The sequence below is a fragment of the Corynebacterium sp. 5QC2CO genome, assembly GCF_024580435.1.
GTDB classification, from domain to species: Bacteria; Actinomycetota; Actinomycetes; order Mycobacteriales; family Mycobacteriaceae; genus Corynebacterium; species Corynebacterium jeikeium_D.
This window is the reverse complement of record NZ_JANIKI010000005.1, coordinates 57,672-114,304: the sequence shown is the minus strand read 5'-3', so window position 1 is coordinate 114,304 and position 56,633 is coordinate 57,672. Positions and strand designations below refer to the sequence as shown.

Here is a 56,633-nt window from a genome sequence, read left to right as displayed (position 1 = left end):
TGATCGCCTGCATCTCAGGAGCGAGTTGCTGCATCTTGATGGCAGAACGCTGCTGGTTCAGCATCGGCTTAAACAGGAGGATACGGATGGTGACCACAAGCAAAACAATGGCCAGCACCCATGAGATACCCGAGGAGGGATCGAATAGGAAACCTGAGGCCTTATGCCAGAACCACAGGATGGCCGAAATCGGCCAATACACGAAATTGAGCACGGTCTAAGATCACTCCGTTCTTTAGGGGGACAGCGCACTCGCGCCTTCGTCTACAAAGCCCGGTCAAAGGCTAAGCATTACTAGAGGTTACCTGTGCATTCGCTTCAACCACGAACCCAGGCCGGGGAATGTGGCAGGAACTGGATCCCAGCCGCCCGGATGCCAGGGTGCGCAACGGAAGATACGTAGAAGAGTCAGCCACAGGCCACGAATAGCTCCGAAACGGCGTACGGCCTCAAGACCATATGCGGAGCAGGTCGGTTCAAAACGACATGTGCTCGTTGGCTTCAGATTAGAGATGCGGTGGCGATAGAAGAGAATCGCCCGCTCCGCCACACGTGCACCAGGGCCGTGGGCGAGGGGACCGTCGTCAAGCGAATTATCGCCGACGTTCGTATTTGGCGAGTGCCGATTGCACATCGTGGGACAGCTCCTGGCTGGTGGCTGTGGCAGATGCGGGCAGCGCGCGAACGACAATGTCCATGGTGGACGGGAGATCCTGCGCGGCCGCGGCCATGACATGGCGGAGCTTGCGGGATACAGCGTGACGAGTCACGGCGTTGCCCACAGCTTTAGATACGACAAGACCGACACGCGGACCACCAAACCTGGCAATCTGCGTATCGGTCTTATCTTCACCGCCAGAAGCGGCGGTGTCACGAATATGCAAGACCAAGGTCTTGCGTCCGATTCGGCGTCCACGTCGTACGGTGACCGTGAAGTCACGCGAAGAACGCAGCTTATTGCTCTGAGGGAGCACCGAAATCGGCGTCCTCTTGCTTAAGCGGACAGGCGGGCACGGCCCTTGCTGCGGCGTGCTGCCACAACGGCGCGACCGGAACGGGTACGCATACGGGTACGGAAGCCGTGCACGCGTGCACGACGGCGGTTATTCGGCTGGAACGTCCGCTTCGACACGGTTGACACTCCTTGAAACTCAAACGACCACGAGTCCACGCTGAACACACCGCAGTAAACTCCTCGCTTCGAGTGCGAGGCAGCGATGCGTCTGACGCATTCCCGTGATGCACGGAAAAATTACTTACCGACAGATTGAAAGCTACATGCGTTCTGTCGGGTCCAAGCACAAGCTCGGACTCATATCTCAATGGATATGAAACACCCAGATAGGTTACGTCGAATCGAGCGAGAAATTCAAATCAACACGCCGGATTTACCTGGAGAATCATTTTCCAAGTTTTCCGACGGTACCGATGTTGACCTGTGGAAATACTGACCTATGCACTGCAATCCACAGGGTGTTTATCCAATCAGCTGTGGATAACTTCCACACCATGAATCACAGCGAGCAGGGGAAATAACGTGTTTACCTAGGTAAACGCAGACTAGGGGGCTATTTTTCATTGTGGGCAAACTGTGGATAAACTGTTAGTCAATTAGCGACAAGGTTTATCCACAGGTGTGGACAAACATGTGGAAGTCCTGCTCGGGGCGTATAGCACCTTGTGTAGAAACACCCCACAGGGCGAATTACAAGAAATAGCCCCCAAATGGGCAGATATGGCGCTCTCGCCATGCCAAAAACGCTCCACAAAAACAGGTCGCCTCGATAAATTTGATGAACGTAAACATGTAAAAGGACATTCACACAGTGAGCGAACAACCAGAATTGCCAGGTGGACTCTGGGAGCAGGTCGTTTCTATCCTGACTTCACCAGAAGGTGCGCCGGAGTTGGGCATTGCACCACTACGCCCGCCACACAAGGCACTGCTGCGGTCAGTGACGCACACTGGTGACTTTCCAGGTTTTTTCCTGCTCAGCACTCAATCGCCAGTGGTGCAGGCGCTGGTAAAAGAAGAGCTCAAGGGCATTATCGAGGCCGTCTTAGCTTCGCTGACCGGTGAGGAGTTGGAAACGGTCATTACCGTTGCTGATCCTGCTGACGACGCTGAAGATAGCCAGGCAGCAGAGACCACTCAATCATCTGCACAGCACTCGGGGCAGATGCCATCTGCAGCTTCGCGTCCGCAGCAGGCTCAGCGTCAACAGCCAAACCAGCAGCACCAACAGCAATCTGGCCGCAACTACCCGTTCCCCAGTGCAGATACGAACGACTTCAATCTCCACGAGCAGCACCAGGGATCGACGCAGACGCCACAGGTGCCGCAGACACACCAGCAGAATGTCCATAATCAGCAGAGTGCCCAGTCACAGCACCGATCGATGGACGCCGTAGATTCGATGGCCCAGGGGCTTTCGCACTCATCTGCCGAGAATCCGATGACTATTGCTGATCAGCGCCAGGTCACAAGTCCTTTCCGCTCCGAGAGCCACGGCACTCCAACCGAGATGAGCATGCCTTTCGAGGAGCCCACCCTCAACCCGAACTACACCTTCGAGACCTTCGTTATTGGTCCGCAGAATAAGTTCGCCGCCGCAGCCGCCGTCGCTGTTGCGGAGTCTCCGGGGCGCACCTACAACCCGCTGTTTATCTCCGGCGGTTCGGGTCTTGGCAAGACGCACCTGCTCCACGGCATTGGTCACTACGCCAAGCATTTGTACCCTAACCTGCGGGTTCGCTACGTTTCGTCGGAAGAGTTCACCAACGACTTCATTAATTCCGTGCGTGACGACGCCCAGGAATCCTTCAAGCGTCGCTACCGCGATTTGGACATGCTCATCATCGATGACATCCAGTTCTTGGAGGGCAAGGAAGGTACACAGGAAGAGTTCTTCCATACGTTCAATGCCCTGCACCAGTCCAATCACCAAATTGTGCTGTCGTCGGACCGCCCACCACGCGAGCTTAAGACCCTGGAGGATCGCCTTCGTACCCGCTTCCAGTGGGGGCTCAATCCGGATCTGCAATACCCGGACTTGGAGACGCGAATCGCAATTCTGTCGAAGAAGGCACAGCTATCTGATTTGGTCGTTCCGCATGATGTACTCCAGTACATCGCGGAGAACACCTCGTCTTCTATTCGTGAGCTCGAGGGGCGTCTACTGCAGATTAGTGCTCACGCATCCATGATTCATGAGCCTGTGACCTTGAAGTTTGCGCAGGAGATCCTCGGTGCCGACGAAATCGAGGTGCAGATTACCCCGGAGATCATCATCTCCACCACGGCTGAGTACTTCGACCTAACGGTTGCGGATTTGGTGGGCCCGGGTAAGACTCGCCCGGTCGCTCATGCACGCCAGATCGCGATGTACTTGACGAGGTCCTTCACTGAGCTTTCGTTGCCGTCGATTGGGCGGGAGTTCGGAAATCGTGACCATTCGACGGTTTTGCACGCTGAACGCAAGATTGTTAAGGAAATTCAGGAGAAAAAGCCCTCAAAGGACCAGGTCAACGACCTGACTACACGCATTCGTGACCGAGCTCGCGGCACGGCTTAAAATCCTTGGGTTCGGCGTGCGGAATTCTTGTTATTAACTGCGGTTTTTCCGTGCACAGAGCTGTGGACAACTCGTAAATTTTGTGGATGAAAGATAAAGCTCGAACACTATCCACAGACACCCCAAGTTATCCACAGTTAGGCGCACTGGTTATCCACAGCTCGAAACCGGTGAAGACCAGCGGGAATCATGTAATTTCACAATGTGCACACCCCCTATTACTACTCCCGACTTTAAAAATCTCTAGAAACTTCTAGATAAAAGGGGGCCTGCGCACAACCTCTGGCAAGCAACCTCTCGCGCACAACTTCATAAATGCCAAGAACGAGCAGAACTAGGATTAAGCACTAGACGGACTACAAGAATCCCAGTGAGGTCTTTGGCAGTCTGCAGTAGAGTTGTACGATGGAATCTTTGTAACTCCAGTCATGTGCGCTGACATAGCGTGCTGACAACACAAAAGACGGCTAATAACAGACATCCAATACCGGTGGAGGAACGATGGAGCAGACCGAAGTCCGTATTCGCGCGGCTAAGGACGATCTCGCGGGTGCGGTGAGCTGGGTTGCTCGTAACCTGCCTGCACGCCCGACTCAGCCGATTCTGCGTGGCATGATTTTTCTCGCGGATGACAATGGTCTGCAGCTCGCTGGCTATGACTACGAGGTCTCCACTCAGATTCGTATTAGCGCAGAGGTCGATGAGCCCGGTCGCTTCGCCGTCAATGGCAAGTTGGTTTCTGACATTGTCTCTAAGCTGCCGAATAAGCAGGTAGAGATGCACTTTGATGGCACGAAGGTCATCGTTCGCTGTGGTTCTTCCCGCTTCGAGCTACCAAGCCTGACCTTGGAGGATTACCCGCAGCTACCAGAAGCTCCGGCTGCTACCGGTACTGTCGATGCTGCTCTGCTGGCTGAGGCTATTGGTCAGGTCGCTATCGCTGCCGGCAAGGATGAGTCGCTGCCGATGCTGACCGGCATCCGGATGGAAACCGAAGGTAACGAGGTCACTCTCGCTGCCACCGACCGTTTCCGCCTGGCGGTTCGCAGTTTCGAGTGGGAGCAGATCCCTGAGGGGGAGACCAAGCTGCTCATCCCGGCAAAGACCTTCGCGGAGACTGCCCGCACTCTCGATACCACTTCCAGCGAGCCAGTGACCTTGGCATTCGGCGACGGATCTGATGATCGTGAGGTCGGCTCCGAAGGTCTGCTGGCTATCCTCGCCGATCCTCGTCGCACTACCACGCGACTGCTGGACGCCGAGTTTCCGAAGTTCCGTCCGCTGCTGCCGAAGCAGCATTCCTCCATGGCTGTTGCTCGTGTTGACCAGCTGCAGGATGCCATCCGTCGTGTGTCTCTGATGGCGGATCACGGTGCGCAGATTCGCATGGACTTCTCCGACGGCCAGGTTGTCCTTTCCGCGCATGGCGACGAAGTTGGTCACGCAGAAGAGACTGTGGCCTGCAACTTCTATGGGGAACCACTTCTGATCGCCTTCAACCCGCAGTACCTGCTCGAGGGGCTCAGCGCTGTTCGCTCCCACCGCGTTCTGCTGGGCTTTACGCAGCCGTCGCGTCCCGCGATTCTCATTCCAGAGCCGGAAGCTATCCCGGAGCTCGGTGAGGACGGCTTCTACCCAACGCCGGAGACCGACTTCACTTACCTGCTGATGCCTGTGCGCCTGCCGGGCTAGTCTGCGGCTATGCACATTCGGTATTTGTCCTTGCGGGACTTCCGCTCCTGGCCGGAGTTGGAAGTCGAGTTCACGCCTGGAATTACCGTATTTACCGGGCAAAATGGCTACGGCAAGACCAATATCGTCGAGGCCGTTGGATATCTCTCCACGCTCGGCTCGCATCGAGTGTCTACGGATGCTCCGCTGGTTCGTTCGGGGACCCCGTCGGCACGCATTTCGGCGACGGCGGTCAATGATGGCCGCGAGCTGACGGCGCATCTGCTCATCAATCCGCATCGCGCGAATCAGGCGCAGATTAATCGCACGCGGCTGAAGTCTCCGCGGGAGCTGCTGGGGATCGTTAAGTCGGTCTTTTTCTCGCCCGAGGATCTCACGCTGGTCAAGGGCGAGCCCGCTTCCCGTCGCCGATACATCGATGATTTGCTCGCTTTACGACGGCCACTGTCCGCCGGTATCCGCATTCAATATGACAAGATTTTGCGTCAGAAGAATGCGCTGCTGAAGTCGGCGGGCTCGACGCTGCGCCGTGGCTATTCTTCCTCGGAGGGGCAGGCCGCCCTGAGCACGCTGGATACCTGGGATGCGCAATTGGCGCAGGTGGGAGCGGCGCTAATGGCTGCGCGCATGGATTTGATCGCCGAGCTTTCCGAGCATGTCAGCGAGGCCTATGCCACGCTTGCCCCGCACTCGCGCCCAGCCACGATTGCCTATGCGCCGAAGGTCGACAGTCTGGATGGCGGGCCATTGCCCAGCGAACCGGAGCTGCTCGAGGCACTGCTGCTGACGAAGATGGCGGAGCGCCGCACCGCGGAGATTGAGCGCGGTTCCTGTCTCGTTGGTCCACATCGCGATGATCTCAACCTCATTCTCGGCAATGACCCCGCCAAGGGCTTCGCTAGCCACGGCGAGACCTGGTCTTTTGCACTCGCGCTACGTCTCGGCGCGTACTTTTTGCTCCGTGCCGATGGGCCCGACCCGATTTTGGTGCTTGACGACGTGTTTGCGGAGCTCGACCGGCATCGTCGGGAAGCTCTCATGGAAATCGCGCAGCAGGCTGAGCAGGTGTTGATCACCTCCGCGGTGGGAGAGGAGTTGCCTCAGGCACTGGTCGAAGATTCGTCTGTCACTCATCACACGGTGACGGTGGCGCAGACTGAGCAGGGGCGAATCTCACTGCTGGATGAAAACCCAGTCGCGGAAGAGTGACGGGTATGGTCGAGAACATGGAGCCGGATAACTCACCGGAAGAAGAAAAGGACCTGATTAGCGACGTTTTCTTCCGCATGCGCGATGCCGCTAAGGAGGGCGGTCACAAGTTACCGAATCTCCAGCGGCCACCGAAGAAGAAGGGCTCGTGGTCTGGCCTCGATAGCCGTGTGCCTGTGAAGGCCGCGGAGGGGATTGTTGCGGACGTCGATAAGCAGCGGGCAGCGCAAGCAGTGGTGCGAGATCGTGCCGGTACGGTGATTTCGCCGAGCCTGTTGAAGGAGGCGGGGATTCGGCTGTACCGGAAATATGACCGTCGACCTGCGCCGATTGGTGCGGTGCTGAATAAGGCAGTAGTTGATCGCGGTTGGCAGATCCACATTGCCCACGGTGTGATCATGACGGAGTGGGATTCGATGGTCGGCAAAGTTGTCGCGGAACATTCCCAGGTCAAGGAGTTCAAGGACGGCACTTTGGTGGTCGAGTGCCAATCGACAGCATGGGCAACACAGCTGCGGCTGGCACAGCGACAGGTTTTGAAGTCGATTGCGGAACGCGTCGGCGATGGGGTGGTTGAGGAAATTAAGGTGCTGGGGCCGAAAGCGCCGAATTGGCGCAAGGGCAAATTGCACATCGAGGGCCGAGGACCGCGTGATACTTACGGGTAAAGGTCGGTAAACGGTCTACGAATAGTCGTCGGTATGCGTAAAACTGCGAAATTTGGTCCTTTGAGCGCATCGGCTATATCCACAGTAGGGGACTACGTTGGGGTAAGATGGGCAGGAGAAAACCGGCAGGCGGTTCTTGAGACGTTATCGACTTCCAAACTAGCCAGACCTATCTAGTAGTCCTAGGTAGTTCTGGCTGGCGCTGATAGCGCTTGACCGCCGGCCTATTTTTCGCGCGCTGACGAATGTTGCGCGGGGAGAGAATCAAGAATAGGAGACGCGCCGAACCGTGGCTGCTACCGAACATCAATATGACGCCTCATCGATTACCATCCTCGAGGGCCTCGAGGCCGTGCGTAAGCGGCCGGGTATGTACATTGGCTCGACTGGTGAGCGTGGCTTGCACCACCTGGTGTGGGAGGTTGTAGACAACTCCGTCGACGAGGCGATGGCGGGTTACGCCACCGATGTTGAGGTCACTCTGCTGGAAGACGGCGGCGTTCAGGTCCGCGATAACGGCCGTGGTATTCCTGTCGAAATGCACCCGTCGGGTATGCCGACGGTGCAGGTGGTTATGACTCAGCTGCACGCCGGCGGCAAGTTTGACTCCGAGTCCTACGCTGTTTCCGGTGGTCTGCACGGTGTGGGTATTTCGGTGGTTAACGCGCTGTCGACGCGTATGGAAACCGAGGTCATCCGCGATGGCTACACCTGGTACCAGAACTTCGACCAGGCTGTTCCGGAAGAAATTATCCGAGGTAAGAAGACTCGCGGCTCGGGTACCACGCAACGTTTCTGGCCGGACCCGGAGATTTTTGAGACTACCGATTTCAAGTTCGACACCATTTCTCGCCGCCTGCGCGAGATGGCGTTTTTGAACAAGGGCCTGACCATCACGTTGGTGGACAAGCGTGTCTCCGAGGAGGAGCTCGAGGCTGAGGCTCTGGCGGAGCAGGCGGAGACCGAATCCGCTGAGATCGCCAAGGATGCGGTTGAGGAGCAGAAGGAGAAGGCAGAGAAGACCACCAAGCCGAAGGAGCGCCGCAAGGTCTTCCACTACCCGAATGGTCTGCGGGATTATGTCGAGACTCTGAATAAGTCGAAGAACATCATCCACCCGACCATCATTTCCTTCGATGCTGCAGGTGATGGCCACGAGGTCGAGATTGCCATGCAGTGGAACTCGGGTTACTCCGAGTCGGTGCACACCTTCGCCAACACCATTAACACCATTGAGGGTGGCACGCACGAAGAGGGCTTCCGTTCTGCGTTGACATCGCTGATGAACCGCTATGCGCGTGAGCACCGCCTGTTGAAGGAGAAGGAAAACAACCTCTCCGGCGAGGACTGCCGTGAAGGTCTTGCTGCCGTGATTTCGGTGAAGGTCGCCGATCCGCAGTTCGAGGGCCAGACGAAGACGAAGCTCGGTAACACCGAGGTGCGTTCCTTCGTCCAGCGCATGACTAATGAGCACATCGGTCACTGGCTGGAGGCCAATCCGGCTGAGGCTAAGGCCATTGTTAACAAGGCGATTGCTTCTGCGCATGCCCGTCAGGCGGCTCGTAAGGCCCGTGACCTGGTGCGTCGTAAGTCCGCGACCGATCTTGGCGGTCTTCCGGGTAAGTTGGCTGACTGCCGTTCGAAGGACCCGAAGCAGTCCGAGCTGTTCATCGTGGAGGGTGACTCCGCAGGTGGTTCTGCGAAGGCAGGCCGAAACTCGCTGTTCCAGGCCATTTTGCCGCTGCGCGGTAAGATTTTGAACGTCGAGAAGGCGCGACTGGATAAGACGCTGAAGAATAACGAGGTCCAGGCCATTATTACGGCGCTGGGCACCGGTATTCACGACGAGTTCGACATCGAGAAGCTGCGCTACCACAAGATTGTGCTGATGGCCGACGCCGATGTCGATGGTCAGCACATTGCCACGCTGCTACTGACGCTGCTGTTCCGCCTGATGCGTCCGCTGATTGATGAAGGTCACGTCTACCTCGCCCAGCCGCCGCTGTACAAGCTCAAGTGGGCCAAGGGTGAGCCGGGCTACGCCTACTCAGATGCTGAGCGCGATCAGCTGCTGGAAGAGGGGCTGGCTGCCAACCGCAAGATCAACAAGGACGATGGTGTTCAGCGTTACAAGGGTCTCGGTGAGATGAACGCCGCTGAGCTGTGGGATACCACCATGGATCCGGATCACCGCGTGCTGCGTAAGGTCGCCCTCGAGGACGCGCAGAAGGCGGACGAACTGTTCACCATTCTGATGGGCGATGACGTCGCTTCACGACGTTCGTTCATTACCCGTAATGCGAAGGACGTTCGCTTCCTCGACGTCTAAGCCGATACCAAGTCTGGTTATCGGCTTGTCGGTTCCCCTGACAAAACCTCCGTTCAGCCATTAATGTTTATGCAATGGAAGATACTCGGGGAAGCATGGTCAACGGGGAACCGCCAGTCGAGCCACGTATTGTGCAGGAGACATTGCCAGATGGCTCCGTGACCCCGATGGCGCTTCGGTTTCCCGAAGGTTCGCCTCGGGGCATTGTCGTTATTTGGCCGGGCTTTGGCATGGGTGCTCGCTACTACCGGCCGATTGCCCAAGAGTTACAGCGTCGAGGTTTTTGCGTCCTGACCTCGGAGTTACGCGGCCAGGGTAACCAGACTGCGGTGGCCACCCGCCGTCACAATTGGGGCTACCAGGATTTAGCGTCGGTGGATTATCCCTTGGCGGTGGCTCGTGCTCGGAAGGAATTCGACCATCTGGCAGCAGGGGAGAAGCTTCCCGTTTATTTGCTGTGTCATTCCATGGGCGGTCAGATTGCCTCGCTGTATCTGGCCCGACCGGAAGCGGACGTGGCCGGCGTGGTGATGGTCGGATCCGGCACCCCGCACTATAGGTGTTTTACTGGCAACGAGTACAAGCGGCTTCGCTACGGTGCACCATTTATGCAGGTGGTATCCCAGATTTTGGGTTATTGGCCGGCAGGCAGGTTCGATGTGGCCGGTTACGGTCGGCAGGCTCGCAATCATGTGGTGGAGTGGGCGCGCTTCTCGCGCACGGGCTTGCTGCGACCACGGGGTGCAGACATCGACTATGCCGCTGAGATGCCGAAAGTAACTACCCCAGCGTTATTGCTGAACTGTGGCGGTGACCGTGATTGCCCAGCGGAATCTGCGCAAGCGCTAGCTCGGATGTTGCCTAAGTCTGCGAAGTACGAGTTCATTGAGCAGCGCCTTGGCCATAATCGGTGGGCGCGTGAGCCACAGGCTGTGGTTGACCGTCTAGAGCAGTTTATTGAGGAAATTTAAACCCAGCCTCTGACCAGTTCCCACGTCTCTGCGAATGACAGCTCTTCGCCGTTGGTGGTGAGGAGTATGTGTGCAAGTAGTGCGCCCAGTGCGGTGTTGCCAAAACTTAGTGGTTTCACGTGAAACGTTGCGTAAGCGACCGCCTGCGCTGCCGCAGAAATCGCGGGAAAGCTACGGTGACCAGCAATGACTCCTGAGCTGGCGGCGACAATAGCGCTGATTGTCCATGGTCTCGCAAGTGTAGCGTCGGCCAATTCCGGCACTGTGGCCACCAGTTCATCGGTGGCCGCCAGGATAGCGGCCTCGCTGAGGGGCTGAATCTGGAGCGCGCTCATTCCTGTGCTCCCCGGGGCCTCGGGGAGCTCAACTTTCGCAGCAGCGCCATGTCAGTATCAATTACGCTTGCCGTAATTTCCCGGGCCTGACCTTGCTGAAGGGCTCTCGCTGCGGCGGATTCGATGGCGCGAATGGCGGCCTCGTGTTTAGACACGCCCTCCATGTGCGCCAGCAGCGCCAGAGCGGTGTCCTGTTCTTTCGTGAGTCTCAAGGTCATCGCCATCGCATTTGCTCCTTGTTTCCTAGCCGTGCCGTTCTATTTGCCTCTACTAGGCCTAAAACCCCAGATTTGATACCACAATGGTATCGAAAAGTTGCACACGGCGTCGTAAAGCGGGCTCTAAAGCCCTGTAGAATGGATGCGAACCTCTTTTAAGTAAAGGAAGCAGTCATTGAGCGACGATAACAACAACGACGGCTCATCCTTCGGAAGTGGAGTATTGGGCCACCAGGTTCGCCCGATCGACATCAATGAAGAGATGCAGTCGAGCTATATCGACTACGCCATGAGCGTGATTGTTGGCCGTGCGCTGCCGGAGATTCGTGATGGTCTCAAGCCGGTGCACCGCCGCATTCTCTACGCCATGTTCGACAACGGCTACCGCCCAGAGCGCGGTTATGTGAAGTCCGCAAAGCCGGTCTCGGACACGATGGGTAACTACCACCCGCACGGCGACAGAGCTATTTACGACACCATGGTGCGCATGGCGCAGCCGTGGTCCATGCGCTATCCGCTTGTCGACGGTCAGGGTAACTTCGGCTCCCGCGGTGACGACGGCCCCGCAGCTATGCGTTACACCGAGGCTCGTCTGACGCCGTTGGCCATGGAAATGGTGCGCGACATTCGCGAAAACACCGTCGATTTCCAGCCGAACTACGACGGTCGTACGACAGAGCCGGTTATTCTGCCGTCGCGTGTCCCGCAGCTGTTGATGAACGGCTCTGGCGGTATTGCCGTCGGTATGGCCACCAATATCCCACCGCACAACCTGCGTGAGGTCGCGGATGCCATCAACTGGTGCCTGGATAACCCGGAAGCGGATGAAAAGACCACGCTGGATGCGGTCATGGAACGCATCAAGGGCCCGGATTTCCCAACTGCCGCCCAAATTGTCGGCGACAAGGGCATCAAGGAGGCCTACACCACCGGTCGCGGTTCGATTCGCATGCGCGGTGTGACCTCGATTGAGCAGGAGGGCACTCGTCAGTCGATTGTCATCACTGAGCTGCCATACCAGGTCAACCCGGACCGCATGATTGCCAACATCGCGGATCAGGTCAAGGATGGTCGTCTGCAGGGCATTGCCTCGATTGATGACGAATCTGACCTGAAGTGGGGCATGCGCATCGTCGTCAAGCTCAAGCGCGACGCCGTACCGCGTGTGGTGCTGAACAACCTGTACAAGCACTCCCAGCTGCAGACCAGCTTCGGTGCGAACATGCTCGCCATCGTCGACGGTGTGCCGCGTACGCTGCGCATTGACCAGATGGTGACGCTGTACGTCGCCCACCAGATTGAGGTCATCGTTCGACGGACCCAGTTCCGCCTGGACGAGAAGGAAAAGCGCGCCCATATCCTGCGTGGCCTGGTCAAGGCCCTGGATATGTTGGACGAGGTCATCGCCCTGATTCGCCGGTCTGCCACGGTTGATACCGCGCGCACGGGCCTGATGGGTCTGCTCGAAATCGACGAGATTCAGGCTGACGCCATTTTGGCGATGCAGCTGCGTCGCCTGGCTGCTCTGGAGCGCCAGAAGATCATTGACGAGTTGGCTGAGATCGAGCTCGAGATCGCCGACCTGAAGGACATCCTGGCCAAGCCGGAGCGTCAGCGCGCCATCGTTAAGGAAGAGCTGGGCGAGGTCGTGGAGAAGTACGGCGATGACCGTCGTACCCAGATCGTGGCCGCTGAGGGCGATGTCACCGAAGAGGACCTCATCGCCCGCGAAAACGTGGTTGTGACCATTACCTCCACGGGCTACGCCAAGCGCACCAAGGTCGATGCCTACAAGGCACAGCGCCGTGGTGGCAAGGGCGTGCGCGGCGCGGACCTGAAGCAGGACGACATTGTCCGCCACTTCTTCGTCTGCTCCACGCACGACTGGATTTTGTTCTTCACCAACAAGGGTCGCGTCTACCGACTCAAGGCCTACGAACTGCCGGAGGCCACTCGCGCCGCCCGCGGCCAGCATGTCGCCAATCTGCTGGAGTTCCAGCCGGAGGAGCGCATCGCTGAGGTGCTACAGATTCAGAGCTACCAGGACAGCCCGTACCTGGTGCTGGCCACCAGCGAGGGCAAGGTCAAGAAGTCTCGCCTGGAGGACTACGAGTCCGCTCGTTCCGCTGGCCTGATTGCCATCAACCTGCGCGAAGGCGACTCCCTCATCGGTGCTCGTCTATGCTCTGCTGACGATGACCTGCTGCTCGTCTCCGAGCGCGGCCAGGCCATTCGCTTCACCGCCTCCGACGACGCGCTGCGCCCGATGGGCCGCGCCACTGCCGGTGTCCAGGGCATGCGCTTCAAGGGCGATGACAAGCTGCTCAGCATGGTCGTGGTCGAGGAAGAGCACAACCTGCTCGTCGCAACGACCGGCGGCTTCGGCAAGAAGACCAAGCTCAGCGAGTACACCCCGCAGAACCGCGGCGGTATGGGCGTGCTGACGCTCAAGTACGACCCGAAGCGTGGGCCGCTGATGGGCGCCCTGGTGGTCGACAACGACGACGAAATCTTCGCTGTCACCTCCGCCGGCGACATCATCCGCACCAACGTCAACGAGATTCGCGCCACCTCGCGTGCCACTAAGGGCGTGCGCCTGGTCAACCTCGCTGACGGTGTGGAACTGCTCGCTATCGACCGCAACGTCGAGGATGAGGGCGAGGAGACCGCTTCTAAGGTCTCTGAGGCCGGAACGCTGGACGTAGTCCCGAAGCGCACAGGCGCCACCAAGAGCACCGGTGCTGCCGAGTCCGGTGACTCGGAGGCGGAGAAGGAGTAAGCGCATGGCCGAAACTAACTTGGTAGTCGACAAGGTGAGCCCCTGGTCCGCCATGCGCATTACGGCGGCCACCGGTTTCATTGGCTTCCTCGTCTGGCTTGCCGCGGTTGGCCTGCTCTACCTCTTGCTCTCCGGGATGGGGTTGCTCGCGCCAATCAGTGAAATGGTCGGCGGGGAGGATTCCATCAGCGCGGGTCTCGTCCTTGGCCTGGCGGCCGCTGTGGGAGCGCTGTGGTGGGTGCTGTCGATTGGGCTCATGGCCCTCGGCGCGGTCATCTACAACGCTTGCGGCGGTCTCGTCGGAGGTCTCAAGATTTCGCTTGCCGACGACGACTAGGCTGCCTAGCCTCCCGCTGGCCCCGGTGTCACCCCCGTTCGGTGGCCCCGGGGCCGCGTTGGTTCAGAGGTGTTTTCAGTGATCTGGTTATGGAGTAGCCGTAATGACTACTTAATGACTGCTTTTTAACTCAATATTTAGGCCGCTGACCAGGCGATTTGTGAAGTGTCATGGTTACGGGTTAAGTTATATCTCGTTCCACGGGGCCTATAGCTCAGGCGGTTAGAGCACTTCGCTGATAACGAAGGGGTCGGAGGTTCAAGTCCTCCTAGGCCCACTGCCGAACAAGGTATAATTGCTCGGTGTACGGGGCTTTAGCTCAATTGGTAGAGCACCTGCTTTGCAAGCAGGAGGTCAGGGGTTCGATTCCCCTAAGCTCCACAAGGAACAAAATCCCCCGGTCGTAAGGCCGGGGGATTTTTGCGTTTTGAGGATGTAGAAGGGGAGGGGGCAAGAACGCCGAGTTACTGACTGCGTTTATGTCAGAAATGGCGTGAAAAATGGCTTGAAAGTGTCATAAACTTGCACAGTTTCACATTTGCAGCCCGTCTTTCTGAAGTTGTCAGGTTTGCTGCTTAACCAAAAACGCCCGACCGTCTGCGCATCAACTGCACAGAACGATCGGGCGTGAAAAGGCTCTTGGCTATCTAGCCGCCTATTTACTTCTTGCGAGCCTGACCCGGCTTCGGAGCCGGCTTGGACGGCTTGGAAGAGATTTTCTTAGCGTCGTCAGCGTTCTTCTTCTCGGTCTTGACCTCGTCGACCTTGATCTGTGCCTGCTTGGACGCCTCTGCGGCCTTGTCCTCAGTGGTCTCCTTGGCCTCAGCAGCCTTGTCCTTGGCCTCGTCGGCCTTGTCAGCTGCCTTGCCCTTTACCTCTTGAGCCTTTTCCTTAGCCTCAGAAGCCTTCTCTTCAACGGTCTCCTTGACCTCTGCGGCCTTCTCTTCGACCTTGTGCTTAACTTCCTGGGCCTTCTGCTGGTACGGAGCAGGGTCAACCGGGAGCTTGTCATCCTTGCGCAGCTTCCAAACAATGACACCGACGATTGCTGCAACAACAGCGAAGACCAGGGAAGCGGTTGCGATGCGGCCGTTCTTGGCGCGCTGCTCTTCCTTACCGGTTACCTTGTCGAGGGCCTTCTGGGTACGCACCTCGAGATCCTTGCGAGCCTTCTTGGCCTTCTTTTCAGCCTTCTTAGCCTCGCAGCGAGCCTTGCAACGGGTCTTCTTGCCCTTGCGCTTAGCGTCCTTCTCGGCCTGCTTCGCAGCCTTCTTAGCCTGCTTCTTGGTCTCCTTGGACTTGTTCTCAACCTTGCCGGACAGTTCTTCGGCCTGCTCAGCGAGCTGATCGCGGGCGTCGGAAACCTTTTCCTTAACGTCTTCCGCCCAATTGGTTGCTGCGTCCTTTGCTGCCTCGTTCTGTGCAGCTGCCACCTTCTTAGCCTCCTGCATCGTGTCGTAGAGCTCTGCAGCCTTCTTGTCCCGGTAATCCGAGTAGCTGTCGTAAGCGGACTTCAGTCCCTTGACAGCCAGCGAGATTGCGTTGGGGTTCATGACTCTCCTTTATTAGTGCGTCGCCAACAGGCATCGCCTTTAATTCTCAATCAATGATTAATACTGCTGCGGCGCCAGTGCCTCTGAGACCAAGATGCTTCTAAGTCCAAGAGCTAGGGCCCAGTTAGGCCTAGCGCCGAAATATTTGCAGCAGGCTCACATTCCAGCTTAGGCACTATTTGGCCTCCATGGGGGTCAACGACGAACTCTTTCCTTATCTTGGGAAAACATTTTCGCTGGTTTGTGCCACGGAGAAATCAACTAGTAGGAGCAATTGGCCACCAAGGTCGGTATCCTAAGGAACGTGACTATTAAGACTGCTACTGCAACTGTGCACACCAACCATGGCGATATCGTGATTGACCTGTTCGGCAACCACGCGCCGAACACCGTCGACAACTTCATCGGCCTGGCAGAAGGCACGAAGGAGTACAAGGGTCAGAACGCCTCTGGCACCGAGTCCGGCCCGTTCTACGATGAGGCCATCTTCCACCGCATCATCGCCGGATTCATGATTCAGGGTGGTGACCCGCTGGGCACCGGCACCGGCGGCCCGGGCTACATGTTCGACGATGAGATTCACCCGGAGCTCCAGTTCGATCGTCCGTACCTGCTCGCTATGGCAAACGCCGGCAAGCGCGGCGGCCGCGGCACCAACGGTTCCCAGTTCTTCATCACCGTGGTTCCGACCCCGCACCTCAATGGCGCTCACACCATCTTCGGTGAGGTCGCTGATGACGCCTCGAAGAAGGTTGTCGACGAGATCGCTCGTGTGGCTACCGACCACTGGGATCGCCCGCTGGAGCCGGTCGTGATTACCTCCATCGACATCGAGAAGTAATCCGCTAGCTTCTACGCTCTTTAACCCGTCCGGTTGTTCCGGGCGGGTTTTTTCATGCCATTTTCGCTTTACGACGGCCCGTAACTTCAATGTTGTGTTTAGGGGTAGTGGGGGTAGTAGCACATCGTGTTGATTCTCCACATCTCCACAGCCCTGTGGACAAAATACTCCACTGTTCACCTAGGTGAACACGGGCCAAGAAGCACGTTACGGGTCCCAATTTTCACAAATTACAACAATTCACAGTTGTCCACAGACTTGTGCACATGTGTGGATAATTCCATTCTTGTAATTTACGAACCAGCGTTCGAAAGTGGTCGAATCCCGCAGAATATTGGAGTTACACACAAGTTGACTTGCAACTATGTTACTTGTTCACAGAGTTATCCACAGGCTGTGGATGCTGTGGACACATGGGATTGACTGAAAGTTGTCATGCTTTACGGTTTCTGTCACGTAACCCGTGAGAAATTTGGGACGAAATCTCTCCACAGTTATCCACAAATTACATGATTGTTACACAGGTTTCTGTGGATAACTTTTTTGCGCGATCAGTAGGAGGGAAATCCTCATTCGTCGAAAAACATGTGGGAAACGGGTGTATTGACAGGGGTGAATTGACCTGGGTTTTTAGGCATGAAAAAGGCGCATCCACTTTTGGATGCGCCTGAGGGGGTGCGGTGTATTAGAGCTGACTAACGCCAACCCATAGTCATCAGCAGACCAACAATGAAAAGACCAAAGCCGATGACGTAGTTCCATGCGTTCAAAGTCACCATGAACGGAATATGCGGACCCGCGATGTAGTTGACCAGCAGCCAGCCCAAACCAATCAGCATGAATCCGAACATCAGCACCTTGTACCACACCGGCGTCTGAGTGCTGTTAATCTTGACCGGGGTACGGCTGACGGAGGAGCCACCGGATTGTGGTGAATTAGTGCTTTCAATCTTTGCCTTAGGCATAGCGCTTTAAACTCCTTAGGTTGTGGTCAGCAGGTTGCGATCAGCGCGGTATCTACACTCCCGCGGTATATGCATAATTGTAAACTTTGCATCCGAACTTACCAGTGAAGTTCGCAGGCAGTAGAATTCCCAGTTATGCAGATTCTCGTCGTCGATAACTATGACAGCTTCGTATTCAATCTGGTCCAGTACATAGGCCAGCTCGGCGAAACGGTTACTGTCTGGCGCAATGATGATGCGCGTCTCCGCGATGTTGACGACGTCGTAAAGCAATTTGATGCAATCCTACTGTCGCCCGGTCCCGGTGAGCCGTCCAATGCGGGGTGGACAGAGGACATTATTCGCGCGGTGAGCAGGCAGGACGAGCCGACACCGGTGTTGGGTGTGTGCTTGGGTCACCAGGCGATTGGTGAGGTCTTTGGTGCGCAGGTCGTGCGTGCCGACGAGCTGTTGCACGGCAAGACCTCCCCGGTCACTCATGACGGCACGGGTGTTCTGGCTGATGTGCCCAGTCCTTTTATTGCCACGCGCTACCACTCGTTGACGGTGGATCCGGAGACGTTGCCGGAGGAGCTCATTGCCACGGCATTCACCGATTCGGGCATGCTGATGGCGATGCGCCACCGCGACCTGCCGATTCACGGCGTGCAGTACCACCCGGAGTCGGTACTCACCCAGTACGGGCACCGCATGCTGGTCAATTGGCTGCGGCTGGCCGGCGGTGAGTACACCGAGGAACTCCTGGCGGAGTTGGAAGAGCAGCAGGCCGTGTACCAGCGCGCCTTCTCAGACGTGCTGGCACACTAGCCGCTAGTTAGGCAGCAGATCCGGCAGCCTTATGGGAGGTTCCGGAGCAGGCCGTTCCTCTGAAGAGCTCTCCGGGGCAACCCCCAGCCGGTAGACGCGCAGGGTGACCTCGCCGTCCTTGTTGAGCTTGGAGCCGGCTGACGGGTCGGCCTTCTCCACGTGGTCGACCTTGGACAGATCCAGCGTGGTGACTTCCTCGGTGCGGATAGTTCCCTCGAAGCCGGCATCGGTGAGTGCCTTCTCCGCATCGCTGAGAGTCTGGCCCTCAACTCGTGGCATCTTAATTTGGTTGCCGCGCGAAACGTGCAGTTCGACAGTCGTTCCGACGGTGAGCTCCGTGCCCTTCTGGGGAACCTCAACAACGGTTCCCTGCTCCTCAGTGGAGTCAACCTCCACCACCTCGACAACGAAACCAGCGGATTCGAGGGTCGTGCGGGCGGAATCCAACCTCTGACCAGTGACATCCGGAACAGTCTTGGTCTCGATACCGGAGGAGACAGTCAAAGTTACGCGGGTTCCCTTCGACACCTGAGAACCGGCAGCTGGAGACTGCTCGATGACATTGCCGCGCGGAACGTCCTCACTCGGTTCCTCTTGCAGCTTCGGATTGACGACAAGCCCCGCCTCCTCGAGCAGGCGGCGAGCTTCCTCTGCCTGTTTGTCGCGCACATCCGGCACATTGGTCAACTCTGGGCCCGAAGATACGCGCAGCTTGATACGAGATCCCTGCGGCAACCCCGATCCGACACCCGGTTCGGTGGCAATCACCGTGTCTCGGGGCACATCTGGGTTCGGCTCGTCGACGCGGTTGACCACGAAACCAGCCTGCTCGAGAACCTGCGTTGCCTCATTGACATTTAGGCCCTCGACCTGCGGAATGGCAACGGTCTCGACCTCGGTGGACGAGTTGAAGAGCTGGTAGGCACCGTAGCCGACACCGCCGAGAGCAACCAGCGCAGCAGCCGCCAGTGCGACAGTCTTTCCTGCGCCACCCTTCTTTTTCTCAGGCTCGTCAGTGTGAGCGATCTGAGCAGGGGCTTCCGGCTGGGCAGCCGCTTCTTTCGGTTCCGGAGCCGGAGCCGGAGCAGGGACAGCGGCCGGAGTTGCCTGCTGCGCAGGGGTCACCCGGGTCTCAGCATCCGACGGAGTTGCCGGAAGGAATTCGGTGGTCTTCGCGTCGTCGTCATGCGCGCCGTGGTGCGCCAGCGCCAACGGATCCTCGCCGCGTGCAAGACGACGCAAATCCTGGGCGAAGTCCTCTGCGGAGTCGTAGCGCTCCATCGGGTCCTTGGCCATCGCGGTCAGCAGCACCGCGTCGAGGGCCTGAGCCGTGTTTGGGTCGGTGTTGAGCTTCCCCGAAGGTCGCGGCGGCTGGTCCTGAACGTGCTGGTAAGCGACAGAAAGAGGGGTTTCACCGGTGAATGGCGGGGCGCCCGTGACGGCCTCGAAAAGTACGCAGCCGACAGCGTAAATATCGGAACGGGCATCGGCGGTCTTACCGCGCGCCTGCTCCGGCGAGAGGTATTGCGCGGTACCCAGCACCGCCGCAGTCTGCGTCATCGTGGTGGAATCACCGAGCGCGCGAGCGATGCCGAAGTCCATCACCTTCACCTTGCCGGTGTTGGTCAGCATGATGTTCGCTGGCTTGATGTCACGGTGAATAATGCCCGCATGGTGCGATGCCGTCAGCGCATCACACACCGATGCCATGATCGACGCGGCTTTCTTCGGGTCGAGCCGCCCCTCACGACGAACAAGATCACGCAGGGTCTCGCCCTGAATCAGCTCCATGACAATGAAAGGCACGCGCCCCATCGGGCTATCCGTCTCGCCGGTGTCGTACACCGACACGATCGACGGGTGATTCAGCAGCGCTGAATTTTTCGCTTCACGACGAAACCTTGCGAGGAAGTTCTCATCCCTGGCAAGGTCGGCCCTCATCATCTTGACCGCGACAGAGCGACCGAGAGCAGTATCTTCAGCGCGGTAGACATCAGACATGCCGCCAACGCCAATGAGCTCGCCGAGCCGATAACGGCCGGAGAGGAGATCGTCATTGCCAGACATTGTTCGTCAGTCCCTTCGGAAGGATTTCCACCAAAACATCTTGTACCTGAATATTACTGTGCATCTGGAGTCCCCAAGGTATTACCGGAGTCATTTCCCAAGGGCAATTGAATACCGGGTAGACCACCGCCACTGGAGTCGTCGCCACTGTTGTCGCCACTGTCGTTGCCCGAATCCTGAGTCGGTTCGGACGTATCCGGAGCGGTCTCGCTGGTGTCCTGCTCAGTGGAGCTGTCAGAGGCACCGTCATTGTTGCCGCCGTAGTTTTCCCCGGAGTTGCCGCCGTCGTTATTTCCCCAGTTACCGGAATTGTCTCCCGACCAACCGTAACCAGAACCGTCGTTGGGGTCGGTGTTTTCCTCTGTGGTTTGCTGCTGTGACTGGTTCGGAATGTACTGCTCCAAGTTCGGAATGGTTGGCAGTGAACCGGTAGTCGACAGCGAATAGACGACTGCGATAGCACCGGCCAGCAACACTAGCAGCACCAACAGCACAATGCTGCCGCAGCCACAACCGCAGCCACTGCGCTTCTTTGCTGGCTTACGCTGTCGGGCGGGTTGCTGCGGTGGCCGCTGCGGTTGCTGCTGTGGCTGCGACACCGGCATGGGCGGTCGCGTCATGGCACCGAGTTCGGTGGTCGCCGGGTTGGCAGCGTTGGATTGACGGTGCACCGTTGGGGTCACACCACGCGGCTGCGGTGGGCGGTGCCCCGCGCGCACTCGCAAAACAGCCTGTGCCAGCTCACGGCCATCGGCATAGCGACGCTGCGGATCCTTGCGCAGCATGATGCCGATAAGTTCGCGGATATGCGGATTGACCGTCGGTGCCAACGCAGGCGGTGCCTCGTTGATGTGTGCCACGGCAACCGCGACGGTGGAGTCGCCCTGGAAGGGGCGGGCGCCGGCTACCATTTCGTAGGCGACACAGCCAAGCGAGTAGATGTCAGTCGCCGGGCTCACCTGTTTGCCCTGCGCCTGCTCCGGTGAGACATACTGCGCGGTGCCGACGACCATGCCGGTACGCGTCAGAGGCACCGCTTCAGCGGCTTTGGCAATGCCAAAGTCGGTAATCTTCACGGTGCCCTCCGGCGTCACCAGCAGGTTGCCCGGCTTGATATCGCGGTGGACGAGGTTCGCAGCGTGAATTGCCGACAGGCCGTGCGCAGTCTGCTCCAGTACATCGAGCATCAGGTGCTCCGGCAGGGTGCGACGTCGCTGCAGCACCTGCGACAGGGATTCACCGCGGATGTACTCCATGACGATGTAACACGCGCCGTGGCTGCCGATATCGCCTTCCTCGTAGGTGACAATCTTCACCACGTTTGGGCTGTTGACGCTGCGCGCAGCGGCGGCTTCGTTCTGGAAGCGCTGCCGGAACTCGTAGTTGTCCGAGTACTCCTGGTTCAGAAGTTTGATTGCAACCAGTTCGCCGCTGGTGGCGTCGTCGGCAAGCCAGACGGTGGACATGCCGCCACGGCCGAGCAGACGGCGAACGTGATATCGATCGCCAACGATGTCTTGAACTTGGTGGGCATCCATGCTTATCGACCCGCCTGTTCGACCGCGTTAATGAGCGCACGGCCAATCGGGGCAGCAACGGAGGCGCCGGTAGCGCCCTGGCCCTGGCCGCCACCGTTTTCCACGACGACAGCCACGGCGACATCGGAGTCCGGCGCGAAGGCGATGTACCAAACGTGCGGTGCGTACTCGCCGCGGACAGCACCGTGTTCGGCGGTACCGGTTTTGGAGGCAATACGCGAACCGTTACCGCCCGAGTGTGACTCGGAGCCGCGCATCAGCTCAGTTACGGTCTCCGCGACCTCCGGCGAAATCGCCTCGCCGGCTTCAATCGGCTTGAAGGACTTGATTTCGGAGAGGTCGGCACCGCGCACCGATTTGATGATTTGGGGTTCCATGCGCACGCCGCCGTTGGCAATCGTGGCGGCGATGATGGCGTTGTCCAGCGGCGTGAAGGACACGTCGCGCTGACCAATGGAGGTCTGCCCCAGCGAGGACTGATCCGGAATATCACCGACGGTGGAGGGCTGAATCGGCAGGCCCGCGTCATCGTGGGTCTCACCGATGCCGAATCGCTTAGCGACGTCCTTGAGCGCATCGGCCCCGTACTGCATACCGAGCTCCGCGAATGCCGTATTACAGGACTGCGCGAAGGCCTGGCGGAGAGTCGTAGTAGCCCCACCACAGGTCGAGCCACCGTAGTTCTCCAACGTGGTGGTGGTATCCGGCAGCGTAATCTGCGGTGCGCCAGTGACCGAGGTGTCCGGGGAGGCGCCTTGCTCCAGTGCCGTGACCGTGGTCAACACCTTGAAAGTGGAACCCGGCGGCAGCGGACGCTGAGTGGCGTGGTTGAGCAGCGGTGCGCCCTCATTGTTATTGAGGGACTGCCAGGTACTCTCGTCGCCGGCCGCGATGTCATTCGGGTTGAACGACGGTGTGGAGGCCATCGCGAGAATTTCACCCGTCGATGGGCGAATGGCGACGGCGGAGCCGACGTAGCCGCGTTCAGCGAGTTGTTGGTACGCAGTCCGCTGAGCGTTCGGCAACAGCGTCAGCTCCGTGGAGGCCCCGGAGGGTTCCTTGCCCGTGACCATGTCGAGGGCGCGGGAGGTAAACAGCGAAGGGTCGCTGCCGTTCAAGATCTCGTTCTGAGAGCGTTCGATACCGGCCGAGCCGTAGATGTCCGACAAGTATCCGACCACCGCGGCATATGCCTCCGGGTCGGTGTCGTAGCTGCGGTCATAGAAGCCGCTCTCGCCCTTGACCGAGTGGGCCAGAATGTCGCCGTCAGTGGTGATTTGGCCGCGAGGTTTGGACTTTTCCTCCAGGAACTGACGGCTATTCAGCGGATTGTGGGCGTACTTATCCTGCTGGAAGCCCTGGATGTAGGTCAGGTTCGCCAGTAGAAGAACGAAGAGTCCGAGAACGACAACAAAGATTTGGCGAATGGTTTTATTCATCTACTGGTTCACCTCCTGAGATGCGTTGGCATTGTCGTTGAGGCCCGAAGGGGTGCTTGGAATGCCCCAGGGGCGGTTGGCCTCGTCAGAGACGCGCAGCACGATGGCCAACATGATGTAGCTGGCCAGCAGTGAGGAACCACCGGCTGACATGAACGGCGTAGTCAGACCGGTCAGCGGCATCAGCTTGGAAACACCGGCTGCAACCACGAACAGCTGAATGGCCATCGAGAATGCGACACCGGCCGCCAGCAGCTTGCCAAAGGAATCACGTACTGCCAAGCTCGCCGAAATACCGCGGGAAATCAGAATCGCGAACAGCAGGATGATGGCACTCAGGCCGGTAAAACCGAGCTCCTCACCAAAGGCCGAGAGGATGAAGTCAGAGTGTGCCACCGGAATGTTTTGTGGGTAGCCCTGGCCCAGACCGGTGCCACCGATGCCACCCCAGCTCATGCCAAATAGGCCCTGGGAGAGCTGGTAGCCACCCTCGTCGTAGGAACCCAACGGATCCAGGAAGTGAGTGACTCGTGCCTGAATCTTGTCCGAAACCATGTAGACACCGACAACGCCGACGGTCACCAGCACCATGCCGATGATCAGCCAGGAACCACGACCGGTGGCAGCGTAGAGCATTGCCAGCACAGTGCCGAAGAGAACCAGCGCCGGGCCAAAGTCATTCTGCAGAGCCATGATGACGGTAGCGATGCCCCAGATCAACAGAATCGGACCCAGGTCGCGAACACGCGGGAAATCAATGCCCAGGAAACGCTTGCCCGCCACATTGAACAGCGAGCGCTTATTCACTAGCAGCTGTGCGAAGAAGATCAGCAGCATGACCTTGGCAAACTCACCCGGCTGCATGGAGAACGGGCCGATGGAAATCCAGATGCGGGCATCAGCATTAATCGACGACGGCCACACCAGCGGTAGCGCCAACAGAATTAAGCCGCCGAGACCCAGCAGATACGAGTACTGCGACAGCGAGTGATGGTTGCGCAGCAGGACGATCACGCCGATAAACAGTGCGACACTGAGTACGGTCCACATGATCTGATTGCGCACCAACGAGGTGTCGTTGGCCAGGTCGAGGCGGTGAATCATCACCAGCCCCAAGGCATTGAGCGTGGCTGCAACCGGCAGCATCACCTGATCGGCGTTGGGCGCCACAAAGGTCAGCGCGATATGCGCCACTGCAAAGATCACAAAGAATCCGCCAATGATGTAAAAGACATCGGCGGTCAGAGAGTTGCCCTGAGCCAGTTCCAGCGAAATTAGTGCCAAAAGCAACAATCCTGCCGACAGCAGCAGCAGGAGCATTTCCTTCATCCGAAGCTGTCGCTTCGTGGTAGTTTCACTCATTTTCGCACCTGCCTACAGTTGACTCCTGGCTTCGAGCCCAGCTTTTCATCCTTCTTGTCGGCGGAAGTGGCATCCTTGTCATCGTCGGAAACGGACAGACATACCGGCAGTGCCGACTCCGCCAAACGCCCAATCTGGTCGCTGACACCGTCGTAGGAATCAGCCGGCAGACCTTCCAGCGAATTGCGTGCCGCCGGCGAGAGATCTTCCGGCGTCATGATGTGGCAGTCGACCTTCTCCTTCGGCGTCCCAGCCGGAGGAAGCTGAACTTTGTTGTCATCGGTCAAACAGATGAACTGATGTGGCTCTTGCAGATCGAAGCCCAGCAAACTACCGGGCACGCCGTGCATCAGCTGCACCTGCCCGTCGACCACCGCGAGATGGTACATCGACTCCTTCTTCTGCCAGCCCCAAATACCAAGGCCGACCAACCCGGCCACCAGCACCAGCACCACAGAAATAACTAGCCACTTGCCCTTGGAAGCTTTCTTCTCCGGCGCCGAAGTCACGGCAATTTCCTGCGACTTCCGCGGGCGGAGTGCCGCCGCGCGTCCCGCTGACGTATTGGGGCGGGGGAGTTCCTCCTCCGCACTCTGTAGGGCACCGGCCAGGGCGGGCTCGTAAGGCGTGCGTGCCGACGAATCGACAACATCGGCAACCACCACGGTGATGTTATCCGGACCACCGGACTTCAATGCGTAGTCAATGAGCTTGGTAGCGGCCTCGTCCGGAGTGCCCTCCGAGAGCACATCCTTGATGGTGTCCGCGGACACTGGATCGGATAGGCCATCCGAGCACAGCAAGTAGCGATCGCCCTCGTGAACATCGCGATAAGACAAAGTAGGCTCCACCGGGCGACCAGTGAGAGCCTTCAAAATCAGTGAGCGCTGAGGGTGAATTGCCGCTTCTTCTTCGGTGAGATTGCCCTCATCCACCAGCGACTGCACATAGGTGTCATCCCTGGTAATGCGGATGAGCTCCCCGTCGCGCAGCAGATAGCCACGCGAGTCACCGACATGGCACATGCCCAGGCGGGTGCCGTCGAAAAGCAGAGCAGTCAGCGTAGTGCCCATGCCTTGCGTAGAGGGGTTCTGCTCAATTTCATCAGCAATGGAGTTATTGCCCTCCATGCAGGCGCTGCGCAGAGACTCGAGCAAATCGGGGCCGGGCTGATCATTGTCCAGCCGAGAGACGGCCGCAATCATCAGCTGAGATGCGATTTCTCCGGCGGCGTGGCCACCCATGCCGTCGGCAAGCGCGAGCAGACGCGAACCCGCATAGGCGGAGTCCTCGTTGTTCTGTCGGATGAGGCCGCGGTCAGAGCGGGCCGTGTAATTCAGAGCAAGACTCATGGTTGCAACCTCAAAGTTGTACGGCCAATACGAAATTCCATACCCGAAGCCAGGCGTTCCGGCTGTTCCACGCGCTGGCCATTGAGGAATGTGCCATTGCGGGAGTCCAGATCCTCCAGGTACCAGATGCCGTCGCGGTTGATGACGCGAGCGTGCTGGCCCGAGGCGAAGTCATCGTTGAGGACGAAGGCATTCGACTCTGAACGGCCAATAGTGATGTCGCGTTGGTTGTTTAGGTTCATGCGCGAACCCGCCAGCGGCCCGGAGGTGACAAGGAGCTGATGTGGAGTCTGCGAGCGCTGGAAACGCTTGGCCGGAGCACTGCTGGCCTGCCGAAGTGGGCGCAGCGGAGCCGAGCCTGTTGTTTCTGTACGCAGGGTGCGAAGCGTCATCCAAATGAAAAACCACAGGACGACCAGCACGCCGATGCGCGAAAGCAGAAAAACGATAGCTTCCACGTCCGAGGAACCTCCTTATGTAGAGCTGGTGGGTCCGCAAACCGAACACACGGACGTAATTATTCCAGGAATGTGTCGGCAAACCTAGGGCAGTGGCATGTGAACCTGGTGAACCTCACTACTTAGCGGATCTGAATCAGCGGATTTAACTAGCGAATCTGAACTTCGAGAACAGAATGTCCCAGCGAGATTTCGTCGCCGTCGGCCAGCAGCCAGTTCTCAATGGGTTCGCCATTGACAATGGTGCCGTTGGTCGAATGCAAATCGACGAGCACAGCGTCCTGGCCATCCCACGTGATCTCGGCATGCTGGCGGGAAACACCAGTATCCGGGAGGCGGAAGTCGGAAGCGGTGCCGCGGCCGATGATGTTCGAACCATGGCGCACCTCAAATACGCGCGAGGAGCCGTCCTGCAACAGCAGGGTGACGGTCTTTTCCTGGGACTGGTCTTCACCCACGGCCGCGCTGCTCAGCTCAGTTGCAGCCTCTGGGTCGACCGTGGGGATGGGGCGGGAAGCGGTGGGGAACTGCTCAGCTTCCGGCTGCGGGTGGTAGGCGGCAGAGGTCTCTGCAGCTTGGGGTTCATCATCGCTTTGCGACGGGGCTGCGTCAGTGTTGGCATCATCTGCACTGTCGTCGAATGGGACGAACTCCGAGGTGCCCACGGTGTCCTCGGTGAAAGTGCTGGCCGTCTTCAACTGGCCGGTGTGGAGAGACTCCACTGCCTGCAGGTGGACGCTAATGGAACCGGTGAAGCCCCAGCCGTTGTTACGGCAGTAGCGTGTCATGCGGTCAGCCAACTGATTCGGCAGGTTGGGCTCGGACGCAGAGAGGTTCTTGTAGTCGGCAGCGCTGATGCCAATGCGGAAATCATTGGGTGCCAAGTACTGACCGTTGGCGTCCTGCATCAGGAAGTCTTCAATTTCCTGCTTCAGGCATTCTTCTAACTCATTCGGGACAACCTTGCCGCCGAACACGCGCGCAAAGCTGTTATCGAGCCCGCGCTGAAGCGAGCTATCGAGCTTGCGGATGCGTCCTAGGAAATCCATCTGACTAAAGAAATTCGCCTTCTCCCGCCAAACCGCGGCGGGTTACGTGAAAAAAATGTGCACAAAAATTATCGATACTTAAGAAACAGTATAGAGCCCTACACCTTCAGTTAAGGGCTAGGAACTGCTGAGGTTTATCAAATAGTGACGACGGTTGTGGAGGAAGTTGCTATTGCTAAGTGCTGAAAAGTGGTGAAAAACGTGCGCTGGCCTGGGGATTTGGTGGTGTATTAGCGCGGGGTGTTATAGTTCTATTCGTTCCCACGGGCGAGTGGCGGAATGGCAGACGCGCTGGCTTCAGGTGCCAGTGTCCTTTACGGACGTGGGGGTTCAAGTCCCCCTTCGCCCACAGCGAAGATCCTCGGAAGTGTAAAAGCTTCCGAGGATTTTTTGTTTGCGGTGGCGGTTGGAGTGGGGCTTGGGTTGAAGCAGAGGCAGATTGTTGGCTTGTCCTTTAACCCTCCTTTAACCCTGTCCGGCACTTATGGCCAGGTTTCGGGGACTTGTCGATGGATTCTCCTGACTTATCGATGTTTTTTCGGCACTTATGCCCACGCTGTGGGCCAGGCTCTCTCACTTGTCGATGCGCTATTCACTTGTGGACACGCTGTAGCGCATCGATAGGTGAATAGCGTGGCCATAAGTCGTCGGATGCGTGGGCAGAGCGCTGGAACGGCGCGGCTCCGTTAACCCCGTTGGCTCCATTGGCTGCGTAACCCGCCCAAACGCGACCTAACGCAACCTAAGCCCGCAGCAGGCGCATGGCGTTGACAATCACCAGCAGCACCGAGGCTTCGTGGACCAGCATGCCGATCGCCATGGTGACATCACCGGCGAAGATGCCCGACATCAGGGCGACCACTGTCAGCAGTGAGACCACAATGTTCTGGCGCATGATGCGCACGGTTTTCTTGGCCAGGCGAATGGCCTGGGGCAGTGCGAGCATGTCATCACGCATCAGCGCAATGTCGGCCGTTTCAATGGCCACGCTCGTACCAGCCGCACCCATGGCGATACCGGTATTGGCCGTCGCCAGAGCCGGGGCATCGTTGACACCATCGCCAACCATGCCGACTGTGTAGCCCTCTGCCTGCAGCTTTTCAATCACCGTTTGCTTGTCCTCCGGCAGTAGGCCGGCGTGGACCTCATCAATGCCGACCTCGCGGGCGACAGCTTCGGCGACTCGCTGCGCGTCACCAGTGAGCATGACAACCTTCTTCATACCAGCGGCGTGGAGCTCGTCAACCATCTCCTTGGCATCTTCGCGGATTGAGTCCGCCACCGAGATGACACCGACTCCACGGCCATCGACCGTGACGAACATGGCCGTGCGGCCGAGCTGCTCCTGTTCCGCTGCGATGTCGAGCAAGTGGTCGTCGTTAAGCAATGAACGATTGCCCACGGCGACGCGCTTGCCTTCGACGGTGCCGACGATGCCGCGGCCGGTGATCGGTTCGACATCGGTGGCGGGGGTGCCATCGGCGAACTCGACGATGGGGCCGGCCAGCGGGTGTTCGGAGTAGGTCTCGATTGCCGCGGCGAGACGCAGCACTTCGTCCTTGGAGGTGCTGGGGACGGTGGCGGGGACGAGGACATCGACAAGTTGTGGCGTGCCTGAGGTCAATGTGCCGGTTTTATCCAGTGCCACGGCATCGATGCGCGCGGCGGTCTCGAGGTATTCGCCGCCCTTAATCAGCAGGCCGGAGCGGGCGCCGCGGCCGATACCGGCGACGATAGCCACCGGAATCGAGATCACCAGTGCGCCTGGGCAGCCGACGACAAGCAGCGTCAGCGCCAGCGTGACATCACGTGTAATCAGGCCAGTGACCAGTGCCAACACGATGATTGCCGGCGTGTACCAGGTACTGAAACGCTCGAGGAACGTCTGCGCCTTGGCCTTGGCATCTTGGGCATCCTCAACACGGCGAATGATCCGCGCAAGGGTTGTATCGGAGCCAATGCCTGTTGCTTCTACGTGAATCGCGCCCGAGGTCGACACCGTACCGGCGTAGACCTGGTCGCCCTCGCCCTTTTCCGCCGGGATGGATTCACCGGTGATGGACGCTTCGTTGATGGTCGCCACGCCTGTTCGCACGACACCGTCAACGGGCACCGTCGCGCCGGGCTTCACGACGACAATTTCTTCTGGCTGTACCTGCCCCGGATCCACTTCGACCTGTTGGCCGTCGCGGATAACGGTGGCGGTCTCGGGGGCGACCTCAATCAGCTCGGACAGCGCTGCCCGAGTTTTGTTCATCGTGCGGGTTTCCAGCGCGTGACCGAGGGCGAACAGGAAGGTCACTGCTGCGGCCTCCCAGTAGTTTCCTACAAAGATCGCACCGATGGCGGCGATAGAAACCAGCAGGTCGATCGAAATATTCTTGACCTTCAGAGCACGAATCGCACTGATGAGGATTGGCAGACCGGCGATGATTGCGGCAACAATCATCAACCCGTCGGAGTACATTGCACTTGCGTTAGTGGCATGTTCAAGCACGAGCGCTAGTGCAATAGTGACGCCCGAGACTGCCACACGTTTGAACATTCAATTTCCTTGTCAGGTAGTCAGTTGGTTTAGGTGGGTCAGTTAGAAGGCGGAGTAAGTGGCCTTGTAACCGGCCTTGCCAATTTCAGCGATGATGTCGTCGCGGCTTACCGAGTCCGCATGATCAACCTCAATGCGGCTGGAGGCGAACTTCACCTCGACGCTGTCGACACCGTTCATGGCACCAACCTGGTTTTCGATCTTCTTAACGCAGGACGGGCAGCTGAAACCTTCGGCGCGGAAAGTGGAGTGGGTGGTCATGGTATTTCCTTCCTGTGAGCTGGGCTTTGTCCGTGTGACTTTGCCTTTGTGACTCTTAAGGTATGAAGGATTTGCAGGAAGTAACATGACGGCCGTCAATTAACGGAAATAAAGTTGAAATATGTCGAAAAGAACTCCGCTGCGCATCGTTGAACTGCCGCATCGATGCCCGCGACCAGTGCGAATGGCGGCGCTGTCGCACGCTTCGTACTTCACTGGTCTCGGTGAGGATGTGCTCGATGACGTCGATAAGCAGATGCGGACGATGAGTTATTCGGCTGGCGAGCGCATCTATACCGCCGGTGAGCCTGCCGATGCGCTCTATGTTGTGGCGGTGGGGCGCGTGAAGCTGACGCGCAGTGGTGCCGATGGGGCGGAGTGGATCAGCGACATCGTGGTCTCCGGCGAGTTGTTCGGTGCGCTGGGGTCTCTCGGCGAGCCGTATCACCTGGAATCGGCCGAAGCGCTGGTGGACACGTGCCTGCTCACGATCGGTCCCGACGAATTCCGTTCGGTGCTGACGACGTATCCGCCCATCGCGCTGCGCGTGCTTGACGACGTCGCCGCGCGCCTAGCTCACGCGAATTCGAAGTCGGTGGAGCCTGTACCTCAGCGCGTTGCGCGGGCGTTGCTGCATCTTGCGAAAAAAGTGGGCCGCCGTGAAGGACCCCGCTTAGTGCTGGATGTGCCGCTGACCAGGGCGGATATCGCCGGTCTTGCTGATTCCACGCCGGAGTCGGTCTCGCGGGTGATGAGTAAGTGGAAGCGCGAGGGCATCATCGATTCGGGCAGAAGGTGGACGGCCATTATTGATGAGGATGCCCTGGTGGATTTAGCGATGTAGGTGGCCTCGGGTTGAAGCAAGGCAGGTTGTTGGCTTGTCCTTTAACCCTGTCCGGCACTTATGGCCAGGTTTCGGGGACTTATCGACGATTTTTCGCCACTTATGCGCACGCTGTGGGCCAGCCCTCTCACTTGTCGATGCGCTATTCACTTGTGGCCACGCTGCAGCGCATCGATAGGTGAATAGCGTGGCCACAAGTCGCCGGATGCGTCGGACATCTAGCATTGCAGCCAGCTCGCGAGAAGAGATTATGAACCTTAAAACTGATTTTGTATTGAAAGTAGAAGAAAACTTGAATAGTTTTGAGATGCGCATGGGGGCAGCCGGCCTCCGTCTCTTAGCTGGCTGTAGTGCGGTGCGCGTCCCCGTCTGGGACATTGATATGGCGGTGTTCAGTCATGAACTTGGCTCACCGCCATATTTTGATGGTCATTTGGTACCTGTTCATATCGTGAAAAAGCAACTCAAGAATGTGTAAGAAGTATTAAGAGAGAGCTTGCATGGTGAGGAATCTTCTTCCGAGGAAAACCTGCCAATTCATAGTCGGAAGGCAAACATGAAAATTGTATTTAGAGCAATGCTGGGTGCCACAATTATTTTTGAAGGAGTTCTTTTCCTTCTTATGAATGTGGTATCTGGTTTGCCGGGTTGGGTATTCCTGTTACCACTTGCCGTGGTGGTTGCGGCTTTTCTCTTACTGTTTGGAGGTATGTGGCAGGACTATCTCAGAAATGGCAGGTCATGGGCTGCTTCGCTGTCCGAGACGTCAAAGAAATTTGGCGTACCTCGAAAAATACTAGCGTTACTCGTTTCGGAAGTTGGTTCGCTGCTAGCTGCTTTCACCTTTTTTAAGCCTCAGAGAAATGTCGACAGTGAAGTCAGATCCTTCACTGTACATAGAAACCTTCGAACTGTTGTTTTTATGATACTGGCGCTGAGCGTTGCAGAAATAAGCATAGTGCATTTTGCTATTTCTAATGCATTTTGGCGATATTTATTGCTGGTAATTAGTGTTTATGCCGTAGTTCTTTTATCTGGATTTTACGTAACTGTTCGGGACCATCCCCATCTAATAACACCGCAAGGACTCGTACTGCGAAATGGGCGAAGGCTTATTTGTGAAATTCCGTGGTCACACTTACGTCATGCGAGCTCCGTAACGGCAGGTGAAGGAGGGGACGTAGCAATTGACGAGCACGGCAATCTCAGGGTGCCTGTTTTGAGTGAAGTGAACGTCAGGTTAGTAGTCGATTCGCAGGTCGTGGCAGAAGATCTTTACAAGGGACCAATGATGGTTTCCTCGATTGAGATTTACTGCGACGACAAAGACACATTCCTGCGCGATCTCGCTGAGGAAAGGAATGCTCATTAAGTGCTTGGTAGCTTCCAGGGCTGGTAATCGACCCCGACCTATCGCCAAAACTTGGTCATCCCGCGCTTGTCCTCGATGTTGAACTCAATCATCTTGGCCAGCAGGTCCAGCGGCATGGACTCGGCTTTGCCGTCCTTTGGCCAGGGGAAACGGACCATCATTTTTCCGTAGGAGAGGCCGCGGACATCGAACTCGTCGGAGAACTTCACAATGCCAGCACGCTCCGGAGCGATCGCCATGTGTTTCTTGGCGTAGGAGAAACCGATGATAAAAGTGCCATCGAGCGTGAACATCGGCTGATTCCAAGCAATGCGAACGCCGAGTTCCGGGTACTTTTCGTGAACCCATTCCAACACCTCGAGGGCAACTGCGCGCTGCGTGTCATCATCTACCCGCGAGAGGTGATCGGCGAAGAACTCGGCGATGGTTTCATCGGTCATATGCTGAACAGCCATGGTCTGGATTTTACTGTGCCATCAGCTAGCAGCCGTGCCATCAACTAACATGACTCCGAGTGGCTACAGATTTGAATACTCAGTTTGATCCCAAAAAGGCGTGGCCAGCGCTATGGACCGTGTTGCTCGGATTCTTCATGATCCTGGTCGACGCCACCATTGTCACCGTTGGTATCAACACCATCCAGCATGAACTGGGCGGTGAGCTCAACCAGGTCATGTGGGTGACCAGTGGTTATCTGCTGGCCTATGCCGTGCCGTTGCTCATTACTGGCAGGCTCGGTGACCTCTGGGGAGTCAAACACACCTATGTAGCGGGCCTGGTTATCTTCGTGTTGGCGTCGCTGGCGTGTGGATTGGCGCCGTCGTTAAGCATGTTGATAATTGCCCGCGTGGTGCAGGGACTGGGGGCCGCGCTGTTGACGCCGCAGACGATGGCGCTGATTACGCAGATGTTCCCGCCGGCGCACCGCGGCGCGGCGATGGGGCTATGGGGAGCGGCGGCCGGAATTGCCTCGCTGACTGGGCCGCTGGCCGGTGGCGTGTTGATTGAGCTGCTGAGTTGGCGCTGGATTTTCCTCATTAATGTGCCGATTGGGCTGATCGGACTCGTCTTTGCGTTCCGCTTCCTGCCGACCTTTGAGACACACCGCAACAAGATTGATTATCTCGGTGTTGTACTCAGCGCCATTGGTATGTTCCTGCTGGTCTTCGGCATCCAGGAGGGAGAGAGTGCCGGTTGGTCCGGTTGGATCTGGGCGCTGATTGCCTCTGGTGTGGTGTTTCTTGGCCTGTTCACCCTGTGGGAGAGCAAGACGACGGCCGAACCGCTGATGCCGCTGTCCCTTTTAAAGGATCGGAACTTCACCATCTCCTCACTGGCGATCGCAGTGATGGGTGCGCTGGTGGTCGCGGTTGGTTTCCCGATCATCCTCTTCGCCCAGAATGCTCGCGACCTATCGACCATCCAAGCCTCACTACTGCTCGTGCCGCAGGCGCTCATTTCCGGTGTCATGGCGCCATGGACTGGGCGAATGCTGGACCGACTGAAGTTCCGCGAGTTCGCGCTGATCGGTTTTGGGTCCTCGCTGGTGGGCATGCTCGGGTTCCACTACCTCATCCACGAGGACCTCTCCGTGCTGTGGCTGCTGCTGCCGGGCGCCGCATTCGGTGTGGCAAACGCGTTTATTTGGGGCACGCTGTCGACGGCTGCCACCCGCAACATCGACCCGTCCCTCGCCGGTGCCGCCTCCGGTGTGTACAACACCATCCGCCAGATTGGCAGTGTGCTGGGTAGCGCACTGATTGCCACCGTCATGGCGGCGGCGCTCAGCAGCAACCGTGGCGACTTCACCACCGCCATGAGTGACGCGATGTGGTTGCCGGTGGCGCTGTCGGCCGTGGGTGTCGTGGCAGCGCTGGGGCTTAAGAATCCGAAGTAAAACGCTCCACCATGTAGTCCGCGATGCCGACGGGATCGGCTAGGAAGTCCCTGGTCGCCCGTACCGCGAGGGTTTCTTCGAAGTAGGTGGTGTCGGCGTCGTCAAGCGAAATGATTGTTGCTTCCGGTGCGGCGAGCAGGATGGGGGAATGCGTTGCCATGATAATTTGTGCGCCGGCTTCCGCGAGCGCGCCGAGGCGGCCGAGGAGTTCCAGTTGGCGCAGTACCGACAGGCCGGCTTCGGGTTCGTCGAGGAAGATCAGTGATTCGGCGCTGAAGCGACGTTCGGCCAGCGCCATGATGGACTGGCCGTGGCTCATCTGGGTGAGGTCGGCCATTTCTCTGCCACCTGGTAGCAGCCCAAGCGACTCGTAATAGCGCGCGAGGTTCAGGTGCGCGTCCCCGCGAAAGAAGAACGTGTCCGGGGGATTGCGCCTGGTCAGCGCCAGTGGGACCGGGGAGGTGCGCTCTTGCGTCTTGTATCGCGAGCCGCCGTCTGTATCGACCCCCATCGCCGATGCCAACGCCTCCAGCACCGTCGACTTTCCCTTGCCGTTTTCGCCGGTCAAGATGGTAATCGGCGTGGTGAAGGTCATGGGGAAGGGCAGCGCGAGCTTTACGACGTACGCCGGGAGCTCGGCATCATCGTGAATACGGGCATGGCGGAGGTAGATCATGGTTGCGGCAGCTGGTCGATCTGTTTGAGCAGTTCAAAGCCGTCTGCGCCCTCGATGAACGGGACCTCCTTGTTCTCCAGCTTTTCAATTGGCACTGCCGTGCCGTGGGAGAGCACGTGCTCGCTGGGAGTGAGGTTGCGGATTGCGATGGCCGCGACCTTGTCCGGATGCTCCGCCGCTGCAGTGCCGTAGATGAGCGGGTCGTACTGGCCATCATCGCCGACGAGGATCCAGTTGATCTCGGAGAAATCAATAAACAGGTCCCGCAGCCGTACCTTCTTGTGTTCCTTGCCGGAGCGGAACAGGCTGGTGGGCGTTGGCCCCCAGTCGGTGAGCAGCAGCGGACCCTTCGGCAGGTTGTTGCGGTGTAGGAATCTTTTTAGTGTGCTGAAGGTGTTCCACGCTCCGGTGGAAAGGTAGATGACGGGGACGCCCGTGTCCTCGTCGATTTTGCTCGCGTAACGACGACGAAGTTGCGCATAGAACTCGCTGAAGCCAGCGACGGCCTTGCGCTCATCTGTCTCTTTGACCCAGGAGTTGTAGGCGGCGATGAGGGCGCGCGGCAGCATAGTGACCAAAACGGTGTCATCAATATCGGAGACGATGCCGTATTTGGTCTCCGGGGAGAGGATGAGGACCTCTGCGGGAGTGTCGTTGATCTTGATTTCGTGCCAGCCGGGTTCGAGGCCGTGGTTTCTGATTAGTACTTCGATATAGCCGTTGCTATCCGTGGTGGTTTCCACCGTGCGATTGCCGGCTGTGATGGTGACCGGAAAGTCTGCGAGTTCGACGGTGAGGAACTGCCAAAACCCGCGTTTTGTGTTTCGTTCTTCGTCTCGTTTTTTGGCCGGATTCTTCAGGACGACACGGCCGAATACGCGAACGCGCTCTGCATTTCCGTACCCGGTGAATCCGATGATTTCCGGTTCCCAACCAGCGTTTTTGGAACGCTTGGCGGCCAGTGCGTTGATTCTTCTCTCGGTCTTGCGGACGACATCTGCCACGGACATGCTTTCCAGGATACGGGTTGACAGGGCGGGGGAGGGTGCGCGTAGGTTGGTCGGCCAAGAGAAAAGTCAACCCTTTAGGAGTGTTCTCTTTTTATGCGTTTTTCCGGTAAGTTCATCGCATCCGCCGCTGTGGCAGCAGGCATGATTGCTGCCCCGACCGCGGCCGCTAACGCTGCATCAGTTAGCGCCTGGGATCAGGTTGCGGCATGTGAGTCCGGCGGAAATTGGCAGACCAATACCGGTAACGGCTACTACGGCGGACTGCAGTTCTCGCAGCAGACCTGGAGCGGCCACGGCGGTGACCAGTACGCCCCGACGGCTGACCAGGCCACCAAGGAGCAGCAGATTGAGATTGGCGAGCGCGTGCTTGCCTCCCAGGGTGCTGGCGCATGGCCGAACTGCGGTGGCCCGCTGGGTTAATCCTCCCCATCATCAAAGACCAGATCTGGCACGGCCGCGAATGACAGCCACCACTTCATGTAGTGGTCATGGCGTGCTTTCGTCTTCTGAGTAGCGCGCTTGTCAAAAGTCTGTCGCCCGAACCCGGCTAATGGCCCGGCCGGGACGGTCGCCGCGGTAACACCGTCGGCAGAGGACCACACCTCTGAGCCGTCCTCATAAGCGGTGATATCCCAGAGCTTGTGGGTTTTCAGGTTGTGGTGCTTCCTGCATAGGCAGTGCAGATTCTGCGTGTCGGTGGGACCACCGGCTTCGGGGTCTTCCTGGTTGTACGGCGCGATATGGTCAATATCGCACTTGTACGCTGGGACTTCGCAGCCGGGGAAGCGACACGTGCCGTCACGACCGTGGACGCGGGCGACCTGCGCTGGGGTTGGGCGGTAACCATTGGTGGCGCTGTCTGCTGAGAAGCGGGCATGTGTCACCTTTTGCATCCACTCTTCTGTGACCAGCGCGCCGAGCCAGCCGGCACCGTCCAGCCAGGCGTCATCACTTTGGGGCTCGCGGAATACATTGAGCACAACTTCCGCATTGGTGCGCTGGTGGATCAGTTCCACAAATGCATCTGCCTGCGTCATTTCTTCATTCGCGCGGAAGACCGTTTCAATTGCGCACATGGCAAAATAGGCGCGGTCCGGCCGCAGTGTGAGAATGATTTGGGAGTAGCTGTCGGGACGTTCCACCAGAGTCACCGATTCCGTATCGGTGATGGTGGGAATTGTGCCGTCGGCACGAGCGCGGTCATCCAAATCCGCAGCAATATCACCAATTTTGGTGGTAAGCGTGCGAGGGCCAATCATTGCTTGACGACGCTTCCGTGGCGTAACCAATGCCAGAATTTTCTTCTCTGCATCGGGTATTTGATCAGGCTCGATGCCGACCACGCCATGTGCAATGATGCCGAGTTGCCGCATAGATAATGCGCAGCTTTCTCGGGCATACTCCGCCAACTGAGACATTTTCTCCAGCAATAGGCCAATGTCACAGATACGCAGTGCCTCACTGCGAGTGATTCCCAGCCGAACGCTGATCCGAGCGGCATGGTTTTCAACGTCATCATCACCTGCAGGGCAGCAGGCTTCAATTAACTCAAGTTGGGCGCGGTTGGTAGCCCGCGCGAGTGCTGAGAGCTCATCTTCAGAATTCTCATGAGCCCAATATGGTTCGGGTACTTGTTCGGACTTCATTGGATCCCCCTGGTGCTCCAATGGTTGTCGGTTTTCTTTCGAACTTACTTGTTATCGTACAGGCGCTTTTCTGGCTTGTAAAGAGAAATGAAAGAGAATTTTGAGGAGTTTTCGAAGGTGGAGGGTTGGCCATAAAAGCGCCGTTTAACTGGTCATTTGCAGGGCGCGCGCTAGGTGCTGTCCCAAAAATGCAAATAAAACACCCGTTCGAAAATGGAAGCTTGGTAATCTCGCTTTCATAAAAGCGGAGCTGTAGAAAACAGCACAGAAACAGCACAGAAACAGCGCAGACAATGGGGGCAAAACCATGATCATCCGGCACGCAAAGCGGGAGGACGCCGCAGCAATCGCGGAGATCTACAACGAAGCCGTGATTAATACCGTCGCCATCTGGAACGATGACACTGTCAGCGCGGAGAATCGCATCGCATGGATGGAGGCGCACTGGGACAAGGGCTACCCGGTTTTCGTCGCCACGCTTGACGACGAAGTCGCTGGGTATGCCACTTTTAGCGATTTCCGTGACTTCGACGGGTTTCAGTACACGGTGGAAAACTCCATCTACGTGCATCCGAACTTTCAGGGCCGGGGAATTGGCGGCGCACTGTTAAGCGCGACCATCGATGCTGCTCGGGAGGCGGGAAAGCACGTTCTGGTTGCGGCGATTGAAGGCAGCAACGAGGGGTCGATTGCGCTGCACAAAAAGTATGGCTTTCAGCGCGTTGGACTGCTGCCGCAGGTGGGTACGAAGAACGGGCACTGGTTGGACATGCTGTTGATGCAGGTCATGCTGACAGGCGGGCAGCCACCCGCTCGGCCGCGCGCTTAGCGAAGGGGCCAACACCCATGATCGTGGCGGCACCGGGGCCAACCCAGTCGCCGTAGCCGACGAATTCGAGGAGGTCAGAGTTGACGCTGCGGAAAGGGCCGAGCGCTGGGCGGAAACCGGTGCACCAGATGAGGTGGTCCGCGTGGACGTCGTCAAGCGAAGAAAACATGGGTGTCCAGGTGAGTGCGCCGGAGTCGCGGGCTTTGCGGACGGGCGGTAGGACGACGATGTCGCCGATGCTGTCGGTGGCGTCCTGGCGGTAGCGTTTGAATAGGACGCGGCCGTCGACGTCGTCGGGCATCCAGCGTGGTTCGTGGCGGGTGAACCAGGTGGTGTCGATGTTAGAAAGTACCAGTTCAGAGGCTATTTGTGCGCCGGAGTTCGCCGCGCCGACAACGGCAACGCGGGAGCCTTCGAATGGCTCGGGACCTGGGTAGTTGGCCGAATGCCACTGTTTCGCGGTGGTCGTGCCGGGGTAATACGGGACGAAGGGACGGTTGCCGGTGGCGGCGATGAGCTGGCGGGATTCGAAGTCACCGGCATCGCTGGTGAGGTGGAAGATGCCGTCGTGGGAGACGTGCGTGACGGTGACCGGGCGCTGAACGCGCAGTTCGTAGCGGTTTTCGTAGGAGCTGAGGTAGTCAATCACGTGGGAAGCGGGCGGGAAACCGTCATAATCGGGCATACGAATGCCCGGAAGGTTGGAAAAGCCCGGGGTGGAAAAGAGCGTCAGTGAGGGCCAGGTATTGTGCCAGGAGCCGCCGGGAGCGGGCTGATTGTCCAGAATGAGCGGGTCAATGCCGTGTTTGTGCAAGTAATAGGCGGTAGCGAGGGCAGCTTGGCCGCCACCGACGATGATGACATCCTCAAGCATGTTTCCAGCTTAACGACGAGTGCTGCGGCGGTTCGGTTGGGTGATTCTGTGGCAGTGACTAAGCTTGCCCCATGGATACTTTCGATAAACAAACGAATGTGTTGATTATTGGCGGCGGCTTCTCCGGAATGGCAACGGCTGTTGCTCTGCAAAAAGAGGGTATTAACGACTTCCACATCATTGACCGCGGTCATGATTTCGGTGGAACGTGGCGGGATAACTCCTACCCAGGAGCTGCTTGCGATGTTCCAAGCCATTTGTATTCACTTTCTTTTGCTCAGGACTTCGACTGGTCCCGCAGCTTTGGCACGCAGCCCGAGATTTATCAGTATCAGCGCGAGGTTGCGAGGAATTACGGGCTATACAGCAGTGCCCACTTTAAAACTGAGATGGTTGATGCCCGCTGGGACGACGACGCTGCCCGCTGGGTAGTAGTAACCGAAGACATCGATTCTGGTGCCCGAACAACATGGGCGGCCAAAGAGCTGGTGCTGGGAGTGGGCGCTCTATGTGAGCCGCGTATGCCTGACATCCAGGGTATTGAGACTTTTTCGGGAGAGCTCTTCCACTCCTCGCGCTGGAATCACGAGGTTGACCTCCGCGATAAGCGAGTTGCCGTTATCGGCACTGGGGCCTCGGCGATTCAGATCATTCCCAAGATTGCATCTGTTGTTGGCCATCTTGATGTGTATCAGCGCACTGCGCCCTATGTGATTCCCCGCCTGGATCGGAATTACACCAGTATTGAACGCACTGCGCTTCGTAAAATCCCAGGGCTACGCCGAGTCGTGCGGGCTCAAGATTGGTTTTTCCGCGAGCTTCAGATTCCTGGGTTAACACGGGATAGCCGCTTCATGGCGCCAATTAAGCTTGCGTCGCAGGGACTGCTTCGCATGCAGGTGAAAGATCCCGAGTTGCGTGAGAAGCTCACACCGAAATTCACCATCGGTTGCAAGCGGATGCTGATTTCGAATACGTATTTCCCCGCAATTGCTCGGGAGAATGTGGAGCTTGTAACGAGTCCGATCGACAAGGTTGGTTCGCATTCGATTACCACCGTCGACGGCACTGAACGAGCGATTGACGTATTGATTATTTGCACCGGATTCCACGTGACGGACTCTCCGGCGTTCGACCTGATACACGACGGAAGTGGACAGTCCCTAGCTACCAAATGGCAGCGTGAGGGCATGAGTGCCTACAAAGGTGCCACTGTGCCTGGTTTTCCGAACATGACAATAATCATGGGTCCCGCCACGGGGCTGGGGCATTCGTCCATGATCTACATGATCGAGTCGCAGGTGAAGTACTTCGTCGAAATGCTTAAAGCCAAAAAACGTGCTGGGGTGAACGTCGCGGAAGTCCGCGAGCAGGCATTTAATAAATGGAATGACTGGGTGCGGGAGCGAGTGAAGACAACAGTTTGGATTACCGGCTGCGGTTCCTGGTATCGCGACGCCCACGGCAATGCCCCTGCCGTATGGCCGAGCTGGACATGGCTGTTTAGAGCCAAGACCAGGAAGTTCGACGATGAAGCCTATGTGCTCAGTCGTTAGCTACAGTCTCGGCCGTGCACTGGCCAAAATGGCAGCCGCGACTTGCCTAGCATCATCAACCATGGGCACATGGCCGAGCTTGGGTAGTAGGTGGAGCTCAGCATTGGGGAGCACGTCGTAGTGACGCTTCCAGCCTCGAATGAGAGTCAGGTCCGTGGTGCCCCAATAGCAAGTCTGAGCTGCCTGGCCAGTGTCGGCGGAAAAAGAGAACGTAGTGTCGAGCGCGGACAGGAAGATATTGTTTTTGAGCAGCCCCGCGGCATCCCGGCTGACCTGCTCGGGCGACAATTTCCAGGGGCGTGCGGAAAACATTCCGAACATCGCTGTCCGGCCCACTTTTGTTTTTGCCATCGTCGGAAGTAGCTTCCGAAGTACCTTGGCGGTGCCATACAAAATGAGGAATTGGCTGGCGGTGCGGATCTGATCGAGTTTGCCGTGGAAAAAGCCAGCGGGGTTAAAAGCCACCGCCGATGCAGCATATCCCTGACGTGCAAGTTCAAGGGCGAAGTAACCGCCCAGAGAGTTTCCTGCGATATGTGGTTTTGTATCGGCGTCGGGAAGCGTGGCGGATAGCTCATCCAAGAAAGCGCGCAGTTCGGCCAGCATGCGCTTGCCCATGTCCTCGCTGGTGGAGGTTTCGATTGTCGGCCGCCCCGATTCACCATGTCCAGGAAGATCCACAGTGATGACGCGGAAATCGTTGACTAGGTGCGCAATTACGTCATCCCAGGCATACCGAGAATGGCACACACCATGAATCAGCACCAATACCGGGAGGTTGGAACCTCGGTGCTGGTGTAGCGAGTAGGCAATCGCTGTCTTGCCCGAGTGGTGATTCGTGGTGAGGAAGTTACTAGTCGTGGAGTCCATTCACCGATAATACACTGAGCAAAACTAAAAATTCCGCAGTTTTCGCGACGTCAGCTGTACTACCGTTGAGCAGCATGAGCTCGCTGTTTGATCTTTCGGACAAGCCCATCGATGAACTGCCCGGTTACCAGCGCACATTCGCGCCGGGCAGGCTAACTGTGGGGCTCAGTCTGCCCATCGAGCAGGATGCCGAAGCAGAACCCAAGGACGCGCTGAGCAACCAGATTCGACTAATCCAGAAAGCCGAACGCGCAGGCATCGCGGCGGTGTGGGCACGTGACATCCCGCTGCGCGTGGAAACATTTGGCGACGTCGGCCAGGTCTACGACCCTTGGATGTACCTCAGTTACATCGTCGCACACACCACCGACATAGCGCTCGGCACCGGCGCAGTCGTCGTTCCCTTCCAGCATCCGTTGGTGATGGCTAAGCGCGCTGCCACGCTGGACAGGCTTTCCGACGGCCGTTTCCTCTTTGGCGTTGCCACCGGCGACCGACCCGAGGAGTTCCCTGCCTTTAATCAGGACAAAGGCAAGCGCGGTGAGCGTTTCCGCGAGCATATCGAGGTCTATGAAAAGGCCATGAGCACTAGTTACCGGCCTATCCGGTGGTCCGAAGGAAAGATGGGCGGATCCGATGTGGTGCCCAAGCCGCTGGCACGCCGAGTTCCGCTGTTGGCCACCGGCTCATGCCAGCAGAGCCTGGAGTGGAAAGCCGCTCATGCCGACGGGTGGTTCATGTACCACAAAGGCCTGGAGATGCAGAAGAAAAATATCGCTAACTGGCAGGAGGCGGTGGCCCAGGAGTGCGGTGAGGGTGTCTTCAAACCCTTCCTGGAATCACTGTGGATTGACCTCTATGAAGACCCCGACGCGCCCGCGCAGGGCGGCCACTTCGGGTACCGACTTGGCCGCAACAAGCTCATTGAACTGCTGCAATCCCAGCGACAGCTCGGCATCAACCACGTCAGCATCAACTTCCGCACCTCCAAGCGAGATGCGGAGGAGCAGATTGATGAGCTAATTGAGTATGTGCTGCCGGCGCTTGATGCGCCAACTGCATAGACGCCCTTTTACACAGACTCCGTAGCGCCCTGCCACTGGTTAATCCCACGGTCAACGGCCCACTTGTCGATCTCCGCGAGTTCTTCGTCGCTAAACGGCGCAGCCTCCAGGGCGCCGAGGCTGTTCTTCAGCTGCTCCACCGACGATGCACCGATCAGGGCCGAGGTTACTTCGTCACGGCGGAGAACCCACGAGATGGCCATTTGTGCCAGGGACTGGCCTCGTCGTGAAGCAATGGCGTTGAGCTCGCGGATGGCGGTGAGCGTGTCGTCGTTGAGGAACCCCGAGCTCATCTTGTGCGCCCCGAGACGCGAGGACTCCGGCACGCCATCCAAGTAGCGGTCGGTGAGAAGACCCTGCGCAAGCGCGGAAAAGGCGATGACGCCCATGCCTTCGGCGGCGCAGGTCTCCAGCAATTCGTCCTCGATCCAACGGTTGAACATGGAGTAGCTCGGCTGGTGAATGGTCAGTGGAGTTCCCAGCTCACGGGCGATTTTCTGCGCGCGGCGCGTGAGCTCGGGGGAGTAGGAGCTCACGCCGACGTAGAGCGCGCGGCCGGACCGGACGAGGAAGTCGAGGGCGGCGACGGTTTCCTCGATAGGCGTCTCCGGGTCGGGGCGGTGGTGGTAGAAAATGTCCACATAATCCAGGCCCATGCGCTTCAGTGAGGCATCGCAGCTGGCCACAAGGTATTTCCGCGAGCCGCCGAAGCCGTAGGGGCCATCCTGCATGTACCAGCCGGCCTTGGAGGAAATGATCATTTCATCGCGGTAGGGCGCGAAGTCCTTGGCCATGATGCGGCCGAAGTTTTCCTCCGCGGAACCCTGCGGTGGGCCGTAATTGTTGGCGAGGTCGAAGTGCGTGACGCCGTGGTCGAAGGCGGTGCGCAGAATCTCACGCTGTGTCTCGAGCGGCCGGTCATCACCAAAGTTATGCCAAAGTCCCAGCGTAATGGCCGGAAGTTTCAGGCCAGTGTTGCCGGAGCGGTTGTAGGGCATCGTTTCATAGCGGTTGTCATTGGCGTGGTACACGTCTGGATAAGCCATGTGTTCGAGGGTACGCGTGCTTTACGACGGGCATTCGTACACCGGCAGCCTTCAACGGGGCGCGTGGCCAAATGGTTACCCCTAGAAGTAATAAAAGTGAGCTTGCTGGGGAACAACTGGGGCAGTTCGTACGACTAATAGGACATGACTTCACTAGCCACAGGCGATGCCGCTGGAACTCCAGCCGCAAACCCCGTCGCACAGACACAGAAAAATGGTGGGCCACGAGCATTACTGCACCGAATCCATGTCGTTGCAGGCATCCTCGTTGCGCCACTACTTGTTATTGCAGCTATCACAGGCGTGGCGTATGCCCTCGCTCCGAGCATAGAAAAGGTGGTTTACCACGAAGAACTAACTGCAACATCAAGTCTTCCCGCACAACCACTGGAAAAGCAGGTTGAAGTCGCGCAGCGCGTGCACCCAGACCTGCCGGTGACCGCGGTGCAGGTCCCGGAAAAGCCGGGGCAGACAACACGAGTGATGTTCAATGACGAACAGCTGAAGTCGGAGTCCTACCGACATGCGGTGTTTGTCGACCCAGGTGACTTGAGCATCAAGGGCGACCTGGCGCAGTACGGTTCCTCGGCGGCGCTGCCGCTGCGAGCCTGGATTTCGGAAGGGCACCGCAGGCTCTGGATTGATAACGATTTTGGTCGCCTCTACTCCGAGACGGCCGCATCCTGGATGGGGGCCTTGGCTATCGGCGGCCTCTGGCTCTGGTGGGACCGCTCGCGTCGCAAGCGGACACAGGGAACAAGTAAGAGGGCGCATCATATGCGTCGTCACGCGAATGTTGGTGTGGCGATCAGCGTTGGACTTTTGTTCCTGACCGTCACCGGCCTGACGTGGTCGTGGGTGGCTGGAACGGGCATCGCAAAGCTGCGCGAGACGATGGACTGGTACGCACCGAAACCAGCCATGACTGCGACTGCACCAGCGAATTATGACTGGTCAGAGGCAGATAGTGTTATGAACCTCGCACGTGCCGAGGGCCTGTCCGGGAAAGTCGAACTGACACCACCGGAGGCTGGCACGGTGTGGATGGCCAAGGAAGCCCGCGAGGAATGGCGGATGGGCATTGAGACCGTCACCGTTGACGGTTCGACCGGAGCGATGGTCGATCGGATTCATTTTGCGGACTGGCCGCTGCCGGCGAAGCTGACTGAATGGCTGATTAACGCGCACATGGGCATCCTGTTCGGGTGGGTGAATCAGCTGGTCCTGGCACTAATCGGTGTCGCTCTGTTGGCGATGATTGTGCGCGGGTACGCGATGTGGTTTGGACGCGGTCGAGGTGGCCGTCCTGGCAGGCTCCCGGCGCCGACGCGTTGGCGGGACATTCGCCCGGGTGTTGCGGCGGCTGTTGTGGCATTGCTGATTGCCTACTCGGTGGTTGCACCACTGTTTGGTGTGACTCTCGTTGGCTTCGTAATCGTTGATTGGGTCTGGCGGAAGCTGCGGAGAGGTTAGTGTAGATTCTGTCGCCTTCGGGTTCCCTGTACCTAACGGCGTAGTCAAACCCATGAAAAACACTCAGGAGGGTAAACGCATGACAAGGTATTGGGATCACAGCGGCAGTATCTACAAAGATGACGGTCAGGAAGACTGGTGCGTTTACAATCCGTCTTTGCGTGATTGGGAGCGCACTCCGCGCGCTAAGGAAGCCTACGACCAGGCAGGACAAGCCTCGTTCGACCCCATCACCGAGCAACAGGCAATTGCTGAGATCGCAGAGCAGCAGGAACAGCATGACGAAAGGGCGAAGAACAAAATCAAGGAACTGCGCGCGAGAATGAAATCGGTCGGTGCGCAGGCCAGGCAGGCTGACGAACAGCCGTATCCAACCTTTACTGAGCAGTCCGCCGCATACCGTGAGGGCGCGCAGGCCTACAACGAGGGCAAATCTTGGCGTGATAACCCGCATGCCCCCGAGTCAGGTCTAGCCGCCCCGTGGCGCATGGGTTTCAATACCCGCAAGCAGCAGGTAGCGGAAATCAGGGCACAGCGAGCCGCCGCTGCGCAACAGGAAAACTAGGCCCTGGCCGCAAAAACGCTCAACCAAAGCTCTAAATTCCTCACAAATTCCCGGTTCCAGCCCCGCGCAATCTGTTACACTTAGCAAAACGAAACTCAGGAGCTTGGTGTGCAGTACTTTTTCACGGTCCATGGCCGCAGAGATATCAACGCGTATGACTCTGATGAGGAAATGCACGCTGCCTTTGAACGGATTGGACGCTTCAATCAGAAGCTTCAGGACGAAGGCCACTGGGTTATGTCCGGCGGGCTGGTATCGCCGGAGGATGCCATGACGGTGCTGCCGGATGGTTCACATAGCGATCTGCCGTACTACAACGCGATGACGTTCCCGTCGGCTTTTTGGATCGTCCAAGTCGCAGACGAGCAAGAGGCCATCAACCTAGCCCACGAAGCCGCGGAGGCGTGTGCGCAGGCCGTCGAGATGCGCGCCGTCGCCGATTAACTCACCGCAGCCCGTGCACCCGGCGCATGATGGTCAACATCGCTTGCGTCGGGATTCGGCGCATGAAGGGCACCGCAACGCTTGCCGACGACCCCCGCGCCACCAGAGCCAAAGGTCGCTCGGCAGTCACCTCGCGCATAACCACCTCAGCAATCTCAGAAGCGGGAATGCCGCCTTTCTCATTGGCGTTCAACTTCGTCAGCATGCGGTGGACATCAGCAGCGTAAACGGAACCCTCATCGCCATACGTCGTCCGGCGTGTAGAAATCCCCGTGTTGATGGCACCCGGCTCGACAACCGTGACCCCAATACCGAACTGCGCGACTTCACCGCGCAACGAAAGCCCAAAGCCTCGGATAGCGGCCTTCGTCGCCACGTAAGAGGAACGGTAGGACAGCGGCAACCCGCCGAGCATCGAACCAACCAGCACAATTCGGCCACGACCGGCCTCGCGCATGCCAGGCAGTAGCTGCTGTATCAGCTCCACCTGCCCCAGAACATTGACTTGGAAGAGACGCTCAAGCGCCTCGCGGGGTAGCTCCTCGAAAGCGCCCGACTGGCTCTCACCGGCGTTGGCGACGACGACGTCGTAAGGCCCGTGGGCGACCGCAGCAGCGATGTCGTCGGCGCTGGACATGTCGAGCGCCACCATCTGCACGCCCTCGGGGTGCGGCGCCTCCGCGCCCCTGCGGGACGTACCAATGACCTCGAAACCGGCCTTGACCAGTGCCTCCGCGCATGCCCAGCCGATGCCGGAGGAAGCGCCGGTCACTAACGCACGGCCGCCACCTACACTCGGCAGTTTCGGTCCGCGGGTGATATTTGCAAAAGCACCGGTCAGGCCATCAATCATCGAGCCTGCACCGCCTCAATGGTCATGCCGCCCGCGCGGAGACGGCGGGACAGAGCGTCGCCAAGCGCGATAGTGGGAGTGAGCACGCCGGTAGCGTCCGGCAGATCGTCGTGAACGAGTGCGAGGGCGGCGCTGGAAATCATGATCGCGGTGCCCGCGTACCCGGGGTCTTCCTCGAGCGACACCTTGGAACGCCAGTGAATACCGGAGGTATCGACGGTGTAGGCCTCGATGGTGAAGCGTCCCTCGGCCTGTTCTTCAGCGCTCGGGCCTTCGCCCGGCTTCGGCAGCTTCTTATCAATGAGCTTGGCCGTCGGCTCAAATGCCATCGCCGCCAGCGCCAACCTGCAGACAGCCGCGAAAATATTTGCGCGCACGAAAGCCCTCGGACCGCGGCCGACATTGAGTAGCTCGCGGTAGCGGAAGGAATCACCGTAATCCGCCAGCATCGCCGAGCGCTGAACAATGCGGGTGTTGAAAGGGGACATGAAGAAGGGCGCTCGCCAGTGGCGACGGAAGCGCGCCGGGCGCAGGTCGACGCCGAACTTACCCTGGTCGGGACCCGGCTCAGCCAGGGCGTACTGATCGGCGATGATGCGACGCAGCTTGGGGTCCTTCTTGGCCTGTGCAAGCTGGACGCGGACCGAATCGATAGTGCCGCCGGAGACACCGCCCTTGACGTGCTTGAATAGGAGGGTTGTCTCACCGAGCTTGGTATGGGCCGCCTCGTGGAGCTCGCGGACAGCGACATCGGAAGGAATCGAGTCGAAGCCGCAGGAGTGGACAATCTTCGCTCCGGTCTGCTGCGCCACCTCGTGGTTATTCGCGATGGAGTCGTGGACGAACAGCACCTCGCCACACAGGTCGACGTAGTGAGTACCGGCCTTGGCGCACTCGGACACCAGGGTGCGACCGTACTTCGCGTACGGCCCCACAACGGTCAGCACCACCTTTGTACTGGCCGCAAGCTCAGCCACCGCCGGCTGGTCGGCGGCATCCGCAACAATGACCGGCCAGTCCGATACGCCTGCGTTCTCCGCGACGTCGGCAAGCTTCTGGGCGTTCCTGCCTGCGAGCGCCACCTTCGTCTGACCGGCGTGTTTAGCCAGATAGTCCACAATCAAGCGGCCCACGAAACCCGTGGCACCGTAGACGACGATGTCGTACTCGCGGTCGTGATTGCGACTCTGTGGCTGTGCGGAAGAAGTAGTCATGCCTACGAAACTAATAAAACGAAAGCGATACCGCGGGCGAATTAAAAAGGTTTTCTGAATCCGGGTACTCAGCGAGGGGTTTGGAGGGAGGGCTAACGTAGGACAAGTGACTAGCGCTAACGAAAACCCCGAACAGATCGAAGGACTACGGCCAGAAGATCCCGGATTCCGTCGCGCGCTTATCGCTGTGCTTTTCGCCGGCCTGGCATCGTTCCAAGCGCTCTACGCAACGCAGGCGCTACTGCCCACGCTTTCCGACGAGCTATCGGTCGACCCCGCCACCGCCGCGCTGACGGTATCCGCCACCACCGGTGGCTTGGCCTGTGCGATTATCCCGGTGTCCATTTTGTCGGAGCGCTTTGGGCGCAGGCGCGTCATCGTCATCAGCGCATTTGTGGCAACGCTGCTGGGGCTCGTGGTGTCAATCGCGCCGGGCATCGGTTCGATGATTGCGCTGCGCCTGTTGCAGGGCATTGTCATTGCCGGTGTGCCCGCAGTGGCTATGGCGTATGTCAGTGAGGAAGTCCACGCCGACCACGTCAGTCGCGTGATGGGGCTGTATATCTCGGGCACGACGGTCGGTGGCCTGCTCGGCCGTATCATTCCGTCCATTGTGCTGGAGTTCGCCTCCTGGCGGGTGGCGATTGCGGTCTCGGCGACGGTGGCGTTCATCTTCGCCATTCTGACCTGGTACTTCCTGCCGCAACAGCGCAGGTTTAAGCCGAAGGAGCTGTCGTTTGCAGGGGAGGGGCAGGCCATTGCGCGACACTTGCGCGACCCGCGCATCCTGGCGCTGTGCGCCCTGGCGTTCCTGTTTATGGGAGCGTTTGTCTCCCTGTACAACTACCTGGGCTTCCGGCTGGGCGATAAGTTCGGGCTCTCCCCGGCACTGGCAGGGTTCGTATTTATTCTCTACCTGTCGGGTACGTGGTCGTCGGCACGCGCGGGTGTGTGGGCGAAGACGGTGAGCCGCCGTCGCCTCATCGCCATTGCGACTCTGGCCGCGTGCGTGGGTCTGGGGCTGGCGCTGCTGCCGTGGTTGCCCGCGCTGATTGTGGGCGTGCTCGTGTTCACGGCCTCGTTCTTCGTGGCGCACTCGCTGTCCTCGTCCGGCGTGGGGCTGGTGGCACAGCGCGACCGCGCCGAGGCATCATCGATGTACCTGTTCAGCTACTACGCGGGTTCGTCCATTGTCGGTTGGGTATCCGGCATGGTGTTCAGCCACTTCGAGTGGGCAGGGCTGATTCCGTGGCTAGTGGCGCTGTCCTTCATCGCTGGTGCGTGTGCTGTGGCGGGGTTGAAGCCGCGGCGGTAGGGGATAAACCTACTTCTGGCCCACAATCAGCTCAGTGCCTTCGGCCGAAAGCGATGCCTGGCCAGCGGGCTTACGCGAGGGGCCAGAAACAACCTCACCAGTAGCAATGTCAAAGTGCGAATTGTGGTTCGGGCAAATCATCACACCATTGCTGACCTCGGTGATACGACCATTCTGGTGCGGGCAGGTGCTGGAGAAAGCGGCGAACTTGCCCTCCTCCGGCTGCGTGACGACGTAATTGCCGATCACCACACCGCCGCCAACCGGAATGTCGGCAGCGTCAACCTTCTCCACCGCAGACTTTGGTGCACAAGCGGCTACGAGTGCGCCAGCTGCAGTGGCGGCAGTTCCCAGGAGGAAACGACGACGGGAGCACGGGGAGACATGAGAACTCATGGCACTGAGATTACCTTCATTTGATTACCTTTATTTCTGATAGGAGCGCTCACCGAAGATGGCGCGTCCCACACGCACGGTGGTTGCCCCCTCGGCGATGGCTTCGCGGTAGTCGCCGGACATACCCATTGACAGTTCGTCGAGGCTGACACCCTCCGGTAAATCCCCGAGCAGACTGTCCCGCAGCTCCCGCAGCTCCGCGAAAGTCTCGCGCACATTCGGATCATTCTGGGCCGCGATGGTCATAAACCCGCGTAGACGCAGGTTCGGGTATTCGCCATCGGGGCCAAACATGCGGACAAACTCCGCCGCGTGGCTCGGCGCCAGACCCGACTTCTGCGGCTCGCGGGAGGCGTTGACCTGAATCAGCACATCGAGCGTGCGCTCGGAATCGGCCAAGCGACGCTGCAGTGCTCCGGCCACCTTCGGGCGGTCCAGAGCCTGAAACTCATCGGCACAGCTGACTAAATGGCCAGCCTTATTCGTCTGCAGTGGACCAATGATGGCCATATGTGGTGCCTTGTCGCCGAAGGCCTCCCGGAATGCCTCCGCCTTGGCCACCGCTTCCTGGACGCGGTTTTCCGCCAGACCAGCGCAGCCGGCTGCTGCGAGCTCCGGCCAGGATTCCACCAGGGCGTCGACAGGCACAGTCTTGCTGACTGGCAGCAGGCGGACCTCGGAGGGCCGGCGCCCGGCTCGTCGGCAAGCGTCGTCGATCTCGGAGCGAACCTTGCGATAGTTTTCCACGAACATACCTCCCACTCTAAGGCCTGAGTAGGAAGAACTGTGCGGTAGTGTCGAATCATGCTCATGGACAGACTCTCGACGCTTTCCGTCATGCAGAGACGGATCTTGGCAATTGTATTTGGGCTGGTGTCGCTGGTCGTTGTCATCGATCTCATCTATCTTGCGGCAACTGCCTACATGATGGACCTCGAGGTCTTCCAAGACGCCGGCTGGGCACTACGACGAGACCAGGATCTCTACTCACCAGAGTTTCCCACCAGATCGGGTTTCCGCTTCATCTACCCACCGTTTGCGGCGCTGCTGTTTTACCCGCTGACCTGGGCGGGACCGGTGACCCTGCAGATCATCTGGACATTCGCCACGGTGGCGGCGGTGTGGGCGATGCTGTGGATGGTCTTCACCCGTCTCGGCTCTGAGCGTCCGAAGCTGATGGCTACCTGCGTGCTCGGTGTTGTGATGCTGCTCGACCCGCTGCGCGCCAACGTGCTCTTCGGGCAGATCAACGTCTTCCTCGCGCTGCTGGTGGTCTCCGATGTGCTGGGCTTTTTGCCCAAGAAACTGCGTGGAATGGGCGTGGGTATCGCGGCGGGAATTAAGATCACCCCCGCGGCATATGCGCTGGTGTTCCTCATGCGCCGTGACTTTGCGGCCGTGGCCAAGAGCTTCTGCTGGTTCCTGGTGACCGTCGCTATTGGTTTCGCCGTGCGCTTTAAAGAGTCCATCTACTTCTGGACCGATGAGTTCTTCGCCGGCAACCGCGGTGGCGCCCCGACCTATGAAGCCAACCAGGCGTTCAGTGGTCTGCTCGCCCGCGCCGGGGTGGAGGGTACCGCGCTCGATATTGGCATCTACGGTTTCTTCCTCATCGGTGCCATCGCCGCTGCTTTCGTGGCTTGGATCTACCACCGCAATGGTTATGATGTCGCAGCCCTTGGTTTCGCTGCGCTGGCGGTCAGCTTCGCCGGGCCATATGCGGTCAGTCACCACTGGTCGATCGTCATGGTCTTCGTGCCGCTGGTGCTCTTCATCCGCGAGATTGGACACATTATTGTCGGCACCCTGTTCATGATTGCCAACTGGTGGGCACCGTACAAGGTGTTCGTGGGCAATGACTTCGGCCACGCTGCCAATGTGGGGCAGTGGTTCTACGGCAACATGCAGGGAATCATGGGCGGCGTGCTCTTCTTCACCTGCCTGGGCTACGCAATCTACCTCTGCCGCAAGCCCAGTCGCGTGCGGGCACAGGCAGCTGCTTAACGACGGGCTTGCTTAACGACGACGCTTCGTTCTCGCAGTAGCCTGCTCCTCCCACGGGTTCTCCGGCCACGGGTGCTTGGGGTAACGGCCCCGCATCTCGGAGCGAACCTGTGCGTAGGCGCCATTCCAGAAACTTTCCAAGTCCTGAGTGACCGCGAGGGGTCGCTGAGCCGGTGACAGCAAATGCATTGTCACCGGCTTTTCCAATACCTGCGGGGTCTCCGCCAGGCCGAAGCACTCCTGCAACTTCACGGCGAGCACAATCTGCGCCTCAGGGTCGGTGGGGTCCTCCGGGTACTCCAGGCGAATCTTTGAACCGGAGGGGACCTCCAGGCGTTCGGGCACCAGCCGGTCGAAGTCCGTGGCCTCCGGCCAGGGCAGCAGGCGGCGGAGGTGCTCGGCATCTAGCTTGGGTGGGGTCAGACGGTCCAGCTCGCCAGCAAAGAGGAGCTCGGCCTGGACCGCGAGCCCTGCGGGGGAGACATCCGGCCATGGGGCACCGCGATGAGCGTGGAGAAAGGCCATGCGGCGGCGGAGCTGCTCGGTGTCGCGGTCGAGGTTGGGGCTGGCGTCGGCAAGCGTATCAGCAAGCCAGGCGGAGTTGGCGGCAATGCACTGCTCAGGCGTCGGGGAGACCTGGCGGGAGGACAGCTCGATGGCGCCGAGCAGGTCGCGCTCGCGGGCGCGAACGCGACCCTGTTCGACGCGCGCCGTGGTCTCCGTGCGGGCGAGGTGGCCGGCGGCGAGCATGGCAATTTCCAGGTCGATCGCCTCGCCGTCGCGGATTAGCGCACGACCGTGGGAGAGCCGCGAGATGTCGGCGGCCGCGATCCACTCGTGGCCGTGCAAGTCAGAACCGCGGGCGAGTTCCGCTGCGGTGCCGCCGGTGAAGAGGTATTCGTCGGAGTTCGCACTGCGCCGTCGCCCGATGAAATCCGGCCAGGCCAGGGCCGTGACCAGCGCGGGGATGTCCGAGGGCAGCAGGTTGGCGGGGGCTTCAGTATCCAGCTCAATGCGGCGCACCTGCTTGGCCAAGCCGCGGGTATCGGTGAGTTTCTCCACCGCACGTGCGACCGCGTCGGCGTGCCGCGGCATCATGGCCGTGGCGGTCAGCAGCGCGCGTCCCATGCGCGGATGCACCGGCAGGGTAGCCAGGGTGCGGCCGAGCTCCGTGATGTCACCGGCCTCATCAACAGCACCCAGGCCAGCGAGAATGCGGTTTGCAGCCTCCGTGTGGTGGGGTGGTGGGGCGTCGAGAAGCTTGAGTCCCTGCATCCCCGGCGTGCCCCACGCGGCGGCGTCGAGGAGCGCTTGGGTCAGGTCGGCGACCTCGATTTCCGGCGCGGGCCAGGCGGGAAAGGACGCGAACTCCGACTGAGAGACGCAGCGCACCACAATGCCCGGCCCCTCACGTCCCGCACGGCCCGCGCGCTGGTTCGCGGAGGACTGTGCACACGAGCTGGTGACCAGGCCGGAGAAGCCACGCGCGATGTCGAGCCGCGGTCCGCGCGCGAGGCAGGCGTCGACAACGGCGCGCACACCCGGCACGGTCACGGATGATTCTGCAATCGCGGTGGACACAATCACGCGCCTACCGTCCGCTTGTCGACGAAACACGCGGTCCTGCTCCTCGGAGCTCTGCTGGCCGTGCAGCGTCAGCACCATCGCGTCCGAAGAAACCGCGATATAACCCGCGCAGCGTTCCACCTCGCGGATCCCGGGGAGGAAAACCAGCACATCACCGGCGGCTTCCTCCACCAGTGTCCTGGCCTGCGCTGCCACGTGCTGCAGGAAGTCGTCGGTCACACCGCGCGCATCCAGCCGTTGCGGAAAGGGTGCGTAGCGGATGTCCAACGGGAAGATCTCCGCCTCCGCCGCCACGATGGGAGCCGGGGTGGAGCCGCCGAGCAAGGCCGCGAACTTCGGTGCGTCCACCGTCGCAGACATAGCGACAAGGCGCAGGTCATCGCGGATATCCCGCAAGTCGCGCACCATTGCCAACACTAGGTCGGTGTCCAAGCCGCGCTCGTGCACCTCGTCGATGAGCACCGCGCTGGCATCCACGTCGCCGTCGCGCAGCAGTCGGCGCAGCAGCACACCGGGAGTGACAAACTCAACGCGGGTGGCGCGGGAAACTTTGGCGTCGCCCCGCACCGAGTAGCCAACTTCCTCACCGAGCTTCGTGCCCGACAGCTGTGCCAACCGCCGCGCCGCCGAGCGTACCGCCACGCGCCGGGGAGCTGTGACTACAATGCGGCCGCCTAGGGTGTTGGCCACCGCCGGCGGAACCAAAGTGGTCTTGCCGGTACCCGGTGGGGCCTGGACTACTACGTCGTGGTCGCGCACGGCGTCGGCAAGCGAGGCGAGCTGCGACGCGAACGGCAGGCCTGCAGAAATGTTCTGCAAATTGAACTGGAAATCGATGCTCATAGAACTGGTAGTAACTCCGGACAGGCGGGTAAAGTGCCCGTATATGCAGGACTTATCTCGTTTTGGTTGGCTTTCAGTGGGGGCGGCGGTCGTCACCATCGCGCTGAAGTTTTGGGGCTACACTCTGACCGGATCGGTGGGCCTGCTTTCCGACGCGACGGAGTCGATTGTCAATCTGGTTGCGGCAGTTGTCGCAATTATTGTGCTCAAGGTTATCGCGCGGCCCGCGGACCGTGATCATGAGTTCGGCCATTCCAAGGCAGAGTACTTCTCGGCCGGGCTGGAAGGTGCCATGATCTTCGTGGCGGCGGCGGCCATTATTTATGTCTCCATCGAGCGGTTGGTGAACCCGCAGCCGATTGAGCAGATTGGCCTGGGCCTCGTCGTGACCGTAATTGCCTCGGTGATCAATGGTGCGGTGGCGCTGATTCTGCTTAAGGCCGGGCGCCAACACAACTCCCTGGCTCTGACCGCCGACGGCAAGCATCTTATGACCGACGTGTGGACCTCCGCCGGCGTTCTGGCGGGTGTGGCGCTGGTGTGGGCTACTGGCCTGTGGTGGCTTGACCCGATCATCGCGCTGGCCGTGGCCGTAAACATCCTGGTCACCGGCTACAAACTGCTGCGCGATTCCGGTAACGGCCTGATGGACAAGGCCATGGAGGGCGACGACCGCGTGGCGGTGGATGAGATTTTGGCCTCGCACCGTGACCGGAGTCGTGGCATTGACGTCCACGAAATCCGCACTCGCGAGTCGGGGCATCAGAAGTTCATTGAGTTCCATGTGCTGGTGCCGGGCGCGTGGAGCGTGGAGCGCGGTCACGATGTGCTTACCGCGATGGAGGATGAGCTGCGGGAGCGTTTCCCAGGTGTGCATATTTCCTCTCATCTGGAGCCCATTGAGGACGAACGCGCCTATGGGGATGTGCAGTTGTAACGCGCGTGAGCCGAATTCCACGAAAGTGCTGAAAGTGATGAGCCTTACACTTTAAGATTGTGTATACAAAATCATGCACTTGTTAAGTCCACTCGAAGGAACTGCATAAATGACCTCCGAAGCCTCAAACACTTCCACTGGAATTAGCCGTTTTTCCGCGAAGAGCCCGAAGTTGCCGGAGCCGTGCCCTCGGCAGGACATCATTATCCCGGCTAATGACCGCGTCCTGCTGCGCGGAACCATGTTCCGCCCGAAGGAGAACCCAGAGAACATTCCCAACGGCATCATCACCGTTCACTCCGGTACCGGTGTGCCGCAGGGTTTCTACCACCGTTTCGCTGAGACCGTGGCAGAAAAGGGCTACGGCGTTATCACCTATGACTACCGCGGAATTGGCCAGTCCGCTCTGAAGACTGACCAGAACAATGAAGACATCCGGATGTCGGACTGGATTACCAAGGATATTCCGGGTGTGATCGAGTGGGCCAAGGAGACCTACCCGGACGTGCCGCACTTCGCTGTCGGCCACGCGGTTGGTGGTCACGGCATCGTCTACGCCGGCTCCGAGGGCACCTATGACGCAGCAGCGCTGGTCAACTGCCGCGGTATGCGTATCTCCAAGGTGCCGTCCTTGGCGGGCAAGGTCCGCGCATTCTTCATCTTTAACATTCTCGGCCCGATCAGCGGTTTCATCACTGGCCACATTCCGGCGTCGGCGTGGCGTCTGGCTGTTGAGCCGCCGAACGGTGTCATGCGTCAGTGGGCTCGTTGGGCTCGCAAGGAAGGCTACTTCTTCGACGATTCCGAGTTCGACTTCGCTAACCGCTTCTCCAAGGCTCCGCAGCCGTTCCTGTCCATCCGCGTTCCAGATGATTACTGGACTGAGGAGTCCTCGGCAGACCTGATCACCAATGTGATGAGCTCTGCTGAAAAGATTGAAAAGCGCCAGGCTCAGCCGGCTGGCGGCA

General features: G+C 58.9%; 54 protein-coding genes and 3 tRNA genes (2 of these 57 cut by a window edge). 28 read left to right on the top strand and 29 right to left on the bottom strand.

Annotated elements, in window-relative coordinates; translation table 11 throughout:
- From yidC to rpmH, 4 genes are all read right to left on the bottom strand, one after another.
- Window positions 1–214: the 5' end (the start) of a membrane protein insertase YidC gene (gene yidC / locus NQ014_RS06120; protein ID WP_257074284.1), read on the bottom strand. The gene continues 935 nt to the left of window position 1, outside the view; 214 of the gene's 1,149 nt are visible here — the first part of the coding sequence; its start codon is at window positions 212–214; its stop codon lies beyond the left edge, outside the window.
- Between the two features lie 87 nt (window positions 215–301).
- Window positions 302–634 (bottom strand): membrane protein insertion efficiency factor YidD, encoded by a 333-nt coding sequence (gene yidD / locus NQ014_RS06115; protein WP_257074283.1) that lies wholly within the window; start codon window positions 632–634, stop codon window positions 302–304.
- Complete coding sequence (gene rnpA, locus NQ014_RS06110; RefSeq protein WP_257074282.1) at window positions 594–974, bottom strand: ribonuclease P protein component; 381 nt, start codon at window positions 972–974, stop codon at window positions 594–596. The genes yidD and rnpA overlap by 41 nt, the downstream gene beginning before the upstream one ends.
- A 20-nt stretch (window positions 975–994) precedes the next feature.
- Window positions 995–1,132, bottom strand: coding sequence for a 50S ribosomal protein L34 (rpmH, locus tag NQ014_RS06105; RefSeq protein WP_005511646.1), 138 nt, complete (start codon window positions 1,130–1,132; stop codon window positions 995–997).
- A 694-nt stretch (window positions 1,133–1,826) separates the two neighbouring features.
- Between rpmH and dnaA the strand changes: the two genes are divergently transcribed.
- From dnaA to NQ014_RS06075, 6 genes are all read left to right on the top strand, one after another.
- Complete coding sequence (dnaA, locus tag NQ014_RS06100) at window positions 1,827–3,575, top strand: chromosomal replication initiator protein DnaA (RefSeq protein WP_257074279.1); 1,749 nt, start codon at window positions 1,827–1,829, stop codon at window positions 3,573–3,575.
- Between the two features lie 501 nt (window positions 3,576–4,076).
- Entirely contained in the window at window positions 4,077–5,267 is a 1,191-nt protein-coding gene (dnaN, locus tag NQ014_RS06095; RefSeq protein WP_048731377.1) for a DNA polymerase III subunit beta, read from the top strand.
- 9 nt (window positions 5,268–5,276) lie between these two features.
- The gene (recF, locus tag NQ014_RS06090; RefSeq protein ID WP_048731375.1) at window positions 5,277–6,476 is read left to right on the top strand and encodes a DNA replication/repair protein RecF; all 1,200 of its coding nucleotides are present in this window, start codon (window positions 5,277–5,279) and stop codon (window positions 6,474–6,476) included.
- A 5-nt stretch (window positions 6,477–6,481) separates the two neighbouring features.
- A complete protein-coding gene (locus tag NQ014_RS06085) occupies window positions 6,482–7,144 on the top strand; it encodes a DUF721 domain-containing protein (protein WP_257074278.1) in 663 nt (220 codons plus the stop codon).
- Window positions 7,145–7,433: 289 nt separating this feature from the next.
- A complete protein-coding gene (gene gyrB, locus NQ014_RS06080; protein ID WP_016421743.1) occupies window positions 7,434–9,473 on the top strand; it encodes a DNA topoisomerase (ATP-hydrolyzing) subunit B in 2,040 nt (679 codons plus the stop codon).
- Window positions 9,474–9,547: 74 nt separating this feature from the next.
- Window positions 9,548–10,444, top strand: coding sequence for an alpha/beta fold hydrolase (locus NQ014_RS06075; protein WP_306438502.1), 897 nt, complete (start codon window positions 9,548–9,550; stop codon window positions 10,442–10,444).
- Here NQ014_RS06075 and NQ014_RS06070 read toward each other — a convergent pair.
- The gene (locus NQ014_RS06070; protein ID WP_257074275.1) at window positions 10,441–10,779 is read right to left on the bottom strand and encodes a hypothetical protein; all 339 of its coding nucleotides are present in this window, start codon (window positions 10,777–10,779) and stop codon (window positions 10,441–10,443) included. The two genes, NQ014_RS06075 and NQ014_RS06070, sit on opposite strands and share 4 nt — an antisense overlap.
- Entirely contained in the window at window positions 10,776–11,003 is a 228-nt protein-coding gene (locus NQ014_RS06065; protein ID WP_070827216.1) for a CopG family transcriptional regulator, read from the bottom strand. The genes NQ014_RS06070 and NQ014_RS06065 overlap by 4 nt, the downstream gene beginning before the upstream one ends.
- Window positions 11,004–11,259: 256 nt before the next feature.
- Here NQ014_RS06065 and gyrA point away from each other — a divergent pair, with 256 nt between their 5' ends.
- The 4 genes from gyrA (at window position 11,260) to NQ014_RS06045 (ending at window position 14,494) form a co-directional block, all read left to right on the top strand.
- Window positions 11,260–13,776, top strand: a complete 2,517-nt coding sequence (gene gyrA, locus NQ014_RS06060; RefSeq protein ID WP_239659997.1) for a DNA gyrase subunit A — start codon at window positions 11,260–11,262, stop codon at window positions 13,774–13,776.
- A 4-nt stretch (window positions 13,777–13,780) separates the two neighbouring features.
- Entirely contained in the window at window positions 13,781–14,113 is a 333-nt protein-coding gene (locus tag NQ014_RS06055) for a DUF3566 domain-containing protein (RefSeq protein WP_049189406.1), read from the top strand.
- A 203-nt stretch (window positions 14,114–14,316) separates the two neighbouring features.
- Window positions 14,317–14,390 (top strand) — tRNA-Ile (locus tag NQ014_RS06050).
- A gap of 31 nt (window positions 14,391–14,421) precedes the next feature.
- Window positions 14,422–14,494 (top strand) — tRNA-Ala (locus NQ014_RS06045).
- A gap of 278 nt (window positions 14,495–14,772) precedes the next feature.
- Here the strand turns inward: NQ014_RS06045 and NQ014_RS06040 are convergent.
- On the bottom strand, window positions 14,773–15,666 hold the full coding sequence (locus NQ014_RS06040; RefSeq protein ID WP_257074273.1) for a hypothetical protein: 894 nt from the start codon (window positions 15,664–15,666) through the stop codon (window positions 14,773–14,775).
- 304 nt (window positions 15,667–15,970) lie between these two features.
- Here NQ014_RS06040 and NQ014_RS06035 point away from each other — a divergent pair, with 304 nt between their 5' ends.
- Window positions 15,971–16,507, top strand: coding sequence for a peptidylprolyl isomerase (locus NQ014_RS06035; protein ID WP_369707163.1), 537 nt, complete (start codon window positions 15,971–15,973; stop codon window positions 16,505–16,507).
- Between the two features lie 695 nt (window positions 16,508–17,202).
- Here the strand turns inward: NQ014_RS06035 and crgA are convergent.
- Window positions 17,203–17,472, bottom strand: a complete 270-nt coding sequence (crgA, locus tag NQ014_RS06030; RefSeq protein WP_005511903.1) for a cell division protein CrgA — start codon at window positions 17,470–17,472, stop codon at window positions 17,203–17,205.
- Between the two features lie 135 nt (window positions 17,473–17,607).
- Between crgA and NQ014_RS06025 the strand changes: the two genes are divergently transcribed.
- Entirely contained in the window at window positions 17,608–18,279 is a 672-nt protein-coding gene (locus NQ014_RS06025) for an aminodeoxychorismate/anthranilate synthase component II (RefSeq protein WP_257074270.1), read from the top strand.
- A gap of 3 nt (window positions 18,280–18,282) precedes the next feature.
- On the opposite strand, the gene pknB is transcribed toward NQ014_RS06025, so the two are convergent.
- The 7 genes from pknB to NQ014_RS05990 all read right to left on the bottom strand — a co-directional run bounded on the left by pknB (window position 18,283) and on the right by NQ014_RS05990 (window position 27,544).
- Complete coding sequence (pknB, locus tag NQ014_RS06020) at window positions 18,283–20,346, bottom strand: Stk1 family PASTA domain-containing Ser/Thr kinase (protein WP_257074269.1); 2,064 nt, start codon at window positions 20,344–20,346, stop codon at window positions 18,283–18,285.
- Between the two features lie 53 nt (window positions 20,347–20,399).
- A complete protein-coding gene (locus tag NQ014_RS06015) occupies window positions 20,400–21,884 on the bottom strand; it encodes a serine/threonine-protein kinase (RefSeq protein ID WP_257074267.1) in 1,485 nt (494 codons plus the stop codon).
- Between the two features lie 2 nt (window positions 21,885–21,886).
- The gene (locus NQ014_RS06010) at window positions 21,887–23,323 is read right to left on the bottom strand and encodes a penicillin-binding transpeptidase domain-containing protein (protein WP_257074265.1); all 1,437 of its coding nucleotides are present in this window, start codon (window positions 23,321–23,323) and stop codon (window positions 21,887–21,889) included.
- Entirely contained in the window at window positions 23,324–24,685 is a 1,362-nt protein-coding gene (locus NQ014_RS06005) for an FtsW/RodA/SpoVE family cell cycle protein (protein ID WP_256886812.1), read from the bottom strand.
- Window positions 24,682–26,037 carry a PP2C family serine/threonine-protein phosphatase gene (locus tag NQ014_RS06000; protein ID WP_257074264.1) on the bottom strand — a complete coding sequence of 452 codons (1,356 nt, stop codon included), beginning with the start codon at window positions 26,035–26,037 and terminating at the stop codon, window positions 24,682–24,684. The genes NQ014_RS06005 and NQ014_RS06000 overlap by 4 nt, the downstream gene beginning before the upstream one ends.
- Window positions 26,034–26,495: an FHA domain-containing protein gene (locus NQ014_RS05995; RefSeq protein ID WP_016421758.1), complete on the bottom strand. Its 462-nt coding sequence runs from the start codon at window positions 26,493–26,495 to the stop codon at window positions 26,034–26,036. Before NQ014_RS05995 ends, NQ014_RS06000 begins: the two co-directional genes overlap by 4 nt.
- A gap of 149 nt (window positions 26,496–26,644) precedes the next feature.
- On the bottom strand, window positions 26,645–27,544 hold the full coding sequence (locus tag NQ014_RS05990) for a DUF3662 and FHA domain-containing protein (RefSeq protein WP_257074263.1): 900 nt from the start codon (window positions 27,542–27,544) through the stop codon (window positions 26,645–26,647).
- Between the two features lie 265 nt (window positions 27,545–27,809).
- Between NQ014_RS05990 and NQ014_RS05985 the strand changes: the two genes are divergently transcribed.
- Window positions 27,810–27,893 (top strand) — tRNA-Leu (locus tag NQ014_RS05985).
- 393 nt (window positions 27,894–28,286) lie between these two features.
- Here the strand turns inward: NQ014_RS05985 and NQ014_RS05980 are convergent.
- The gene (locus tag NQ014_RS05980; RefSeq protein ID WP_257074262.1) at window positions 28,287–30,089 is read right to left on the bottom strand and encodes a cation-translocating P-type ATPase; all 1,803 of its coding nucleotides are present in this window, start codon (window positions 30,087–30,089) and stop codon (window positions 28,287–28,289) included.
- A 42-nt stretch (window positions 30,090–30,131) separates the two neighbouring features.
- Complete coding sequence (locus tag NQ014_RS05975; RefSeq protein WP_049189850.1) at window positions 30,132–30,350, bottom strand: heavy-metal-associated domain-containing protein; 219 nt, start codon at window positions 30,348–30,350, stop codon at window positions 30,132–30,134.
- Window positions 30,351–30,471: 121 nt separating this feature from the next.
- Here NQ014_RS05975 and NQ014_RS05970 point away from each other — a divergent pair, with 121 nt between their 5' ends.
- From NQ014_RS05970 to NQ014_RS05960, 3 genes are all read left to right on the top strand, one after another.
- Window positions 30,472–31,194, top strand: a complete 723-nt coding sequence (locus NQ014_RS05970; protein ID WP_257074260.1) for a Crp/Fnr family transcriptional regulator — start codon at window positions 30,472–30,474, stop codon at window positions 31,192–31,194.
- 187 nt (window positions 31,195–31,381) lie between these two features.
- Window positions 31,382–31,672: a hypothetical protein gene (locus NQ014_RS05965; RefSeq protein ID WP_257074259.1), complete on the top strand. Its 291-nt coding sequence runs from the start codon at window positions 31,382–31,384 to the stop codon at window positions 31,670–31,672.
- Between the two features lie 78 nt (window positions 31,673–31,750).
- Window positions 31,751–32,566 carry a hypothetical protein gene (locus NQ014_RS05960; protein WP_257074258.1) on the top strand — a complete coding sequence of 272 codons (816 nt, stop codon included), beginning with the start codon at window positions 31,751–31,753 and terminating at the stop codon, window positions 32,564–32,566.
- Window positions 32,567–32,604: 38 nt separating this feature from the next.
- Here NQ014_RS05960 and NQ014_RS05955 read toward each other — a convergent pair whose 3' ends face one another.
- Entirely contained in the window at window positions 32,605–33,021 is a 417-nt protein-coding gene (locus tag NQ014_RS05955) for an iron chaperone (protein ID WP_257074255.1), read from the bottom strand.
- A 59-nt stretch (window positions 33,022–33,080) separates the two neighbouring features.
- Here NQ014_RS05955 and NQ014_RS05950 point away from each other — a divergent pair, with 59 nt between their 5' ends.
- Window positions 33,081–34,463 (top strand): DHA2 family efflux MFS transporter permease subunit, encoded by a 1,383-nt coding sequence (locus NQ014_RS05950; protein WP_257074253.1) that lies wholly within the window; start codon window positions 33,081–33,083, stop codon window positions 34,461–34,463.
- Here the strand turns inward: NQ014_RS05950 and NQ014_RS05945 are convergent.
- On the bottom strand, window positions 34,447–35,139 hold the full coding sequence (locus NQ014_RS05945) for an AAA family ATPase (protein WP_257074252.1): 693 nt from the start codon (window positions 35,137–35,139) through the stop codon (window positions 34,447–34,449). The two genes, NQ014_RS05950 and NQ014_RS05945, sit on opposite strands and share 17 nt — an antisense overlap.
- On the bottom strand, window positions 35,136–36,149 hold the full coding sequence (locus NQ014_RS05940) for an App1 family protein (protein ID WP_257074251.1): 1,014 nt from the start codon (window positions 36,147–36,149) through the stop codon (window positions 35,136–35,138). The genes NQ014_RS05945 and NQ014_RS05940 overlap by 4 nt, the downstream gene beginning before the upstream one ends.
- A 93-nt stretch (window positions 36,150–36,242) precedes the next feature.
- Here NQ014_RS05940 and NQ014_RS05935 point away from each other — a divergent pair, with 93 nt between their 5' ends.
- Window positions 36,243–36,569, top strand: a complete 327-nt coding sequence (locus NQ014_RS05935; RefSeq protein WP_005511827.1) for a transglycosylase family protein — start codon at window positions 36,243–36,245, stop codon at window positions 36,567–36,569.
- Here NQ014_RS05935 and NQ014_RS05930 read toward each other — a convergent pair.
- Window positions 36,566–37,795 carry an HNH endonuclease signature motif containing protein gene (locus NQ014_RS05930; RefSeq protein ID WP_257074249.1) on the bottom strand — a complete coding sequence of 410 codons (1,230 nt, stop codon included), beginning with the start codon at window positions 37,793–37,795 and terminating at the stop codon, window positions 36,566–36,568. The two genes, NQ014_RS05935 and NQ014_RS05930, sit on opposite strands and share 4 nt — an antisense overlap.
- A 307-nt stretch (window positions 37,796–38,102) precedes the next feature.
- Between NQ014_RS05930 and NQ014_RS05925 the strand changes: the two genes are divergently transcribed.
- A complete protein-coding gene (locus tag NQ014_RS05925) occupies window positions 38,103–38,624 on the top strand; it encodes a GNAT family N-acetyltransferase (RefSeq protein WP_257074248.1) in 522 nt (173 codons plus the stop codon).
- On the opposite strand, the gene NQ014_RS05920 is transcribed toward NQ014_RS05925, so the two are convergent.
- Window positions 38,581–39,498, bottom strand: a complete 918-nt coding sequence (locus tag NQ014_RS05920; protein ID WP_257074247.1) for an NAD(P)/FAD-dependent oxidoreductase — start codon at window positions 39,496–39,498, stop codon at window positions 38,581–38,583. The genes NQ014_RS05925 and NQ014_RS05920 overlap by 44 nt on opposite strands.
- Before the next feature lie 71 nt (window positions 39,499–39,569).
- Here NQ014_RS05920 and NQ014_RS05915 point away from each other — a divergent pair, with 71 nt between their 5' ends.
- Window positions 39,570–41,054, top strand: a complete 1,485-nt coding sequence (locus tag NQ014_RS05915) for an NAD(P)/FAD-dependent oxidoreductase (protein WP_257074246.1) — start codon at window positions 39,570–39,572, stop codon at window positions 41,052–41,054.
- On the opposite strand, the gene NQ014_RS05910 is transcribed toward NQ014_RS05915, so the two are convergent.
- The gene (locus NQ014_RS05910) at window positions 41,055–41,924 is read right to left on the bottom strand and encodes an alpha/beta fold hydrolase (protein WP_257074245.1); all 870 of its coding nucleotides are present in this window, start codon (window positions 41,922–41,924) and stop codon (window positions 41,055–41,057) included.
- Between the two features lie 74 nt (window positions 41,925–41,998).
- Here NQ014_RS05910 and NQ014_RS05905 point away from each other — a divergent pair, with 74 nt between their 5' ends.
- Window positions 41,999–42,988, top strand: coding sequence for an LLM class oxidoreductase (locus NQ014_RS05905; RefSeq protein WP_257074244.1), 990 nt, complete (start codon window positions 41,999–42,001; stop codon window positions 42,986–42,988).
- 8 nt (window positions 42,989–42,996) lie between these two features.
- Here the strand turns inward: NQ014_RS05905 and mgrA are convergent, their stop codons facing one another.
- Entirely contained in the window at window positions 42,997–44,034 is a 1,038-nt protein-coding gene (gene mgrA / locus NQ014_RS05900) for an L-glyceraldehyde 3-phosphate reductase (RefSeq protein ID WP_257074242.1), read from the bottom strand.
- Window positions 44,035–44,178: 144 nt separating this feature from the next.
- Between mgrA and NQ014_RS05895 the strand changes: the two genes are divergently transcribed.
- From NQ014_RS05895 to NQ014_RS05885, 3 genes are all read left to right on the top strand, one after another.
- A complete protein-coding gene (locus NQ014_RS05895; RefSeq protein ID WP_257074241.1) occupies window positions 44,179–45,507 on the top strand; it encodes a PepSY domain-containing protein in 1,329 nt (442 codons plus the stop codon).
- Window positions 45,508–45,586: 79 nt separating this feature from the next.
- The gene (locus NQ014_RS05890) at window positions 45,587–46,072 is read left to right on the top strand and encodes a hypothetical protein (protein WP_257074240.1); all 486 of its coding nucleotides are present in this window, start codon (window positions 45,587–45,589) and stop codon (window positions 46,070–46,072) included.
- A gap of 108 nt (window positions 46,073–46,180) precedes the next feature.
- A complete protein-coding gene (locus NQ014_RS05885; RefSeq protein WP_257074239.1) occupies window positions 46,181–46,516 on the top strand; it encodes a YciI family protein in 336 nt (111 codons plus the stop codon).
- 1 nt (window position 46,517) lies between these two features.
- On the opposite strand, the gene NQ014_RS05880 is transcribed toward NQ014_RS05885, so the two are convergent.
- Window positions 46,518–47,369, bottom strand: coding sequence for an SDR family oxidoreductase (locus NQ014_RS05880; protein ID WP_257074237.1), 852 nt, complete (start codon window positions 47,367–47,369; stop codon window positions 46,518–46,520).
- Window positions 47,366–48,583: a trans-acting enoyl reductase family protein gene (locus tag NQ014_RS05875; protein WP_257074235.1), complete on the bottom strand. Its 1,218-nt coding sequence runs from the start codon at window positions 48,581–48,583 to the stop codon at window positions 47,366–47,368. Before NQ014_RS05875 ends, NQ014_RS05880 begins: the two co-directional genes overlap by 4 nt.
- A 106-nt stretch (window positions 48,584–48,689) precedes the next feature.
- Between NQ014_RS05875 and NQ014_RS05870 the strand changes: the two genes are divergently transcribed.
- Entirely contained in the window at window positions 48,690–49,898 is a 1,209-nt protein-coding gene (locus NQ014_RS05870) for an MFS transporter (RefSeq protein WP_257074234.1), read from the top strand.
- Between the two features lie 9 nt (window positions 49,899–49,907).
- Here NQ014_RS05870 and NQ014_RS05865 read toward each other — a convergent pair whose 3' ends face one another.
- Window positions 49,908–50,294 carry a Rieske (2Fe-2S) protein gene (locus tag NQ014_RS05865; protein WP_257074233.1) on the bottom strand — a complete coding sequence of 129 codons (387 nt, stop codon included), beginning with the start codon at window positions 50,292–50,294 and terminating at the stop codon, window positions 49,908–49,910.
- A gap of 30 nt (window positions 50,295–50,324) precedes the next feature.
- Window positions 50,325–51,047 carry a YggS family pyridoxal phosphate-dependent enzyme gene (locus tag NQ014_RS05860; RefSeq protein WP_257074232.1) on the bottom strand — a complete coding sequence of 241 codons (723 nt, stop codon included), beginning with the start codon at window positions 51,045–51,047 and terminating at the stop codon, window positions 50,325–50,327.
- An 84-nt stretch (window positions 51,048–51,131) separates the two neighbouring features.
- Between NQ014_RS05860 and NQ014_RS05855 the strand changes: the two genes are divergently transcribed.
- Window positions 51,132–52,298: a glycosyltransferase 87 family protein gene (locus NQ014_RS05855; RefSeq protein WP_257074231.1), complete on the top strand. Its 1,167-nt coding sequence runs from the start codon at window positions 51,132–51,134 to the stop codon at window positions 52,296–52,298.
- Between the two features lie 12 nt (window positions 52,299–52,310).
- Here the strand turns inward: NQ014_RS05855 and NQ014_RS05850 are convergent, their stop codons facing one another.
- The gene (locus tag NQ014_RS05850; protein ID WP_257074230.1) at window positions 52,311–54,728 is read right to left on the bottom strand and encodes an ATP-dependent RNA helicase; all 2,418 of its coding nucleotides are present in this window, start codon (window positions 54,726–54,728) and stop codon (window positions 52,311–52,313) included.
- A 43-nt stretch (window positions 54,729–54,771) separates the two neighbouring features.
- On the opposite strand from NQ014_RS05850, the gene NQ014_RS05845 reads away from it, so the two are divergent.
- Together NQ014_RS05845 and NQ014_RS05840 are read left to right on the top strand one after the other, a co-directional pair.
- The gene (locus NQ014_RS05845) at window positions 54,772–55,665 is read left to right on the top strand and encodes a cation diffusion facilitator family transporter (RefSeq protein ID WP_069359343.1); all 894 of its coding nucleotides are present in this window, start codon (window positions 54,772–54,774) and stop codon (window positions 55,663–55,665) included.
- 109 nt (window positions 55,666–55,774) lie between these two features.
- Window positions 55,775–56,633: the 5' portion of an alpha/beta fold hydrolase gene (locus NQ014_RS05840; RefSeq protein ID WP_257074229.1), read on the top strand. 89 nt of this gene lie beyond the right edge of the window; only the first 859 of its 948 coding nucleotides appear in the window; its start codon is at window positions 55,775–55,777; its stop codon lies off the right edge, out of view.

Bases quoted from the DNA above. Each gene is read 5' to 3' on its own strand.
- NQ014_RS05930 (WP_257074249.1), bottom strand. From the start codon at position 37,795: ATGAAGTCCGAACAAGTACCCGAACCATATTGGGCTCATGAGAATTCT.
- crgA (WP_005511903.1), bottom strand. From the start codon at position 17,472: ATGCCTAAGGCAAAGATTGAAAGCACTAATTCACCACAATCCGGTGGC.
- NQ014_RS05925 (WP_257074248.1), top strand. From the start codon at position 38,103: ATGATCATCCGGCACGCAAAGCGGGAGGACGCCGCAGCAATCGCGGAG.
- pknB (WP_257074269.1), bottom strand. From the start codon at position 20,346: ATGTCTGGCAATGACGATCTCCTCTCCGGCCGTTATCGGCTCGGCGAG.
- mgrA (WP_257074242.1), bottom strand. From the start codon at position 44,034: ATGGCTTATCCAGACGTGTACCACGCCAATGACAACCGCTATGAAACG.
- yidD (WP_257074283.1), bottom strand. From the start codon at position 634: ATGTGCAATCGGCACTCGCCAAATACGAACGTCGGCGATAATTCGCTT.
- NQ014_RS05865 (WP_257074233.1), bottom strand. From the start codon at position 50,294: ATGAGTTCTCATGTCTCCCCGTGCTCCCGTCGTCGTTTCCTCCTGGGA.
- NQ014_RS05910 (WP_257074245.1), bottom strand. From the start codon at position 41,924: ATGGACTCCACGACTAGTAACTTCCTCACCACGAATCACCACTCGGGC.
- NQ014_RS05915 (WP_257074246.1), top strand. From the start codon at position 39,570: ATGGATACTTTCGATAAACAAACGAATGTGTTGATTATTGGCGGCGGC.
- NQ014_RS05990 (WP_257074263.1), bottom strand. From the start codon at position 27,544: ATGGATTTCCTAGGACGCATCCGCAAGCTCGATAGCTCGCTTCAGCGC.
- NQ014_RS05890 (WP_257074240.1), top strand. From the start codon at position 45,587: ATGACAAGGTATTGGGATCACAGCGGCAGTATCTACAAAGATGACGGT.
- NQ014_RS05905 (WP_257074244.1), top strand. From the start codon at position 41,999: ATGAGCTCGCTGTTTGATCTTTCGGACAAGCCCATCGATGAACTGCCC.
- NQ014_RS05845 (WP_069359343.1), top strand. From the start codon at position 54,772: ATGCAGGACTTATCTCGTTTTGGTTGGCTTTCAGTGGGGGCGGCGGTC.
- NQ014_RS05850 (WP_257074230.1), bottom strand. From the start codon at position 54,728: ATGAGCATCGATTTCCAGTTCAATTTGCAGAACATTTCTGCAGGCCTG.
- NQ014_RS05880 (WP_257074237.1), bottom strand. From the start codon at position 47,369: ATGATTGATGGCCTGACCGGTGCTTTTGCAAATATCACCCGCGGACCG.
- NQ014_RS05935 (WP_005511827.1), top strand. From the start codon at position 36,243: ATGCGTTTTTCCGGTAAGTTCATCGCATCCGCCGCTGTGGCAGCAGGC.
- NQ014_RS05975 (WP_049189850.1), bottom strand. From the start codon at position 30,350: ATGACCACCCACTCCACTTTCCGCGCCGAAGGTTTCAGCTGCCCGTCC.
- NQ014_RS06040 (WP_257074273.1), bottom strand. From the start codon at position 15,666: ATGAACCCCAACGCAATCTCGCTGGCTGTCAAGGGACTGAAGTCCGCT.
- NQ014_RS05940 (WP_257074251.1), bottom strand. From the start codon at position 36,149: ATGTCCGTGGCAGATGTCGTCCGCAAGACCGAGAGAAGAATCAACGCA.
- NQ014_RS05945 (WP_257074252.1), bottom strand. From the start codon at position 35,139: ATGATCTACCTCCGCCATGCCCGTATTCACGATGATGCCGAGCTCCCG.
- NQ014_RS05960 (WP_257074258.1), top strand. From the start codon at position 31,751: ATGAAAATTGTATTTAGAGCAATGCTGGGTGCCACAATTATTTTTGAA.
- NQ014_RS06065 (WP_070827216.1), bottom strand. From the start codon at position 11,003: ATGGCGATGACCTTGAGACTCACGAAAGAACAGGACACCGCTCTGGCG.
- NQ014_RS05970 (WP_257074260.1), top strand. From the start codon at position 30,472: ATGTCGAAAAGAACTCCGCTGCGCATCGTTGAACTGCCGCATCGATGC.
- NQ014_RS05895 (WP_257074241.1), top strand. From the start codon at position 44,179: ATGACTTCACTAGCCACAGGCGATGCCGCTGGAACTCCAGCCGCAAAC.
- dnaN (WP_048731377.1), top strand. From the start codon at position 4,077: ATGGAGCAGACCGAAGTCCGTATTCGCGCGGCTAAGGACGATCTCGCG.
- NQ014_RS06070 (WP_257074275.1), bottom strand. From the start codon at position 10,779: ATGAGCGCGCTCCAGATTCAGCCCCTCAGCGAGGCCGCTATCCTGGCG.
- NQ014_RS06055 (WP_049189406.1), top strand. From the start codon at position 13,781: ATGGCCGAAACTAACTTGGTAGTCGACAAGGTGAGCCCCTGGTCCGCC.
- NQ014_RS05875 (WP_257074235.1), bottom strand. From the start codon at position 48,583: ATGACTACTTCTTCCGCACAGCCACAGAGTCGCAATCACGACCGCGAG.
- NQ014_RS05860 (WP_257074232.1), bottom strand. From the start codon at position 51,047: ATGTTCGTGGAAAACTATCGCAAGGTTCGCTCCGAGATCGACGACGCT.
- recF (WP_048731375.1), top strand. From the start codon at position 5,277: ATGCACATTCGGTATTTGTCCTTGCGGGACTTCCGCTCCTGGCCGGAG.
- NQ014_RS06075 (WP_306438502.1), top strand. From the start codon at position 9,548: ATGGAAGATACTCGGGGAAGCATGGTCAACGGGGAACCGCCAGTCGAG.
- NQ014_RS05980 (WP_257074262.1), bottom strand. From the start codon at position 30,089: ATGTTCAAACGTGTGGCAGTCTCGGGCGTCACTATTGCACTAGCGCTC.
- NQ014_RS06015 (WP_257074267.1), bottom strand. From the start codon at position 21,884: ATGGATGCCCACCAAGTTCAAGACATCGTTGGCGATCGATATCACGTT.
- NQ014_RS05920 (WP_257074247.1), bottom strand. From the start codon at position 39,498: ATGCTTGAGGATGTCATCATCGTCGGTGGCGGCCAAGCTGCCCTCGCT.
- gyrA (WP_239659997.1), top strand. From the start codon at position 11,260: ATGCAGTCGAGCTATATCGACTACGCCATGAGCGTGATTGTTGGCCGT.
- NQ014_RS06010 (WP_257074265.1), bottom strand. From the start codon at position 23,323: ATGAATAAAACCATTCGCCAAATCTTTGTTGTCGTTCTCGGACTCTTC.
- NQ014_RS06005 (WP_256886812.1), bottom strand. From the start codon at position 24,685: ATGAGTGAAACTACCACGAAGCGACAGCTTCGGATGAAGGAAATGCTC.
- NQ014_RS05855 (WP_257074231.1), top strand. From the start codon at position 51,132: ATGCAGAGACGGATCTTGGCAATTGTATTTGGGCTGGTGTCGCTGGTC.
- NQ014_RS06085 (WP_257074278.1), top strand. From the start codon at position 6,482: ATGGTCGAGAACATGGAGCCGGATAACTCACCGGAAGAAGAAAAGGAC.
- NQ014_RS06000 (WP_257074264.1), bottom strand. From the start codon at position 26,037: ATGAGTCTTGCTCTGAATTACACGGCCCGCTCTGACCGCGGCCTCATC.
- NQ014_RS06025 (WP_257074270.1), top strand. From the start codon at position 17,608: ATGCAGATTCTCGTCGTCGATAACTATGACAGCTTCGTATTCAATCTG.
- NQ014_RS05955 (WP_257074255.1), bottom strand. From the start codon at position 33,021: ATGGCTGTTCAGCATATGACCGATGAAACCATCGCCGAGTTCTTCGCC.